Raw genomic sequence first — 49,309 nt, forward strand, 5'->3', positions numbered from 1 at the left:
GTTCTTCTACATGGGCGAGCTGGTCGAGGTGGACAGTGCCGACCGCATGTTCACCGCCCCGCGCGAGCGGCGCACCCAGGATTACATCACCGGCCGGTTCGGCTGAGTTCGGCGGGCAGGGGGAGAGGCAGCGTGGTCAAGGAACAGGCGCACACCGTCAGCAGCTACGAGCAGCAGCTCTCGCAGTTGCGCGGAATGATGGTCGCCATGGGGCGGCTGGTCACACAGCAGACCGAACAGGCGGTTGCCGCCGTGGTGGAGGGCGATACCGAGGCCGGCCGGACGGCGCAGGCGCTCGACCCGCAGGTGGACCAGCTGGAGCGCGATATCGAGACGCTGGCGATCCGCCTGCTGGCGCTGCGGGCGCCGATGGCGGGCGATTTGCGCGAGATCGTGGCGGCGATGAAGATTTCGGGCGACCTGGAGCGGATCGGCGATTGCGCCGCCAGCGTGGCCAAGCGCGCGCTGAAGGTCGATACCGTGCCGACCGATGTCCCGGCCGGGGCCCTGCGCAGCATGGGCCGGCTGGTGCAGGAGAATCTGCGCCGGGCGGTCGACGCCATGAGCCAGCAGGACAGTGCGCGCGCGGTCGAGGTCTGGCAGTCGGACGCGGCGGTGGACGAGCTGTATACCGCCATGTTCCGCGAGCTGGTGACCTACATGATGGAGGACCCGCGTACCATCCGCTCCTGCACCCATCTGCTGTTCATCGCCAAGAACATGGAGCGGATCGGCGACCACGCCACCAATATCGCCGAGCGCGTCTATTACGCCGCCACGGGTGAGATGCTGCCGCCGGAGAGGCCGCGCGGGGGGGCCTCCGTCCGCTAGCGGACGACCCGCAGGCATGTCGGATGGTGGTGGCCGCCATGCCGTAGAGGCTGTTTCAAAAGCCCCGCTGGCGGCGGCCTGACGGCGGTTTCCTGCGCTTCGGTGCTCACGGCCCACAAGGCCGCTCCGCTCCGATGCTCAAAAACCACCGCCAGACGCGCGGCTGACGCCGCGCTTCCACTCACCATCAGGGCTTTTGAAATAGCCTCTTACATTTCGTAGCACAAAGGCCTGATTTCGAACCGGCTTTGCATGGTTAGATTTCATGGTTGGGCCGGGGGCGACCCCGGGCCGGTTACGGAAATAGAGGCTCACACATGTTCAAGAAGACGATCCTGGCAGTGACGGTCCTGGCCGGCCTGTCGGCAACGGTGGCCCAGGCCCGTGATATGCCGCCGCCGCCTCCCGGCCCGGGTTTCCATGGCGGCTGGGGCACGCGTCATGGCCTGGAGGTTCTGGCCGGGCTGCAGCTGACTCCGGCGCAGCACAAGCAGATCCATGCAATCCTGGCCGCCGCGCGCAAGGACAAGCGTGGGGACTGGAAGCAGGAAGGCGCGCTGCATGAGCAGATCCGCGACCTGCTGCTGGCGCCCGGCCCGGTCGACCGGGCGAAGCTGACGTCGCTGACCCAGCAGATCGAAGCCCTGCATCAGGCCGCCATCGACAGCCGGCTGGACGTGGCGGTGAAGATCCATGACATCCTGACGCCCGCGCAGTTGGCCGATGCCAAGGCGCGCGAGGACAAGATCCGTTCGCTGCACGAGCAGCTGGACGAGCTGACGGCGCCGCCCCCGCCGCCCGCCAAGGGCGCGCCCAAGGAAGACGGCGCGGAATAAGGCGCCCGGAATAAGGCGTACAGGCAGTCGCGACTCCACCGGGGCGGCCATTCCGAGGCCGCCCCGGACCGGAATCGTTGACAGCGGGAGGGGAGGGGCGTAAAGCCTCCCCCGAAATCAGGACCGCCGCCTCGCGAGTGTTCGCGCAGTGGCGCGATATCTTTTGGGGTGAACGTCCTTTGTTCGAGGCGCTGTCAGGTAAGCTTTCCGGTGTGTTCGACGGCCTCGCCAAGCGCGGCGCGCTGTCCGAGGCCGATGTGGCCGAGGCGATGCGCGAGGTGCGTCTGGCGATGCTGGACGCCGACGTGGCCCTGCCGGTCGTCAAGGACTTCGTCACCAAGGTGCGCGAGCGCGCCGTGGGGCATGAGGTGCTGGACAGCATCTCGCCCGGCCAGGCCGTGGCCAAGATCGTCAATGACGCGCTGATCGACGCGCTGGGCGGCGCGGGCGCGGTGCCGCTGAACCTGAATGCGGTTCCGCCGGTGCCGATCCTGATGGTCGGCCTGCAGGGCTCGGGCAAGACCACGACCTCGGGCAAGATCGCCCTGCGGCTGGCGACCCGCGAGCGCAAGAAGGTGCTGCTGGCCAGCCTGGATACCCAGCGCCCGGCCGCGCAGTTGCAGTTGCAGCAGCTTGCCGAGCGCGCGGGCGTGCCCTCGCTGCCGATCGTGCCCGGCCAGACGCCGGTCGAGATCGCGCGGCGGGCCATGGATACCGGGCGGCGCGAGGGTTTCGACGTCGTCATCCTCGACACCGCCGGCCGCCTGTCGATCGACGAGGCGCTGATGAACGAGGTGCGGGAGATCCGCGCCGAGACGTCGCCGACCGAAACCCTGCTGGTCGTCGATGCGATGACCGGCCAGGATGCCGTCAACACCGCCCGCGCGTTCAACGAGGCCGTGGGCGTGACCGGCGTGGTCATGACCCGGATGGACGGCGATGCCCGTGGCGGCGCCGCGCTGTCGATGCGGGCCGTGACCGGCGCGCCGATCAAGCTGACCGGCTCGGGCGAGAAGCTGGACGCGCTGGAGGAGTTCCATCCCGAGCGCGTGGCCGGCCGTATCCTGGGCCTGGGCGATATCGCCGGTCTGGTGGAGAAGGCCGCCGATACCCTGGATCATGAAGAGAGCGAGAAGATCGCCCTCAAGATGATGCAGGGCAAGTTCGACCTGGACGACTATGCCGCGCAGATCCGCCAGATCGCGAAGATGGGTTCGCTGTCGGGGATTCTCGACATGCTGCCCGGCATGGGCAAGGTCAAGCAGGCGCTGGGCGACAAGGACCTGGATACCTCGGTCCTGAAGCGCCACCAGGCCATCATTTCGTCCATGACCCGGGCGGAGCGCAAGACGCCCGCCATCATCAAGGCGTCGCGCAAGAAGCGTATCGCCGCCGGGTCGGGCAGCACTGTTCAGGACGTCAACCGGCTGCTGAAGCAGTTCGATGACATGTCCACGATGATGAAGCGGATCAACAAGCTGGGCATGAAAGGTCTCATGCGCCAGGGGATGTCCGCTCTCATGCCCAAGGGGCCGAAACCGCCCGGCGGCCGTCCGTTCGGCTGACGCGATCGACCAGATCGTTTCGTCCCTGTCCGCATTCCGCACGTTTTCATTTCGGAGAATTGCCTCAATGAGCCTGAAGATCCGCCTCGCCCGCGCCGGCGCGAAGAAGCGCCCCTACTACCACATCGTGGTGGCCGACAGCCGTTCGCCCCGCGACGGCCGTTTCGTCGAGAAGGTTGGCGCCTACAACCCGATGCTGCCCTCCGATCATGCCGACCGCATCCGTCTGACGAGCGAGCGCATCACGTACTGGCTGTCGCAGGGCGCCCTGCCGACCGACCGCGTTGCCCGCTTCCTGGGCAATGCCGGCCTGATCGCGAAGCCGGTCTATACCGAGCAGCCGAAGCAGTCCGCGCCGAAGAAGCGTGCGCAGGAGCGTGCCGCCGCTGCCGCCGCCGCTGCTGCCGCCACGGCCTGAGCCAACGGGCGGATAGGAACACGGACGGGCTGAACCGGTGGATCGCGATCGTATCCTGATGGGTGTGGTGGGGCGGCCGCATGGCGTGCGGGGGCTGGTGCGCGTGCACAGCTACGCCACCGTGCCGGAAGACCTGACTTCCTATGGAACGCTGACCGACGACCGGGGACAGGTCTGGACCCTGCGCTGGCGCGGTGACGGCATTGCCGAACTGCGCGACGCGGCGGGTCAGCCTGTGGCAGGGCGGGAAGCCGCCCAGGCCCTGGTCAACCGCCGCCTGTACATCGCGCGGGCCAGCCTGCCGGAGCCCGATCAGGACGAATTCTATTTTGCCGACCTGATCGGCCTGCCGGTTCACGAGCAGGGTGGCAGGTCGCTGGGGCGCGTCCTGGTCGTCCATGATTACGGCGCCGGGGTCAGCCTGGAGATCGGCGGGGAGGGGCATGCGCCCCTGATCCTGCCCTTTACCCAGGCCTGTTTCCCGGTGATCGACATCGCTGCCGGCCGGATCGAAGCGGTCCTGCCGGACGAGGTCGAGGTGCAGGGCGACCTGTCGTCGGAGGGGGGCGATGTCTCCCCTGCCGTCGGGGGGGCGTCATGACCTGGCAGGCCACGATCCTGACCCTCTTCCCCGGCATGTTTCCCGGTCCGCTCGGCCAGTCGCTGGCCGGACGGGCGCTGGAGGACGGGCTGTGGTCGCTCGACCTGCGCGACCTGCGGGAATACGGCCTTGGGCGGCATCGGACGGTGGACGATACGCCCTTCGGCGGCGGGGCCGGCATGGTCATGCGTCCGGATGTGGTGGCCACCGCGATCCGCGACGTGGCGGCCGCCGGGCGCCCGGTGATCTATCCCACTCCGCGCGGGCGGTTGCTGCGCCAGGATGACGTCCGTCGCCTGACCAGTGGCCCCGGAATCGTGGTGCTGTGCGGGCGCTACGAGGGGGTGGATGAGCGGGTGCTGGAGGAATGCGCCGTCGAGCAGGTCTCGATCGGCGATTATGTCCTCTCCGGCGGGGAGATGGCGGCCCTGGTGCTGCTGGATTCCTGCGTTCGGCTGATCCCCGGCGTCATGGGCTCGGACGCCAGCGGCACGGAGGAAAGCTTCTCCGACGGGCTGCTGGAATATCCGCATTACACCAAGCCGGCGAGCTGGGAGGGGCGCGATGTCCCCGACATCCTGCTGTCCGGTCATCACGCCGCCATCGCAAGCTGGCGGCAGACTGAATCCGAGACGGCGACCCGCGTCCGCCGGCCCGACCTCTGGGCCGCGTATCGGCGCCGCACCGGCCAAGACACGTCCGATCCGGTCAGCCATGCGGCTGATCCCGACCGGCTGCACTGATTAGACTGTTTTGAAACGAGGAACCCGATCATGAACATTATCCAGCAGTACGAGGCCGGTGAGATCGCCCGCCTCTCCACCGAGCGTGCGGTCCCCGAATTCGGCCCCGGCGACACGGTCCGCGTGTCGGTCCGCGTTGTCGAAGGCGAGCGCAAGCGCGTCCAGGCCTATGAAGGCGTGGTGATCGCCCGTTCGAACAAGGGGCTGAACAGCAACTTCACCGTTCGCAAGATCTCGAACGGCGAGGGCGTCGAGCGCGTGTTCCCGCTCTATTCCCCCACGATCGCCGAGATCAAGGTCGTGCGCCGTGGTGCCGTGCGTCGTGCGAAGCTGTATTATCTGCGTGGCCGTCGCGGCAAGTCGGCGCGTATCGCCGAGCGCGCCCGCGAGACGGTGACGGCCCAGGCTTGATCATCGCCTGATCACCATCTGATACGCGATGCGTCGCGCCGCCCACCGCCCTGGCCGGGCGGGCGGCGCATCGCCCTGATTTTACGGGTTCGTTCCTTCGCCGCCTGTGTGTTCGCGGGCGGCGGGGCCGTGCCCCGCCATGCCGTTCCGAAGGGGAAAGACCGATGGCCGCACGCACGCTGTTCGACAAGATCTGGGACAGTCATGTCGTGGAACGGCTTGAGGACGGCACGGCCATTCTCTATATCGACCGGCACCTCGTGCATGAGGTGACGAGCCCGCAGGCGTTCGAGGGGCTGCGTGTCAGCGGCCGCCGCCTGCGCCGGCCCGACGCCACCATCGCGGTGGTCGACCATAACGTGCCGACCTCGGACCGCACCCTGCCGATCGAGGAGCCGGAAAGCCGCAACCAGATCGAGACGCTGGAGCGCAATGTCCGCGAATTCGGCGTGCCGTATTTCCCGCTTCTGTCGGAACGGCAGGGCATCGTGCATGTGGTGGGGCCGGAGCAGGGGATTTCGCTGCCCGGCATGACCATCGTCTGCGGTGACAGCCATACCTCGACCCATGGCGCGATGGGCGCACTGGCGTTCGGCATCGGCACGTCCGAGGTCGAGCATGTGATGGCGACCCAGACCCTGCTGCAGAAGCCCGCCCGCAACATGAAGGTGGTGGTCGAGGGCACGCTGGGCGCGGGCGTGACCGCCAAGGACGTGATGCTGGCCATTATCGGCACCATCGGCACCGCCGGCGGCACCGGCTATGTGATCGAATTCGCGGGTTCGACCATTCGCGGGCTGGACATGGCCGGGCGGATGACGATCTGCAACATGTCGATCGAGGCGGGTGCCCGTGCCGGGCTGGTGGCGCCGGATGAGACGACCTTTGAGTATGTGCGCGGCCGGCCTTTCGCCCCGCAGGGCGAGGCGTTCGAGCAGGCGGTGGCCTACTGGAAGACGCTGGCGGCCGACGAGGGTGCGCAATACGACAAAATCGTGGAATTGCGGGCCGAGGATATTCCGCCGGTCCTGACCTGGGGCACCAGCCCCGAGACGGTGATCCCGGTTTCCGGCACCGTTCCCGATCCGGCGGCGGAAAGCGACGAGGCGAAGCGCGCGCAGTTGCAGCGCATGCTCGACTATATGGGGCTGGAGGCTGGGCAGAAGATCGCCGGCGTGCCGGTCGATGTCGTCTTTATCGGCTCCTGCACCAACAGCCGGATCGAGGATCTGCGTTCGGCGGCGTCGATCGTGGCGGGGCGGCATGTGGCGCCGGGCGTGCGCGCCATGGTGGTGCCGGGTTCTGGCATCGTGAAGGCGCAGGCCGAGCGTGAGGGGCTGGATCGGGTCTTTCTCGATGCCGGTTTCGAATGGCGCGAGGCGGGGTGTTCGATGTGCCTGGGCATGAACCCCGACCGGCTGACGCCGGGGCAGCGCTGCGCCTCGACCTCCAACCGCAATTTCGAGGGGCGCCAGGGACCGGGTGGGCGCACCCATCTGCTCTCGCCCGCGATGGCGGCGGCGGCGGCGGTGACGGGACATCTGACGGACGTGCGGGAGCTGATCTGAACCATGGATAAATTCACCGTCCTGACCGCGATCGCGGCGCCTCTGCCGGAAGCGAACATCGACACGGACAAGATCATTCCGGCGCGGTTCCTCAAGACCACCAAGCGTTCCGGCCTGGGCGTGCATGCCTTCGACGGCATGCGCTACAATCAAGACGGGTCGGAGAAGCCGGATTTCGTGCTGAACCGGGAGCCTTATCGCAAGGCCGGCATCCTGATCACCCATGACAATCTGGGGTGCGGTTCGTCGCGGGAGCACGCGCCCTGGGCGCTGCTGGATTTCGGCATCCGTTGCGTGATCGCGCCGTCCTTCGCCGATATCTTCTTCAATAACTGCTTCAAGAACGGAATCCTGCCGATCCGCCTGCCGCGCGAGATCTGCGATGCGCTGATGGACGATGCGCGGCTGGGCGCCAATGGCCGGCTGACGGTCGATCTGGAGCGCCAGGTGGTCGTGCGGCCCGATGGCGAAGAGATCGGGTTCGAGATCGACCCGCTGCGCAAGCATCTGCTGCTGGAAGGGCTGGACGATATCGGCCAGACCCTGCAGCACGAAGGCGCGATCAGCACGTTCGAGGCCACGCGCGGTCAGGCCCAGCCCTGGCAGACGCAAATCGTCATCGACTGACCATCGCGCCCTGCGCCGTCTATTTGTCACGACAGGAAACGAGAAATGACCGTTACCAAGAAGCTCCTTGTCCTGCCCGGCGACGGGATCGGCCCCGAGGTGATGAACGAGGTCGCGCGTGTCGTGGCGTGGATGGGCCGCAAGCGCGGTATTGCCTTCGATATCTCCGAGGATCTGGTGGGCGGTGCGTCGCTGGCGGTCCATGGCGTGCCGATTCGTGACGAGGTGATCGTGGCGGCCCGCGCGGCGGATGCGGTGCTGTTCGGCTCGGTCGGCGATCCGAAATGGGCGTCGGTCGGCTTCGATCTGCGGCCGGAGGTCGCGATCCTGAAGCTGCGGCAGGAGCTGGGGCTGTTTGCCAACCTGCGCCCCGCGAAGGTGTTCGACGCGCTGGCCGAGGCCAGCACGCTGAAGCCCGAAGTGGTGGCCGGGCTGGATATCATGATCGTACGTGAATCCGTGGGCGGCATCTATTTCGGCACCCCGCGCGGAATCGAGACGCTGCCCGACGGCACGAAGCGCGGCATCAACACCGAAATCTACACCACGTCCGAGATCGAGCGCGTGGCGCGGGTTGCCTTCGACCTGGCGCGGCAGCGCGGCAACCGCGTCTGTTCGGTCGAGAAATGCAACGTGATGGAAAGCGGCCTGCTGTGGAAGGAGGTCGTGACCGCGCTGCATGCACGCGAATATGCGGATGTGGAACTGACCCACATGCTGGCCGACAATTGCGCCATGCAGCTTGTGCGCAATCCGCGCCAGTTTGACGTCATTGTGACCGGCAATCTGTTCGGCGACCTGCTGTCGGATCTGGCGTCGATGTTGACCGGCAGCCTGGGCATGCTGCCTTCGGCCACGCTGGGTGCGGTGGATGAGGACGGGGGGCGTCCGGCGCTGTATGAGCCGATCCATGGCAGCGCGCCCGACATCGCCGGCAAGGGAATCGCCAATCCGCTGGCGCAGATCCTCTCGTTTGCGATGCTGCTGCGCTATTCCTTCGCGATGGAAGCGGAGGCCGCGCTGATCGAGCAGGCGGTGGCCAATGTGCTGGCCAGCGGTCTGCGCACCGCCGATATCATGAGCCCCGGCATGGCCCAGGTCGGTACCACCGTGATGGGTGAGGCCGTGGTGCGCGAACTGGACAAGCTGAACGGCTGATCCGATCCGGCATTCGTCCCCCGGGCCGCGGGGGACGGTATCGGGCTTCCCACGGGCCGGAACATCTGGAATGCTTCCGGTCATGCGCTCGTTTCGAATCGTCATCGCTGGATTTGCGATGCTGGCTGCCATGCCGGCCGTCGCCTCTTCTTCTTCCGCGCCGCCCCCCGATGCCTTGTCCGAGGTGCGCGGCAAGGCCGCCTTGTCGTGGGTGGATGAGCAGAACCGGCGGACCTTCGCGGGGTTGGAGGCCGATCCACGCTATCGTGCCTTTCATGATTCCGTGCTGCGGATTCGGCAGGATGCGCACCGCATACCGGTGCCGACCTTCCTGGGCGGGGCAATCTTCAATTTCTGGCAGGACGCGGCCCATCCGCGCGGGATCTGGCGCGAAGCCGCGCCGGAGCGCTTTCTGGACGGGCATCCGGCGTGGACCACCCGGCTGGATGTCGACGAGCTGGCCCGGCGCGAGCATCGCAACTGGGTGTTTCAGGGCGCGGACTGTCTGGCACCCGACGATTCGCCCTGTCTGATCCAGCTTTCGGAAGGGGGCGAGGACGCGACGACCCTGCGTGAATTCGCCCCCCTGTCTGGTGGGTTCACGCCCGATGGTTTCCTGTTGCCCCATTCCAAGCAAACCGTGGCGTGGGAGGATCGGGACACGCTGCTGGTGGCGCGCGACTGGGGTGACGGCCCGAGTGGCGTTTCTGGCGGGGCCATGACCCGTTCGGGTTATCCGTTCGTGGTACGCCGCCTGCGCCGGGGGCAGGCGCTGGACCAGGCCGTGGAAGTCATGCGCGGCCAGCGTGATGACGTGTTGGTGGCGCCCGTCGCGCTGGCCGATGGGCAGGGGCACCGGATGGTGCTGATCCGTCGGGCCGTAACCTTCTTCGAGGACCGCTACAGCCTGGTCACCGACGGGGGCACGCGGGCGCTCGACCTGCCCGCGCGGATGGACCTGCATGGCCTGCTGGCCGGGCAACTGATCCTGTCGGCCAACCAGGACTGGTCCTCGGGCAATGTGCGGGTTCCGGCCGGCAGTGTCATTGCCGTCGATCCGGAAGGGCGGCAGCCGGTTCGGGTCCTGTTCAGTCCCGGTGCGCGCCAGGCGGTCGATGAGGTCGCGGTGACGGGGACGGGCGTGGTGATGACGATCCTCGACTCGGTGCGTGGCCAGGGCTGGGTCTTCCGGCCCGATGCGGCGGGGGGCTGGCAGGGCGTGCGGCTGAAGCTGCCGGACATGATGTCGGTCCATATCCTGGATACCGACCGCCGTTCGGGGCGGGCCTTCCTGTCGGTTTCGGGCTTCCTGACGCCGCAGCAACTGTGGCTGGCCGACAGCACCGACGGCAGCGCGCGGAAGATCATGGAACTGCCGCCCCAGTTCGCCTCGGCCGGGCTGGTGGTCGGGCAGGAATGGGCGACCTCGAGCGACGGGACGCGGATTCCCTATTTCATCGTGCATCGGGCGGATATGCGCCTTGATGGCACCAACCCGACGCTGCTGACGGCCTATGGCGGATTCCAGCTCTCGTCACTGCCCGATTATGACCCGGTGGCAGGCCGGCTGTGGCTGGATCGGGGTGGTGTCTATGTCGTGGCCAATATCCGGGGCGGCGGAGAGTTCGGGCCGGCCTGGCACGAGGCGGGACGGATGGCCGGCCGCCAGCATGTCTTCGACGATTTCGCCGCCGTGGCGCGGGACCTGATCGCGCGCAAGATTACCGTGCCCGCCCATCTGGGGATTCGCGGGCGCTCGAATGGCGGGCTGCTGATGGGGGTGGAATTTACCCAGCATCCCGATCTGTGGGGGGCGGTAATCGTGGGCGTGCCGCTGCTGGACATGGAGCATTTCGAATCCATGGCCGCGGGAGCCTCGTGGGCCGGAGAGTATGGCAGCATGACGGTGCCGGAGCAGCGGGCGTTCCTGGAACGGATTTCGCCCCTGCGGGCGTTGCGCCCCGGTGTGCGGTATCCCGAGCCGTTCATCTTTACCTCGACGCTCGATGACCGGGTGGGGCCGGTCCATGCCCGGCTGTTCGCGGCGCGGCTGCAGGCGCTTGGGGTGCCCTTCCTGTATTACGAGGATACCGAGGGCGGCCATTCGGGGACGGTGAATGCCAACGAGGTGGCGCGCGAGCGCGCGCTGGAGGCCGTTTATCTGAGCCGCCTGATAGACCCGGCCCATTGAGGGCGTGACCGGAACACGGGGCGGGCGCGGCCCTTCGGGCCGCTCTCGTTTCCCCCGCCCCTGTGTCCAGTCATGCTCCGGGCATGAAAAAAGCCGGCCTCCCGAAGGAGGCCGGCTTTTTTGCGGGGATCGACGCCTGGCGGCGGATCAGAACCCTTCGCGCTCCAGACGCTTGCGCTCCATCTTGCGGGCGCGGCGCACGGCCTCGGCAGCCTCGCGCGCCTTGCGCTCGGAGGGCTTTTCGTAGTGGCGACGCAGCTTCATCTCGCGGAAGATGCCTTCACGCTGCATCTTCTTCTTGAGTGCCTTGAGAGCCTGGTCGACATTATTGTCGCGAACGAGAACCTGCACTTGGTCGCTAACTCCTGTTTGTGGCTGCCTTGGGGTTAACCACGAAAACCATGGATGGGATAACCGCCCAAGGCCCGGCCCTGCACGCGATTCCCGAATGGCGCGGAGCTATAACATGGGCTTTGCGCGAAATACAAATCATTCCGCCCGTTTCCTGCGGGGCGGGGGCGGACTATTTTACAGATCCGCCTCGCGCCAGACGCGGGGGTGGATGATTCCGTGAGGATTCCGGGCCGCGATACGGCTGGACGGAGGATAGGCAGAGACCGTGACCTTGCTCAAGATCGCCCGGATGGGCCATCCCGTCCTGCTGCGTCGCGCGGACGACGTGCCGGACCCCACCGCGCCGGAGATCGGCCGACTGATCGACGACATGATCGAGACGATGGAAGATGCGCGCGGCGCCGGCCTGGCGGCGCCGCAGGTCCATGTCTCGCAGCGGCTGTTCGTCTATCGCGTGCCGGCCGAGCGCAGTGCGGGGGAGGACGACCCGCCGCGCGAGGCCAGTGTGCTGATCAACCCGGTGCTGCGGCCGGTCGGTGACGAGATGGTGTTGCGGCCCGAGGGCTGCCTGTCGATTCCCGGCCTGCGGGGCGTGGTGCCGCGCCATGTGCGTGTCGCCTATTCGGGCGTGGACCGGGCCGGTCAGCCGGTGCAGGGCGTGGCGACGGGTTTTCTGGCCAACGTGTTACAACATGAATACGATCATCTGGACGGCATTCTGTACCCGATGCGGATGAGGGATCTGGGCCAGATGGGATTCGACGAGGAAATCGGGCGCTACGGGGTGCGGGGATGAACGGGATAGGCGTTGTCGCGGCGCTGGCGGGCCGGTTGGCCGGATGCGCTGTCGCCTGCGGGCGGCCGGGACGGCCGGAACGCAGCCTGGCGCGGGATGAGGCGGTGAGCCGCCTGGGCGCGGTGGCGGGCGCGCGCGGATGGGGGCTGGATGTTCTGCGGGATGTCGCCGGTCCGGATGCCGACCTGCTGTTCCCCGGCGGGTCGGCCGAACTGGTTGAAGCCTGGTTCGATCTTGGCGACCGGATCATGATCGATGCCGCGCGGGGGCTGGACGAGCCGCGCCTGGGGCGGCGGGTGCGCGCGGTCATCCTGTTGCGGCTGGGGGTGATCGCGCCGGATCGCGATGCGGTGCGCCGGGCGCTTGGCGTCCTGCTGGCTCCGGGCCATGCGGGCCTGCTGGCGCGTGTCATGGGCCGGACGGTGGACGCGATCTGGGAAGCCGCGGGAGACCATGCGACCGGCGTGACCCGGCAGACCAAGCGGATGAGCCTGGGCACGATCTACGGCCAGGTGCTGCTGTTCTGGCTGGCGCGGGGGGATGACAGCGAGGCGGTGGCGGATTTCCTGGACCGGCGGCTGGCCGGGGTCGTGCGCCTGGGCCGGGCGAAGCAGGCCCTGCTGGCGCGGCTGCGGCCCGGACGGGCCCAGGCCGCGTGAGCGAACAGAAGGCGCCGGGCCGGCGCCATGCCGCGGGTGCTGGCCTGCTGTTCCTGCGCGAGGAGGAAATGCGGCAGGCGCAGGAGCTGATGATGCTGGCGTGGCGGGATTTCGGCGGGGTGGTCGATCCGGTGCTGGAAGCGCTGGGCCTGGGCCGGGCCCATCATCGGATCCTGCAGCTTGTCGGCCATCACCCCGGCATCGCCGTCGGCGCGCTGATCGACCTGCTGGGCATTACCAAGCAGAGCCTTGGGCGTGCGCTGACCGACCTGCAATCGCGTGGCTACGTGGTGCAGGAAGTGGGGCGGCGCGACCGAAGGCTGCGCCTGCTGTCGCTGACCGAGAGCGGGGCGGCGGTGGAGCGGCAGCTCTTCGACCTGCAGCGGGAGAAACTGATGGGTGTGTATCGCGACGTGGGAGCTGCGGCGATCGATGGGTTTCGCCGGGTCGTGCAGGGACTTATGGACGATCGGACGCGCCTGGTACTCGAGGACGTGGCTGCGGCGGCGGAACGGGCGCATCGTGGCGGAGCATGAGCCGGGACGGATAATGATGGGACTGGACGGGCGGGACGGATCGGTGGTGGGGGCGCATATTCTGGTGGTGGATGACGATCCGCGCCTGCGGCGCCTGCTGCAACGCTACCTGACCGAGCATGGATTTCGGATCAGTGCGGCCGCGTCGGCCGCCGAGGCGCGACAGGTGCTGGGCTTCATGCAGCCCGACGCGATGGTGCTGGACGTGACGATGCCCGGCGAGAACGGGTTGGCGCTGACCCGAGCCCTGCGGCAGGAGGGGCAGGACCTGCCGATTCTGCTGCTGACCGCGCGCGGCGAGCCGGAGGACCGGATCACGGGGCTGGAAGCGGGGGCCGACGATTATCTGGGCAAGCCGTTCGAGCCGCGCGAATTGCTGCTGCGGCTGAAGGCGCATCTGCGGCGTTTCGCGCCGCCCGCGCCGTCGGACAATCTGCGGGTGGTGCGGCTGGGCGGGCTGGAATTCGACCCGGCGCGCGGCCTGCTGTCCGGCCCAGAAGGCAGCGTGCACCTGACGGGTGGAGAGGTCGCGCTGCTGAGCGCGCTGGCGCGCCGCCCCAATGAAGTGCTGGGCCGGGACGAAATTGCCCGCCTGCTGGACATGGAGGAAATCGGCGAACGCGCGGTGGACGTGCAGGTGACGCGCCTGCGCCGCCGGATCGAGCCCGACCCGCGCGAGCCGCGTTTTCTCCAGACCGTCCGCGGCAAGGGATATGTGCTGAAGCCGGGCATGTGAGGGCAGGCGGGAAGGAGGCCATCCATGGCGGTGGATGACAGGCCGCGGCGGGCGGGACGGTCCCGCTCCATGGCGGGGCTGTATCGCCGGATGGATCGGCCGGTGCGCCGGGTCCTGCCGCGTTCGCTGCTCGGGCGGATGCTGCTGATCGTGCTGATCCCGCTCCTGGTCACGCAGGGGATTTCGCTGGAGCTGTTCTACGGCAATTACCTCAAGGTCGTGTCGCGCCGCATGTCGGGCAGTGTCGCGGCGGATATCGTCCTGACCCTGGACCTGCTGAAACGGTATCAGGCGCCGGGGGACAGGGCCTGGATCATGAACCAGGCCCGGGTGCGCACCCAGCTGGACATGGATTGGGGCCCGGGACAGCGCCTGGCGCGCACCGGGTCGACCCATGTGCTGGGCCCCATGGATGACGACCTGGCCTATGCGCTGGACAATTCGATCGGCCGGCCGTTCCATGTCGACTGGATCGGCGATCCGCAGACCGTGCACATTCGTATCCAGATGCCCGACGGCGTGCTGGATGTCGGCGCGCCGCGCAAGCGGCTGGCCGTGGCGCCCATCTGGCTGTTCGTGGCCTGGGCGGTGGGGAGCACGTTCCTGCTGTTCACGATCGCCAGCCTGTTCATGCGCAACCAGATCCGTGCGATTCGCCGCCTGGCCCGGGCGGCCGAGCTGTTCGGCCTGGGGCGTGATATCGGGCCCATCCGGCCCGAGGGCGCGCAGGAGGTGCGCAAGGCGGCGGTCGCGTTCAACCGCATGCAGGAGCGTATCTTCCGTTTCGTGGCGCAGCGCACGGCGGTGCTGGCCGGCGTGTCGCACGACCTGCGGACGCCGCTGACCCGCCTGCGCCTGTCACTGGCGATGATCCCGCCGCAGGGCTCCATAGATGCCGCGCAGTTCCAGGCCGAGGTGACCGACATGGTCGGTGACGTGGCGGAAATGGAAGGCATGATCGAAAGCTATCTGTCCTTCGCCCGGGGTGAGGGGGCGGAGACGCCGGTCGGGGTCGATGTCGGCCAGATGCTGGACGAGGTGGCATCCGCCTTTCGCCGGGCGGGCGGGACGATCCTCTCCGTTTCGGTGCCTGGGGCGATCGAGGCTGTCCTGCGGCCGGGCGCGATCCGCCGCGTGCTGGACAATCTGCTGCAGAATGCGCGGCGGCATGGGGCGTGCGTGGCCCTGAGTGCCAGCCAGGACGGACGTGGTGTGGTGATCTGCGTCGATGATGACGGGCCGGGCATCCCGCGCGACCGGATGGAGGCGGTCTTCCGCCCGTTCGAGAGCGGACAGGATGGCGGGACGGGGCTGGGCCTGACCATCGCGCGCGATATCGTGCGCGCCCATGGCGGCGACATCGCCCTGCGGCAGAGCCGCCTCGGCGGCCTGCAGGTCCGGATCGTGCTGCCGGCGTAAGGTCGGTCAGACGTTGATCGAGCGGAGCGGCCATGACGGCCGTGAGCGCCGACGCACAGGAAATGCGTGTCGGATCGCCGGCAGGACGGCTTTGCAGGCAGGCTTTTAGGGGAGGCTGTTGCCCGAGCCGGCGTGACCCGGACCGCTGTTGGAGCCCATCGGCCCGGTGCTGCCGCCGAACGTGCTGTTCATGTTGCTCAGCGGGTTGTAGCGGCCGACATTGCCCAGGATCTGCTGCAGGACATTGATCTTGGTGCCCGGAGTCGGGGTCGCGCCCGGCGCCATGTTGGTGACGCGCGCGTTGCTCTTGTCCAGGGTCTGCAGCGTGCGCAGCACGCCCTTGTCATCGAAGCTCAGCACCACGACGTTCTGCGAGCGGACGGACGGGAAATCCAGCGGCGCCGGCACCGTTCGCATGGAGATGTAGATCCATGTGTTGTCGTCGAACGTCGCATGGGTGGTGGGCGAGCCCAGCAGGTCCATCGCCTCGGCGCGGGTGCTGACGCCGGGCTTGAGCTGCTTGTAATCGTCGGGCTCGATCAGCGAGCCGCGCTGGCCCGGCCGGGGCGAGAAGATCGAGCAGCCGGACAGCAGCAGGCCCAGTCCCACGATCGCGCAAGGAAGAAGACGCCCGATCGGGCGGATGGTCGTGTCCGAAGATGACCGCATGGCCTGTGGGGCGTCCTGATCCGGGGAAAACTCTTCCGTCCGGTGCCCGATTGGGGTGGCTAAGTCAATTCTTCATCGCCATACAGGGAGCATTATCAGCATCGGGCGCGCGGATTACCGGGCCGCCCCCGGGGCGGCAGCAGGACAGGATGCGGGAGCAGGACAGGATGAAGACGGAATTTTCCCGCAAGCTCGCGGTTGGGCGAATCGGCGCGGCGGGTCGCGAGATGGATATCGAGGCCGATGCGGCGGAGCGCGCCGCCCTGGCCCGCCGTTTCGGGCTGCCGGCCATCCATGCGCTGTCCTGCCGCTATCGCCTGACGGTGGGCCGGCGGGAGGAGGTGCTGGCCGAAGGCTGGCTGGCGGCCGAGGTGGAGCAGGTGTGCGTGCTGACGGCCGAGCCGTTCGTGACCGTGCTGACCACGGAGGTGATCGCCCGCCTGGTGCCCGCCGAGCGGTTTCGCGAGGATGAGGAGCTGGACCCCGAGGCGGTGGATGAGATCCCATATGAGAACGATACGATCGACCTGGGGGAACTGACGGCGGAGGAGCTGTCGCTGGCGCTCGATCCCTATCCACGCAGCCCGGGGGCCATGCTGCCCGACGAGGTGGGGTATGTGGACGTGCCGCCCACGAGTCCCGAGGCGGCGGAAGAGGCGGAAGAGGGGCGTCCGTCCCCGTTCGCCGGGCTGGCCGCGCTGCGCAAGGGTAATGCATAACGGAGGCACTAGGTGTGTGCCGGGGGTGCCGTAGTGAGAAGATATCTTGCGAGTTCGCTTTCTTCCTGCTAGAGGCGCCCCCTCATTATCGATAACTGATCGGGTTCCAGCCGGGCCCGGTTAAGATCCCAGATCGGAGGGGCCCGGGCCCATGGCTGTACCCAAAAGAAAAACCTCGCCGTCCCGTCGCGGCATGCGCCGCAGCCACGAGGCGCTGAGCGTGCAGGCACATGCCGAATGCGCGAATTGCGGCGAACTGAAGCGCCCGCATCATGTCTGCAGCCATTGCGGCCATTATGACGGCCGTGAGGTCGTTGCGGCTGGCAAGACGCTGAAGACCGCCGTCCGGGCCTGACCCGCGGCGCATGGCCGTGCGGATGCGATAAGCGTGACCCGTCAGATGGCGGGCCACGCTTCCTGCGACACGATTCCGTGACGGCCTTGCGAATTTGGTGTTCACCCGGCAGAAGGCAGGCATGAGCGAGACAGGTTCCTCTTTTTCCGGGGCAGAGCCCTTCACGCTGGCGGTTGACGGCATGGGGGGGGACGGCGGTCCGGAAGTTGTGGTGGCCGGCTTGGCGATTGCTGCCGACAGGCACCCCGGCACACGGGTTCTGCTGATCGGGGATGAGCACCGTCTGACCGAGACACTGGCCCGCCACCCCAAGGCCGCCGCGATCTGCACGGTGCGCCCCGCTGGCAGTGCCATCCCCATGGACATGAAGCCGACGGCCGCGCTGCGCGTGCGGGATTCGTCGATGCGGCTGGCAATGGATGCCGTGGCGCAGGGCGAGGCCCTGGGCGTGGTATCGGCCGGCAACAGCGGCGCGATGCTGGCGCTGGCCAAGATTGTCATCAAGACCCTTCCCGGTGTCTCCCGTCCCGCCATGGCGGCCATCAGCCCGACGCTGAAGGGCGATGTCGTGATGCTGGACCTGGGCGCCAATGTCGCCTGTGACGCGCGCAACCTCGTCGAATTCGCGGTGATGGGCGAGGCCTTCGCCAAGGCGGTGCTGGGCCTGCCCGCGCCGACCATCGGCCTGCTGAATGTCGGGTCCGAAGAGGTGAAGGGCGACGAGAAGCTGCGCCAGGCGGCCGAGATCCTGCGCAACAGCCCCCTGGCAGCGCAGTTCCATGGCTTCGTCGAAGGACATGACATCACCGCCGGCACCACCGACGTGGTGGTGACCGACGGCTTTACCGGCAATGTCGCGCTGAAGACCGGCGAGGGCGCGCTGAAGATGGCGTTCGTCCTGCTGCGCCAGGTCTTCCGCTCGGGCCTGCTGGCCAAGCTGGGCTACCTGCTGGTGCGTCCGGGACTGGAGCGCATGCGCGAATGGCTGGACCCGCGCCGGTATAATGGCGCGGTATTCGTCGGCCTCAATGGTGTCGTGGTCAAATCGCATGGCGGGACCGACGCCGAAGGCTTTGCATCGGCGGTGGATGTTGCCATGGATATGGTATCGCACCGGTTCAACGAGAGCATAAGGGACCAGATCTCCCGACTGGAGACGCTGTCCGTCATGCGGCCGGGCGTGGAAAAGGAACAGCCGGCGGTCGCAGCCGTAAGCTGACCCGCCCCGCCGGGGCGGTGCGTCTCCATCGCGGGGGCGAGGGCCGGGCTTGGAATGATGGGAATGATGGCGAGACGTTCGCTTATGGTCGGGTTTGGCGGGTATCTGCCGGACCGGATCGTGACCAATGACGAGCTGGCGGCTCGCCTCGAGACTTCGGACGAATGGATACGGGCCCGTACCGGGATCGGCCAGCGTCATATTGCCGGGCCGCAGGATACTGCCGTCAGCATGGCGGCGGCCGCGGCGACGCGGGCGCTGGAGTATGCCGGTATGGCGGCGGCGGATGTCGGCGCCGTCATCGTTGCGACCAGCACGCCGGACCAGGCTTTTCCCGCCACCGCTGTCCGGGTGCAGGCCGAGCTGGGAATGCGCGGCGGCTTCGGCTTCGATATCGCGGCGGCGTGCTCGGGCTTCATCTATGCGCTGACCGTGGCCGACTCGCTGATCCGGAGCGGCCAGACGGATTCGGCCCTGGTGATCGGCAGCGAAGTCTATTCGCGCATTCTCGACTGGTCGGATCGCGGCACTTGCGTGCTGTTCGGCGACGGCGCGGGCGCCGTGCTGCTGAAGGCCGGGGATGCCGCGCAGCCGGCCGGCATTCTGTCCACGCATCTGCATTCGGACGGCACGACGGGCGACCTGCTCTATGTCGATGGCGCGGTGGGGTTGCGGGAGCAGTCCGGTTTCCTGCGCATGCAGGGGCGCGACGTGTTCCGCCACGCGGTGGCCAAGCTGTCATCCTCGGTGGACGAGGTGCTGCAGGCCAATGGCCTGGCCTATGCCGACGTGTCGTGGCTGGTGCCGCACCAGGCCAATCTGCGGATTATCGAGGCTGTTGCCCGCAAGCTGGAACTGCCGCCCGAGCGCGTGGTGGTGACGGTCGACAAACATGCCAATACCTCGGCGGCGTCGATCCCGCTGGCGATGAACGAGGCCGTGCGCGACGGGCGCATCCGCAAGGGCGACCTGGTGCTGATGGAAGCGCTGGGCGGTGGTCTGACCTGGGGATCGGCCCTGGCACGGATCTAGGGGCTGGCCGGGAATGCGCGCTGGTGGCGATCCGGCGCGCGTTTCCTGTGTTTTGTGGCACTCTCGCTCACCAGCCCGCATTTCCGGTCAGCTTCCACGCCCCTACGCCGTCAGGGAGGGGGCTTTCGGGGCCTCTAAGGTGGCTTGCCGGGCACCGAACGTGAAAAAATAGTGCGGCTTAACGCATTGAATTGACGCGTCCTCGTCGCATGCCATAGTTTTGCGGCATGAGCACCGTGACCCGCGCCAGTCTGGCAGAGCATATTTATAGTCAGGTCGGACTCTCCCGTAATGAGTCGGCCGACCTTCTCGAACATGTGCTCGAGCGCGTCGCGAAGGAGCTCGAGGGCGGGAATACCGTCAAAATCAGCGGATTCGGGACGTTCTCCGTCCGTCAGAAGGGGCGCCGGACCGGCCGCAATCCGAAGACGGGCGTGGAAGTGCCGATCCTGCCGCGATCGGTCCTGGTCTTCCGCCCCAGCCAGCTTCTGCGGGCGCGCGTCAATGGCCGGCAGGTCGACGGCATCGAGGATGACGGTGAATGAGCATTCTCAGCACCGGGCAGGAGGACTGGCCGGATTCCGGCATGCCGGAGCCCGGCGAGGGTGCCGACCCCCACGTGCTCGATGACGCAGCCGGCGCCGGCCGCCTGAAGAAGGCGCCCCATGCGTTCCGCACCATCAGCGAAGTGGCGGACGAGCTGCATGTGCCGCAGCATGTGCTGCGTTTCTGGGAGACGCGGTTCAGCCAGGTCCGCCCGCTGAAGCGGGGCGGTGGCCGGCGCTATTATCGTCCCGACGATATCGAATTGCTGCGCCGGATCTCGGACCTGCTCTATGTGCAGGGTTATACGATCAAGGGGGTGCAGCGCATGCTGCGCGAGGGTGGAGACGCCGGCGCACCCTATGCCGCGACGCCCGCCGAGGCGGCGGAAGAGCTTGATCTGGCGCCTCACGCTTCGCCGGCAGCTGACGCCGCGCCTGTGGCGGTGGAGCCGGTGGATAGCGGCATTGTGGTGGAAAGCGTGGTCGAATCGGTCGTGGTCGTGACGGCGGAGGCCGAATCGGCTGAGCCGGCTCCTGCGATTCCGGTTGAGGAAACGGCTGCAGACTCCTCGGAGATCGAGCGAATCCATCGCGAGAACCTGATCCTGAAGGACAGTCTGCGCGGGATTCTGGTGGAATTGCAGGCCCTGAGGCGGTTGATTCCGGTCTGAACCGGATTTGGTGCCAGATTGGTGGCACTCATGGGTTGCGGAGTATGGCGCACGCTGCTACACGGCGTGTCGTCGCAGACGGACGGGCAGTAGCGCAGCCTGGTAGCGCATCAGTCTGGGGGACTGGGGGTCGTGGGTTCGAATCCCGCCTGCCCGATATTCCCGTCTGCGACCATTTCCCTTGGTAAAATCGACGGATAGATGACTTGGGGCGCGGTTCGCGCCGGCTTGACGCCGGCCGGTTCAGCCCAGGCTTGGGTCCGGCAGGTCGTCGATCTCCTCGCGCTCGGCGCGCGTGGGGTCCTGGATGCGGTCGCGCGTCCAGTTGCGCCAGATCAGGTGCAGGACCGACATGATGGCGGGCCCGATGAACAGGCCCAGCAGGCTCCAGCTTTCCACCCCGCCCAGAATGCTGACCAGGACCCACAGGAAGGGCATCTGGGTCGATCCGCCGATCAGCGCGGGCCGGACGAAATGGTCGGCGAAGAAGATGACGGCCATGCCCAGGCAGAAGATGACGAGGGCGGCGATGACCGTCCCTTTGACCAGCAGGGCTAGTGCGACCAGCGTGACGGCGATGACGGCGCAGAACGGGATCATGGCCGCCACGGCGGTGAAGACGCCGAACAGGAACGGGTGCTGGGCGCCCGCGATCAGGTAGGCGACGCCCATCAGCGCGCCTTCGCCCAGACCCACCAGCACCAGCCCGGCGACCGTGCCGTGGATCGAGGCCACGATCTGCTCGGCGATGGTCTCGCCCCGCTTGCCGAAGGCCCGGCGCGAGACCACCAGGCATTGGCGGGTTACCACGTCGCCATCCTTCAGCAGGAAGAACAGGGTGAGGATGGTGAAGATGAACAGCAGGCCGCGATGGAAGACCTGCGTCCCCACCTGCTGCGTCATGCGCATGCTGCGTCCGATATTGAACGAATGCAGCAGTTCCGAGACATCCTCCGGGTCCTGCAGATGCTGCTGCCACCAGTTGGTGATGGCCGAGGCGCCGGCGGGCAGGCGGCGGAGCCAGCCCGGCACCGGCACGCCCGAATGGCGCGCGATGTCGGCCCAGTTCAGGACGCCCTGGGCCTCGCGCCCGGCCTCCAGTGCGAACAGGCCCATCGGAATCAGGAAGATGAGGGCGATTGCCGTGGTGAACAGCAGCGGCAGGGTGATGCCGTCGGGCCGGAACTTCCAGCGATCGCGGATGGTGACATAGGGCGGCCATGCCGCGATGGCGAAGATGACGCCCCAGATCAGCGACGGCAGGAACCCCCGGACCGTATAGAGCCCCAGGGCAACGAAGGATGTGGCCAGCAGCCCGCGGGCGATGCGCTGCACCTTGTGGCGTTCGCGCATCTGGCGGAACGGCGACCGGTCCATGGGGGGGACGATCGCGGGGCTGGCGTGGTCCGTCATCATGATCCTTTGCTCGGGCGTCACGGCAGCTTCGTGCCATCCGCCGCCCAGATGGCGAAGGCCTGAATCAGGGCGGCCTCCTTCAGCGCGTCGAAACGGCCCGACGCGCCGCCATGGCCGGCTTCCATATTGATGCGCAGCATGATCGGGCGCGGCGAAATGGTATGTTCCCGCAGGCGGGCCACCCATTTGGCTGGCTCCCAATAGGTCACGCGCGGGTCCGACAGGCCGCCGATGGCCAGGATGGCGGGGTAGGGGCGCGGGCCCACCTGTTCGTAGGCGGCGTAGCCGGCGATCAGGTCATAGGCGTCCGGGTCCTCCAGCGGATTGCCCCATTCCGGCCATTCCGGCGGTGTCAGGGGTAGGCTGGTGTCCGACATGGTGTTCAGCTCGTCCACGAAGGGTACCACCGCCACGATGCCTCCGAACAGGTCGGGGCGCATGTTGGCGATCGCCCCCATCACCATGCCGCCGGCCGAACGGCCATCGCTGACGATCCGTCCGGCGCGGGTGAAGCCAGTGGCGACCAGATGTTCGGCGCAGGCGATGAAATCGGTGAAGCTGTTGGGCTTGTTGCGCCCGCGTCCGCCGAGGAACCAGTTCCAGCCTTTCTCCGACCCGCCCCGCACGTGGGCGATGGCGTAGAACCAGCCCCGGTCCACCAGGCTGAAGACACCGGTGGAGAAGGTGGGCTCGATCGCATGGCCATAGGAGCCATAGCCGTAGAGCAGCAGCGGGGCGGAGCCGTCCAGTGGAGTGTCGTGCCGCCCCAGGACGGTGATGGGGACTTCGGTGCCGTCGGGGGCGGTGGCGGTCAGACGCCAGCTTCGATACTGCGCGGGATCATGGCCCGACGGGACCTCCTGGCTTTTCAGCAGGTGGCGGCTCCGGCTGTGCATGTCGTAGGCGTACCACTGCCGTGGCGTGGTCGGCGACTGGTAGACGTAGCGCAGTTCGGTCGTGTCGTATTCGTAGGAGCCCGAGAAGGACAGCACGTAGGCGTCCTCGTCGGAGGACAGCACATGGTCCACGCCGTCCGTGGGGCGGATCACCAGCGCCGTGTTGGCATCGCGGCGCTCGCGCCAGACCAGGTGGCCGGCGAAGGCGACGCAGTCGGTGATGTAGCGGCCGGGCTCGTGGGGTACCAGGTCGCGCCAGTTTTCCCGTGACAGGGCGGTGTCGGGCGTTTCCATCAGTTTGAAATCGACCGCGCCGTCGGCGTTGGTCAGGATCGCGAACCGATCGCCCCAGTGGCTGAGTGTGTAGAGCACGCCGCTGCGGCGGGGCTCGACGCAGACGGGTTCGGCCTCGGGGCGTGTGCCGGGGATCAGCCAGGATTCGGACGTGTCCTGGTTGCTGGCGGAGATGACGATCCACCGTCCAGAACGGCTGGCCTCGACCCCGATGAAGAAGCCCGGATCGGATTCCTGATAGACCAGCACGTCCTCGTCGGAGCCGATGCGGCGGCGATAGATCTGCGTCGGGCGGCCGTGCGCGTCGCGCCAGGTCCAGAACAGGTATTGCGCGTCGGGCGAGAAGGCGAAATTGCCGCTGCAGCTTTCGATGGCCGGCCCGACCGGCGCGCCGCTGGCGATGTCGCGGATGATGACGCGATAGACTTCGGAGCCCTGATTGTCTTCGGCATGGGCGAACAGGCGGTGATCGGGGCTGTGCGTCGCGGTGGCGACGGCGAAATAGTCGTGGCCCTGCGCTGCGCGCTCGACATCCAGCAGGATGGTTTCCTCATCCGGCCGGCCGGCCGGATGGCGGGCATGGACGGGGTGCTGCGCCCCGGTGTTGTAGCGCATGTAATAGCGCCAGGGGCCGTGCGGCAGGGCGGGATAGGTTTCGTCCTCGCGGATGCGGCCGCGCATCTCGGCGACGATGGTGGCCTGCAGGGCCTCGGTCGGCGCCAGGATGGCGGCGGTATAGGCGTTTTCGGCCCGCAGGTGGGCTGCGATGTCCGCGCGCAGCAGGGATGGGTCGCGCAGGACGGCCTGCCAGTTCTCGTCCTTCATCCAGCCATATTCGTCCACGCGCACGCGGCCGAGCTGGGTGATCGTCTGAGGCTCCTTGCGGGCGACCGGGGCGGTGGTCATCGTCTCTCTCCATCGCTGTCCGACCGGAAGCCGGGACCAGCCGCGAGCATACAAGACCGCCTGTGGAAGGGACAGAGGGGGACGTGACAGAGAGAGTGGGCGCCCGTCGGCGACGGCAAGAGCACGGTAGAACCTGCCTGGAAATGTGGGCTGGTGAGCGAGAGTGCCGCGAAGCGGCACGGCCGTCGTGTGTTTCCGAGCACCGAAGCGGAGCGACCTTCAGGTCGTGAGCACCGAAGCGCAGAAAATGCCCGTCGGATCGCCACCAGCGCGCATTTACAGGCAGGTTCTCAGAAGGTTTGGCAGTTGGGGCGGATGATTAGTCCGACGGATTGCTGCTGGAAGTCGCGGCGATACTCCGCGCGGATGGCGTCCAGTCTGGCAGCGAGGCCGGGAGTGTCGGCTTCGGCGGCGATCCAGACGATGCGCGATGGTTCGGAGGTGATCTGCTGGCTGGTCCGGTCCCGCCACTGGCCGCTGGCCTGGAACACGCTCAGCCCGTCGGGAAAGCGCGGCGTCACCGACCGGGCCAGGAAATCGTGCCATTGCGCGTCGGTGACCGGGCTTCCGTCAGGGCGGGTCAGGCCGAACAGTAGCGAGATTTCGATACCCGGCCGGGCGCCGAATCGCGCGCAGGCCAGGGCGCCGATCGCCGGCCTGTCAGGGGTTGCCGGCGCGCAGGCGGCCAGCGTGAGCGATGCCGCCAGAAGGCTTGGCGCTACCCGCATCAGGCGAAGGCCGGATTGTCCAGCCCGGACAGTCCCGCGCGCAGGCGGTGCCCGTCCGGACTGTCGGGATCGATCAGCCCGTGGCGGAGGAACAGGTCGATCAGTACCAGATTGACGTTGAACTTGAACGCGTCGCCCTCCCGCACGATCCGCCAGGCCTCGTGCAGGGGCATCAGCGTGAAGAATTCGACCTCGCCATCGGTGGGGACGGGCACGAAATCGGGCGGCAGGTCCAGCTCGTAGCAATGCAGCACGTCGCGGCGTAGCCCTTCGGGCCGTTCCATGGCGTAGCGGATGGTGGCCGTCGGCGTGGCGCGGGCGATGAGGGCGGGAGCGATGCCGGCTTCCTCGGCTGCCTCCTTTTCCAAGGCCTGGCGGGGCGAGTGGCCGGCGGGGATGCCGCCGGCGACCAGATGGTCCAGCTTGCCGGGGTCCAGGCGCTTGTTCATGGCGCGGCGGCCGACCCACAGATGCAGCCCGTCGGGGCGCCGGACCAGCCCGTTCATGTGCACGCCATGGGCGATCAGCCCGAACAGGGGCAGGGCGCCCCGGTCGATGCGTGCGATGGGCGGTGCCTCCGCCGTCGGGGCGACGTCGAACAGTTCGTGGTGGGAGCGGTAGATGCCGTCGGCGGCCAGCGCCTCGCCCAGTCCTTCCAGCCGGGTGGGGTCGTCCAGCACCAGCGCGCCGTCCTGCCGGTGCAGGCCGCGCCGTTCCAATTCGGGCACCAGGGCGGGCGCGATCCAGCCGGCCGGGGCATTCCCAAGGCGGAAGGGTGTGCGGTCGCCGGGCAGACGTGCGGTGTTGCAGGAATCGAGATGCCGGATGAAGGGGGCGGCGTCCGATGTCATGCCGGTCTGCTCCTTGTGCGTGGGGATGGCATACCGGGTGGGAAAGGGTGTGACAATCCTGCCGCGCCAGCGGTCCGAGCGGGGCTGGCGGTTTGCAAATTCGCCCTCGCATGCCACATCCAGTGGCATGACACCGCCCTCATCCTCCGCCCGGGCCGCGCTGGAGCGCCCCGTGCATGCGACCCTGCGCGCCCTGCTGCCTTATCTCTGGCCTCGTCACGATCTCGGCACCCGTGCGCGGGTGGTGGGCGCCTGCCTGCTGCTGGTCGCCGCCAAGATCGCGACGATCGCCGTGCCTTATGTCTACAGCCTGGTGGTCGATGCGTTGCATCGTGGCCCCGGCGGCACGGGTGCCTCCGGTACCATGAATGAAATGACGGTGCCGATGGCGCTGATCGTGGGATACGGGACGCTGCGCCTGATGTCGGCGGGCATGGGGGAGTGGCGCGATGCGCTGTTCGCCCCGGTGCGCTTTCATATCAGCAGCGTGGCGGCGGTGCGCAGTTTCCGCCACATGCATGCGCTGTCGCTGCGCTTTCACCTCGATCGCCAGTCGGGCGGCGTGACGCGGGCGATCGCGCGGGGGACCGAGGCGATCGAGACCATCCTGCGGGTGGGCGTGTTCAACATCGTGCCGACGCTGATCGAGGCATTGCTGGTGATTGTCGTGATCTGGCGCCTGTTCGACTGGCGCTATGCCGCGATCATGCTGCTGGCTGTCGTCGCCTATGTCGCTTTCACGATCAGCTTCACCTCCTGGCGGATCGGCATTCGCCGCGAGATGAACGAGATCAACAGCGAGGCGAGCTGGAAGGCGCTGGACAGTCTGCTGAACTACGAGACGGTCAAGTATTTCGGCAATGAGGAGCATGAGAGCCGCCGGTATGAGGAGACCCAGCGCCGCTATGAGCGCGCGGCGGTCAAGACCCAGCTTTCGCTCAACGGGCTGAATTTCGGTCAGGCAGCGATCATCGCCGTGACGCTGACGGTGGTGATGCTGCTGGCGGCGCATGATGTGGGGCAGGGGCGCCTGACGGTGGGGCGGTTCGTGCTGGTCAACACCTATCTGATGCAGCTCTATCTGCCGCTCAATTTCCTGGGCAGCATCTATTCGTCGCTGCGTACCTCGCTGGTGGATCTGGAGCAGATGTTCCGGCTGATGGAGGAAGCGCCCGACGTGAAGGACCGGCCGGATGCCATCGACCTGCCGGCGCGGCTGGACGAGGCGCCGGCGGCGGCGATCCGCTTCGAGCATGTGCGGTTCGGCTATCGGGCCGACCGCGAGATCCTGCACGATGTCAGCTTCAGCGTGCCGGCCGGCGGGCGGGTGGCCATTGTCGGCCCGACCGGGGCGGGCAAATCGACCATCAGCCGGCTGCTGTTCCGTTTCTATGACGTGACCTCGGGCCGGGTCGTGATCGATGGGCATGATGTGCGCGACTATCACCAGGCCGCGCTGCGGGCGGCGATCGGCGTGGTGCCGCAGGATACGGTGCTGTTCAACGACACGATCGGCTACAATATCGCCTATGGCCGGCGCGGGGCGTCGCAGGACGAGATCGAGCATGCGGCGCGGCTGGCGCAGATCCATGATTTCATCGTCAGCCTGCCGGACGGCTATGCGACCCGGGTGGGCGAGCGGGGGCTGAAACTGTCGGGCGGCGAGAAGCAGCGCGTGGCCATTGCCCGGACCATCCTGAAGAATCCGCGCATCTTGATCCTGGATGAGGCCACCAGCGCGTTGGACACCCATACCGAGCAGGAGATCCAGGTGGCGCTGCGCACGGTCTCGGCGGAGCGGACGACCGTGATCATCGCCCATCGGCTGTCCACCGTGATCGACGCGGATGAAATCCTTGTGATGGGGGATGGCGTGATCAAGGAGCGCGGCACCCATCGCAGCCTGCTGGCCCGCGACGGACTCTATGCCGGCATGTGGGCCGCCCAGGCCGAGGAGCGTGGCGAGGATGCCGGCCAGGCGGCGGTGGGGGCTGGTCTTTCGGCCTGAACGGGGGCACCTTGCGCCCGCCGCGTCCCCCGGGACGCAGGGACGAGACGCAGTTTTGAGACGCGCATTGACGTTAGGGAGAGGATGACATGGCGGAGACGGAAGGCGAAGGACCCGCGCTGGGCCAGGACGGATCGGTGCCCGAGGAACTGAGCCATTGCGGGGCGGTGGTCGACAAGGCCATCGAATACATGCTGGGCGAGAACCTGCCGCCGATCGCCATCGCGTCGGCCCTGCTGGGCGGCTCGCTGGGCCTGCTGTCGCGCACCATGGACCAGGGGACGATGCTGGCGATGCTGGAAAACGCCATCCACAGCGTGCGTTCCGGCGACCTGCACCCCGACCGTGACAAGGTCACGCGCTCCGAGTAAGGGGATGGGCCGGGAGGAGATTCGGGCGAAAACGCCTCGAATCGTGCCTTTCGGCTTGACTGGGCGCGGTACCTTGGCCATAAGCCGCGCCTAATCTTGACGATCGTTGCCGGGCATTATGCCTCGGCCCCAGTTATCCGAGGATGATACCATGTCTCGCCGTTGCCAGATCACGGGCAAGGGCGTGCTGACGGGAAATAACGTCAGCCACGCCAACAACAAGAGCCGCCGCCGCTACCTGCCGAACCTGCAGGAGACGTCCCTGCTGTCCGATATCCTGGGCAGCGCGGTGCGCCTGCGCCTGAGCACCAACGGCATTCGCACGGTCGAGCATAACGGTGGCCTGGACGCGTTCCTGCTGTCGACGCCGAACCGCAAGCTGCCGCTTGAGGCGCAGGCGCTGAAGCGCCGCATCCTGCGCGCCCAGGAAAAGAAGGCCGTAGCGGCCGCCTGAAGACACTGTGCTGGTCCGGCCGGGTTTTCGCCCGGCCGGGCTTGCATGTCTCAGGTGCCTGACGCATGTCAGGGCCATCTGTCTATTCAGCCGGTCCGCATCTTCCTCGACCCCGGTGATGGGGTGGGGGGCTTCCGGCTCCGACAGGCGCGAGGGGAAAGGTTCCGTTCGCGCCTGAATTGTTTTGTGGAGGTTCCCCCGTGTCTGAAAAGTCCGATCTTTCACTGATCCGTAATATCGGCATCACCGCGCATATCGATGCCGGCAAGACCACGACCACCGAGCGGATCCTGTATTACACCGGCGTGTCGCACAAGATCGGTGAGGTCCACGAGGGCAACACCACGACCGACTATATGGACCAGGAGCGTGAGCGCGGCATCACGATCACCTCGGCCGCCGTGACCTGCGAATGGGACGGGCGTCGGATCAACATCATCGACACCCCGGGCCACATCGACTTCAACATCGAAGTGAACCGCTCGCTGCGCGTGCTCGACGGTGCGGTGTTCATCATCGAGGGCGTGGCCGGCGTGCAGCCGCAGTCCGAGACGAACTGGCGCCTGGCCGACCGCTACAACGTGCCGCGCATCATCTTCATCAACAAGCTGGACCGCACCGGCGCCGACTTCTACCGCGCGTTCGACACGCTGAAGGAGAAGCTGGACATCGTCGCGATCCCGCTGCAGCTGCCGATCGGCGCCGAGGAAAACTTCATCGGCGTCGTCGACCTGGTCGAGATGCGTGCGATCATCTGGGAAGGCGGCGAGCTGGGCGCGAAGTTCCATTATGCCGAGATCCCGGACGACCTGAAGGAAAAGGCCGCCGAGGCCCGCCAGGAACTGCTGGACACGGCGCTGGCCGTCGACAACGCGGCGATGGAAGAATATTTCGAGAAGGGTGACGTCGACGTCGCCACCCTGAAGCGCTGCATCAAGAAGGGCACGATCTCGGGCGAGTTCCGTCCGGTCCTGTGCGGCACGGCCTTCAAGAACAAGGGCGTGCAGCCGCTGCTGGACGGCGTGATCGACTACCTGCCGGCGCCGGACGACGTGGCGGGCATCCGCATCGCGCCGCCCGAGGGCGAGGAAGTCGACGAGAACGCGCTGCCGATCATCCCGGTCGATCCGGACGGCAAGTTCGCCGGCCTGGCGTTCAAGATCATCAACGACAAGTATGGCACCCTGACCTTCGTGCGCGTCTATCGTGGCGTGCTGCGTTCGGGCGACAGCGTCCTGAACACCACGAAGGACCACAAGGAGCGTATCGGCCGTATCTTCCAGATGCATGCCGACAAGCGCCAGGAAGTGAAGGAAGTTCACGCTGGCGACATCGCTGCCTTCGTGGGCCTGAAGGACACGCAGACCGGTGATACGCTGGCCGACCCGGCCGATCCGGTGGTGCTGGAGCGCATGAGCTTCCCGGTGCCGGTGATCGACATCTCGGTCGAGCCGAAGACGAAGGACGGGGTCGAGAAGATGACCCTGGCGCTGCAGAAGCTGGCGGGCGAAGACCCCTCGCTGCGTCTGAAGACCGACCAGGAAACCGGCCAGACCATCCTGTCGGGCATGGGCGAGCTGCATCTGGACATCATCATCGACCGTCTGCGCCGCGAATATGGCGTGGATGCGAATATCGGTGCGCCGCAGGTGGCCTATCGCGAGACGATCACCCAGCCGCATGTCGAGATCTACACCCACAAGAAGCAGTCGGGTGGTTCGGGCCAGTTCGCCGAAGTGAAGATCGAGTTCGCGCCGCTGGAGCGGAACCAGGAGATCCAGTTCGAGAACAAGGTCGTCGGCGGCACCGTGCCGAAGGAATATATTCCGGCGGTCGAAAAGGGCATCCGGATGCAATCCTCGACGGGCGTGCTGGCGGGCTTCCCGACCGTGGACTTCAAGTTCACGCTGCTGGACGGCAAGTACCACGACGTCGACTCCTCGGCGCTGGCGTTCGAAATCGCCGCCAAGGCCTGCTTCCGCGAAGGCATGAAGAAGGCCGGCCCGGTGATCCTGGAGCCGATCATGGACGTCGAAGTCACGACGCCGAACGACCATGTCGGCGACGTGGTGGGCGACCTCAACCGTCGTCGCGGCATGATCCAGAACCAGGAAAGCTCGGGCTCGACCGTCATGGTCCGCGCGCTGGTGCCGCTGAAGGAAATGTTCGGCTACATCTCGCACCTGCGTTCGATCACGAAGGGCCGTGCGTCCTTCACGATGCAGTTCCACCACTACGACCCGGTGCCGCGCAACGTGGCCGAAGAGATCGTGGCCAAGTCGGCCTGATTTCGACCGGATTGAACGGACGGCCGCCCCGGGAGGGGCGGCCGGGATTGCCGGCAAACCCCGCCCCTGTGGCGGGGTTTGTTGTTTTGGGGCGTTGGTTGCTGGACGAACGGGCCGGAGGCAGGAGTCCGACGATGAATCCGGTCGGGTCATGTTCCCCGACGATATAAAAACAAATCAGACAATATATTCGATGTGATCTTTCAGGGCGCTGTCCGGCGTTTTTGTGAGATCTTTCCTGATGATGCCGATGATCTTTGCCTTGGCCTCGGCCTTGAGATGATTGGTGATGCTGGAATTGCTGTGCGATGGGGCGATGACCAGAAGCTTTTCATAAGCCTGATCCCATTCGTTGATCTGTCTGGCGACAAATTTCCCGAAGGATTCCATTTCCAGCCTGTGGCGGTCATGATGCGGATTGAGGGCATGATGGGCGGTCGAACCGGTGTGGTACGTGGCGCCCGGTGCGTCATCGCCCAGGTCGGATGTTCGCTGATGAGCGGTGAGCGCATCGAAGGATGCGACGGTATGCAGAGCATGATTTTCGGCCGGTTGCACGAAACGGGCATGCTCGCCATCCGCGATAACGATAAGAGTACCATGCCTGGCGGTCATTTTCTTCGATCCTCATGCCAAACGGGCTCATGTCCTCCGAGACATGCGGACAGGTGGGTGGGGGAACAATAGGCCTCCGGACTCTGTGATGGCGGGTAGCGGGGATGCGTCGCGCGCTGCCTGAGCGAACTTATGCCGCGCGGCTGTGTTAACCGTGCTCGTGCGGCAAGTGTCGCGCATTGAGGGCATGGTATGACCTGGTCCATTCCGATCGGCAGGTTCTACGGTACGACCGTTCGCCTTCACGTCACCTTCCTGCTCTTTCTGATCTGGATTGGCGCGGCCTATGGCATGCGATCTGGGGTGCAGGCGGCGATTGACGGCGTTCTGCTCATTCTTGCCGTGTTCGCCTGCGTCGTTCTGCATGAATTCGGCCATGTGCTCGTCGCGCGCCGGTATGGCGTGCGCACGCCGGACATAACGCTCCTGCCCATCGGCGGGGTCGCCCGGATGACGCACATTCCCGAACAGCCGACGCAGGAACTGCTCATCGCGTTGGCGGGCCCGGCGGTGAATCTCGTGATCGCCGCGATCCTGTATGGGGTCACGGATACCGTGCCCCATCTGTCCGGTGTCGATTTCCAGGACCCGGGCGTCGGGCTGATACCCCGATTGTCGAGCATCAACCTGTTTCTGGCCGTCTTCAACCTGATCCCGGCCTTTCCCATGGATGGCGGGCGGGTTCTGCGGGCCTTGCTGACCTATCGGATGGACTATGCGCGGGCGACCCAGCTTGCAGCTTCGGTCGGGCAGGGGATTGCCTTTCTCTTTGGATTTCTGGGGCTGATGGGCAATCCGCTGCTGCTGTTCATCGCCCTTTTCGTCTATCTGGGCGCCGCCGGCGAAGCGCAGGGTGCGCTGTTCCGGCAATTGGCGCATGGCATGATCGTGGCCGATGTCATGACCACGCGTCTGGAGACGCTGTCACCCGACAGCCGGATGGATGAGGCGGCGCTGAGGATGATCCATACGTCACAGCAGGAATTCCCGGTCGTGGATGGGCAGGGCAAGCTCTGTGGCCTGCTGACGCACGCGACCATCCTGCAGGCCATGCATGCCGGCAAGGCGGATGCGATGGCCGCGGATGTCATGGTGCCAGATATTGCCTGCCTGCACCCCTACCAGACGGTGGATGAGGCGCTGCGTCTGCTGGAGGAAAATCAGGTGCCGGCGATCGGCGTGAATGATGCGCAGGGACGTTTCATCGGCCTGATTTCCCGGGCGAATATAGGTGAGATCATGACGATCCATATTCTGCGGGACAAGAGCCGTCCGGCATCGGCTCTTCCGCTGTCCAGATAGTGCCGCGGCCCGGCCGTCCCGCGATGGGGGCCGGGTCGCGCATCGTGGCTTGCCCTGTCAGGCATGTTTGACGGGGATGATCTTCTCGTTCTTCTGGGCCTCCGGCGTTTTGGGCATGGTGATCGTCAGGAGCCCATTATCGAACGTGGCGTCGATCTTCGTCGTATCGACGCCCTCGGGGACCGGCAACGACCTCATGAATGAGCCGAAGCGGCGTTCCGAGTAATGATAGTTCTTTTGCTCGTCCTCGCGTTGTTCGCATTTTTCGCCGCAAATGCTCAGGACCCCTCCGGAAAGCTTAATTTCCAGATTCTTCTCGTCTATGCCGGGCAATTCCGCAACGACGTCATAGGCATTGTCCTTTTCCACCACGGAGATCGCCGGAACGACATTGAATGTGTCCTCGCGCGGCCAAAGACGGTCGAGACCGGGGATGCGGCTTGCCGGACGCCGCCATACGGATGAGCGGAAATCATCGAAGAGACGATCGAATTCCCATCGCAGCGTATCCAGTGCTGAGCCTGAAGGTGAGCGGGCTACGGGCGTACTCGTCGTCGTTTCCGTTTTTTCCTGGGTTTTTTCGAGGGTTGCCATGGTCATTCTCCTGTTCGCTACTTTTTCCCGTCTTGAGGAATTGCGCCCGGACCGCCTGGGGCGTCGGGCTCATGACTGAGCTGGTTCCGAAAGCGGTGGGCTCAAGGGTGAATTCGAAAAATTCATGATGTCGGTTAACAGAAAATCAGATGGCATCGAAATGCCGGCTAGCTTCTCTTGTCGGGCGGTTCCGGTGTGGGCCGTGGGCCTGGGCGAGCAGCCGGATGATTTCGGCATCCTCGACTTGCGGGAAGTCCTGATAATGGGCCCCCACGGCAAAGAACGATTGTGGTTGCAACAGGCAGACGATCTGATCGCATTCGGGGCGGAGTGTCGCGACACTGTCGGAAGGCGCTACGGGTACGGCCAGCACCAGGCGGGCCGGGTGATTTTTCCGCAATGCGCGAAGGGCGGCCCGCATCGTGCCGCCGGTCGCGATCCCGTCATCGACCACGATCACGACGCGGCCAGGGACCGGCACCGGCTGCCGGTCCGGTGTATACAGGCGACGTTGCCGGTCGATTTCGGCACATTGCCGGTTCACGATATCCTGGATCGTTTCCGCACTGATGCCTGAAACCCGCACATAGGCGTCATCCAGCACGATTTGCGGGTCGGCGCCGTCCACGACCGCGCCGAAACCATATTCCTCCTGACCCGGACTGCCGATCTTGCGCACGAACAGCAGGTCCATGTCTGCATCCAGCGCCCTTGCGACCTCGAACGCGACCGGCACGCCGCCGCGCGGGAGCGCCAGAACCAGCGGATGGGTGGAGGCCAGCGGCAGAAGGGCCGCGCCCAGCGCCCGACCGGCCTCCTGCCTGTTTCTGAAGACTATGGAGCGATCTGACGGCATGTTGCCCTCCCGCTCGCGGGTTCATGTCTCTAGAGGCCGAATGGCCATGTTTCGGGGACGCCCTGCGGGTGTGCGTGGCCCAGAGGCGTGACGGCCCTTGTCTGTTCGAACCAGACCCAGGCGTCGAACTGTTCGGCGAGGGAGGCTTCGAAATAATGGCTGGAGAGTTCGCTTTCCGGACGATAGATCACCCCGATCGCCCGTTCACGCAGAGGCGCGCGCAGATGTCCGCGCAATGTCGAATGCCCGTGTCGCCAATCCGTCAGCGTCCGGGGCAATCCGGCGCGCACGAACGCATGTTCGTAACTATCCGGCCGGGCCGGGCGTACGGTCTTGATTTCCAGGTCGCCGTCCCAGTCGCTGGCAGCCGCTACGGTGCCGCGATCGGTGCTGAAGCCGACCAGAATGGCTTCGTCACCATGCGCCATGCGGCAGAGCTCGCCGATATTGAATTGCCCTTCCCATCCCATCGTGGTCGCGGCGGCGTTGCCCACATGCGAATTATGGGCCCATACCACCGCCTTGGCCGCATCGCCCCGATGGGCGAGCAGGGCCTGAAGCGTTCCGAACATATGCCGGTCGCGCAGGTTCCAGCTTTCGTTCGCGCCTCGGTACATGATCCGGTAATATTGCTCCGCCGCCCGCACGATCCGGGCGTTCTGCGCCGCATCGAACCAGGCTTCTCCATCATGCTGAAGGTAGCGGAGGCGGTTGCGCAGCAGATCGCGCAACTGCGCGACCACGGCGTCTTCGGAGGCGCTGTGCGTCTGTCGGCCGGCCGCCCTGCCGTAAAGGGCCGGATTATGCTGCCATTGCACGAGACGGGCATAGCGCTGCCGCGCCGACGCGGCCGCCTCGGGGTCGACCTTGTCGAGATAGGCCAGGACGGCATGAATGGATTCATCCAGGCTGTAGATATCGAGGCCATGGAACGAGACCCGTCTTTCGCCAGGCAGATGCTCGTTATGATGATGAAGCCAGCGGACGAAGGTTGCGACCTCCTCGTTGCGCCACATCCATGTTGGAAAGCGTGTAAAGGACGGGTTTCGCCAGGGCCGGGGCGCCTGATGGCGCACATAATCGTCGATCCGGCTGCCGTCCGGCCAGTCGGCCTCGACCGCGACGATGGTAAAGCCGTGATGTTCGATCAGCCTGCGGGTGATGGCGGCTCGCGCGCGATAGAATTCCGACGTGCCATGGGTGGCTTCGCCCAGCAACACGACCCGGGCATCGGCGAAGCGATCGAAAAACGCGCCGAATGGTTCAGGCTCCTCCAGCGAGGGCAGGGGTTCCGATTGCTCACGCAGGGCCGTGACGAGCGCGTCGGGGATCTTGTGACTGCCCGTGGCATGAAAGGGCGGTTCGACGATCATGGATGTCGTCCCCATTGAGGTCCGCGCGCCCGGCATGTGCCAAATCGCGCGACGCAATTGGAAATGGGACGCGCCGCGTCATCCTGCAGGAGGGACGTTTTTCACGAAATGGGGAGGTTGGCCGTCGGGCATGATCATCTGTCCCGCAATGCCCGGGCTGGAGGCTGGCGGGCCACTTGGAGGGTCTGGGCAATGACTGTCGCATATCCGATCAGGATCGCGCTCAATGTCGCCTCGATGAATGGCCAGGGAGTCAGGGCGATGCGCTGGTCGAAGCCGTTCAGCCACGTTCGCATCAATGCCCAGGCGACCGGCCAGGCGATCAGGTTCGCCAGCAGCACCGGGCGAAGGAAATGTTCGACCAGCAAGGCCAGCACATTCCCAGTGCGCGCGCCGAGCACCTTGCGGATTCCGATCTCGTGCCGCCGGCGCGAGACCGTGAAGAGCGAAAGTCCATAGAGGCCGAGGGCGGCGATGCCGACCGAGATGCCGGCGCCCATACCGAAGAGGAGTCCATGCTCCCGGTCGCTCCGGCTGTCCTGCGCCAGGATGTCCGAGACCGTCTCGGCCGCGAATGGTACGTCGGGCGCGGTTGCGATCCATGCGGCCTGGAGACGCGCGATCATGTCCGGGCTGGAGACGCCGGAGAAGCGCACATGCATGGCGACCGCCGTTCTGGCCTGATCGTCGGGGCGCAGCCCATAGAACAGAAGGGGACGGATACGTTCATGCGGGCCGTTGAGCCGCAGATCGTCGACCACGCCGATCACGCGTAAAGTCGGTGCCGCATCTTCTTCGCGTACCAGACGGCCGATTGCCGCCTGTGGGCTCCCGATCCCCAGCCGATCTACCGCCGCACGGCTGAGCACGACGCTGCGGATGGACGGCAAGAGGCGATGCGTCCCGCGAAGATCTTCTCCCCGTTGCGGATCGAACCATCGTCCGGCCAGCAATTTCAGCCCGTAGAGATCGGCGTAGCCGGGTGTCGCGAAGCCCCAATTGAGCGATGCGTGGTTCTGCGGTGTTGTGTCGAGGCTGAACGCATCGCCGTCGGTCACGAAATGCGGGTAGATGTCGGAACGCTCCACGCCCGTGACACCGGGGACTGTGCCGAGGGCGTGACGCAAGGCGCCCTGACGATCGACCAGGCTGTCATCGGCGGCCGACGTGACGACGATCAGGCCGCTGGTCGTGATGCCACGCGCCATCATACGCACGAAATACGCCTGGTCGGTCATGACAAGCGTGCAGATGGCGAGCCCGATCGCGAAACCGAATTGCAGGGTTACGAGGAGTGCGCGCAGTCTGGCACCTATGCGTCCCCCGGCGGGCATGTGGCTCGCCGCGAGGACGGGGGCCGGTGCATAGGCGGAGAGGACCATGGCCGGGTAGAATCCGGCCCCAATGCCGACCACCAGCACGATGGCACCCAGCATGATCCCGCAGAAGACGGGATCGAGCGTGAGCTGCCAGCCGCCAAGTGTCCCGATCAGGTGGATCGCCATCTCGCACAGGGCCAGCCCGCAGAAGGCGGCGACCGCCGTCAGGACCATCGCCTCCGCCATGAAGCGCCAGACCAGCGAGGCTCGGGTCGCCCCCAGGACCTTGCGGACCGCCACTTCGCGTGCCCGCAGGGACGCGCAGGCGGTCGCGAGGTTGATATGGTTGATGCCGGCCGTGAACAGGGCGGCGAGACCGACGAGGCCGAGGATCGTGATCAGGGTGCGGCTGATCGTACCCGCGCCGATCTCGGCATTGCGGAAATGCATCTCGCGGAAGGGGACCGGTGTCAGCCCGCCATCGCCCATATCGTCGCGAATGGTCTGAGGCGTGTTCGCGCCCGGATGGCGCGCCATATAATGGCGCAGGCCCGCGCGGATCGACGGCAGGGCCCGCGCGTCCGGTATCCGGACAAAGAGCGGCCCCCAGGTCGAGCCCCAATGGGTGACGGCTTCCCAGCCCGCGGCCTCGGACGGAATCCGCGCGACAATTCCGAAATGATACGTCGCGTTCGGGGGCGGATCGGCATAGACGAGCGCGACGACAAGGGGCCTGGCATCCTGGGCGATGCGCATCGTGCGGCCGACCGCATGGATGGTTCCGAAATATTTGAGGGCGATACTGGCGGGAATGGCAATGTCGGCGGGTTCGGCCAATGCCGAACGCGGATCACCGTCGAGTGCGCGCAGCCTGAAGAAGGAAAAGAAGGCGGGATCGGCGAAACTTGTATCCTCCTGTTCGACACGCGCGCCGACATGCACCGGTTGCGACTGGGTCACCAGTCTCAGGACATCGGCGATGGCCGGAAAATCCTGATGCAGGAAGGGGGCTGCGACAAAGCTGGCACCGGGGATTTCGTCGGGCGCGCGACCGGGCAGCGTCCAGATCTGGTCGAGGCGATAGAGGCTACCGGTCTCGGGCAGGTCGGCATCATATCCCGTCTCGTAGCGCACGATCAGCGCCATCGTCAGGAAGACCGCGATGCCGAGCGAGAGGCCGACAAGATTGATCGCCGTATAGAGTGGATGCCGAGTCAGGCCGCGCAGGAGAGAATGGATCATGCCGTCTCTTCATTGTCAGATCGTCCGGAATGACAGTCTGACATGAAACGGAACATCGTGCATTTATTTGAAATGAAAAGGGTTTTCAGGAAGGCTCAGTGTGGGGTGTCCGTATCCGGACAGTGGCGAGCCCCGATACGTTCCTGTCCCGTTGCCTGTCCGGATGGGACAGGGGCTTCAGGCGGTCGTTCGTTCCAGCACGGGTGTGCCCCTGATCCTGTGCCGCCTGCGTCCTGACCCATCCACGCAGTCTCCATCGGCTGGCTGACCGAATGTTCCTACGGATTTGTTTCTGCGTTGGAATGCCCGATGGGGTGGTTGCATATTGCGGCTTGCCAATGGCAACCCCAAGCTTCCGCCTCTCCGTGGAGAGGCGGAAGCCCAGACAAGCCAGATCGTTGAAAATGACAGCCTTAGCCGCGTGCTGGCGGAACGGGCGGCGGCGGCGGGGGAGGTGGCGGCGGCGGCGGAGGAGCTTCGACCGGCGCGGGCGGCGGCGGGGGCTTGTCTTCAGCACACGCCGCCAGAAGCACCACAGGCAGCGCTGCGGCAACCATAGCGACCGCACGCAGACGCTTATGACGGGACAATGTTTCGGAAACCGCGAACATCAGGCACCCTCCAATTGGAATTTCAGAAGATAACGGGTAATTAGCAACACCTCTTGACAAAAAGTCAAACTACTATTTGCGTGATCCGCGACGATCTTGGAGTCATGTTTCGTGCGGGTACCATGGTGTACGGTCAGGTCAGGTCGGCAGAAGTCAATGACCGTCGTTCGGTCGCAGATCTCCACCCGCGGCACGGTCGCGCGCAGCCTGCTCGGCCTCGCCGTGACATGCGTGCTTGCGGCGTGTGGCACGAATCCGGAACATGCCAATACCGAACTCGGCAATCTGATCGATGGCGCGCCGCAACTGACTGTCGCCGGAGAACCGGTGAATGTCGTGTTGCTGCGGCGTTTCTACGCGCGCCATGATTTCGAGCCCGTATGGACAGCTCGGCAGGCAGAGGCAAATTCACTCCTGAAGGCCGTGTTGCGTGCCGGAGAGAACGGTCTCGACCCTGAATTGTTCCATGCCGTTCTGCTGCGGCAGGGCACAAATTTATCGCCGCTTGATCGCGAATTGTTACTGTCCGATGCTTTTCTGTCATATGGCGACGCCCTGGCCCGAGGGGCCGTGCCCGTAGAACGCCGGAAAGATGATGAGGCGCTGACGCCCGAACCGGTTGACGTGGCCGCCAAGCTGGATGCCGCGATCGACAGCCCCGATCCGGCGGCGGTCATTGATGCGCTGGCGCCATCGACACCGGCCTATCGGGCGTTGCGTCAGGCATTGCGCACATGCCGCCGATCCCCCGCGGGCAGCGACAGCGGTGAGGCGGGGTGTTTGCGCAAGATCGCGGTGAATCTCGAACGTCAACGCTGGCTGCCGCGATCACTGCCGCCAGATCGTGTGCTGGTCAATGTGGCCGAGGAAAGACTGGTCCTTTATCGGGCCGATCGGCCGGTGTTTTCCACGCGGGTCATTGTCGGCCAGGATGTGGAGCGTAACCAGAGTCCTGAATTTCATGCCCTGATCGACGCAAGCCTGTATAATCCGCCATGGGTTGTTCCGAGCGATATCGTGGAGCGGGAGATTCTGCCGAAGATCCGCCGCGACCCTGATTATCTGGCGCGGAACAAGATGGTCATGCTTGCCAATGGCGAAATAGAGCAGCGACCGGGACCCGATGCGGGGCTCGGACTGATCATGTTCGACATGCCAAATCGGTTCGATGTCTATCTGCACGATACGCCGGATCAAGATCTCTTCAAGCGCGATAACCGTCGCATCAGCCATGGATGCATCCGGGTACAGAACCCCCGCGACTTCGCCGCTCTGCTGATGCGGCAGCCGCTCGACGTGATCAATCAGGGGATCGCGAAGGGCACGACCACGCGCAATACGCTACCCGTGCCCGTGCCCGTATTCGTGGTCTATCTGACCGCGCTTCCGGATGCTGACGGGGTCTTGCAATTCCATCCGGATTTCTACAATCGCGATGCTGAAATCTGGCAACAGCTGAAGAGACTGCCAGACAGGCAACATCCTGAGGCACAGGCGGATAATCGCCAGGCGTCTTCAGCGGGGCTTCTGGCGGCCCTGGAGGGGCCGGGATCGCAGGGAGGTAGGTCTTTTTGAAAAAAAAAGACCGGATATTCAGGGGCTTCGAGGTCCGTGAGCGGGCTTGCCTGTCATGCCGGATGGCCTGAGATCGACGGCTAACCATCGCGCGGCCCTGATCCCCGATCGTGTGACAACATTTGGCATTCCATCGGCCGGAACGGCCGATGGAATGCCAACGGAGGGGTAATCCACGCCTCGGTCTTTCGGTGCGTCGGTGTGGATAGCCATGGTTTGCGCGGCCCAATCCAATGGCCTGCCCCGTCCCGATGAGAGATCCGGACGGGGCAGAGGTAAGGATTGTTCAGGCGCCCGTCTGTTCCAGCGCGGGTGCGCCCTGGCTTTCCGCCGCCTGCGCCTTGGCGACGCGGCGCCAGCGGTGCAGGGTCGGCTCGGTGTAGCCGTTGGGCTGGGTGGCGCCGGTGAAGACCAGTTCGGCCGCCGCGCGGAAGGCCGGACCGTCGGGATTGTGGGCCATCGGGCGGTAGCCTTCCTCGCCCAGGTTCTGCGCGTCGACGATGGCGGCCATGCGCGTCATCGACGTGCGGACGTCCTCTTCCGAGATCACGCCGTGGCGCAGCCAGTTGGCGACATGCTGCGAGGAGATGCGCAGCGTCGCGCGGTCTTCCATCAGGCCGACATCGTTGATGTCCGGCACCTTGGAGCAGCCGATCCCCATATCCACCCACCGCACCACATAGCCCAGGATGCCTTGCAGGTTATTGTCCAGTTCCGCCCGACGTTCGGCCGCCGACCAGGTGATCTGGCGGGCCAGCGGCAGCGTCAGCAGCGACTGCAATGAAGCCGGCGCCGTGCTCTCCAGCCGGGTCTGCACCGCGCGGACATCGACAAAATGATAGTGCAGGGCATGCAATGTCGCCGCCGTGGGCGAGGGCACCCACGCCGTATTCGCGCCCGCGCGGGGGTGGGCGATCTTCTGATCCATCATGTCGGCCATGCGGTCCGGCATCGCCCACATGCCCTTGCCGATCTGCGCGCGGTCCTTCAGGCCGCAGGCCAGGCCGATGGCGACGTTGCGCTGCTCGTAGGCGGTCATCCACGGTTCGGCGCGCATTTCGCCCTTACGCACCACCGGGCCGGCCTGCATGCTGTAATGGATCTCGTCGCCCGTACGGTCGAGGAAGCCGGTATTGATGAACACCACGCGGTTGCGCGCGGCATGGATGCAGGAGGCCAGGTTGGCGCTGGTGCGCCGTTCCTCGTCCATGATGCCCATCTTGATCGTGTTGGGCGGCAGGTCCAGCAATTGCTCGACGCGATCGAACAGGGCGTTGGACAGCGCGACTTCTTCCCCGCCATGCATCTTCGGCTTGACGATATAGATCGACCCGGTGCGGCTGTTGATGGTCGGCGAGTTGCCGCGCAGATCGTGCAGCGCGATGGCGGCGGTGATCGCGGCGTCCAGCACGCCTTCGGGGATGGCGTGGCCGGTGCTGTCCACCACCGCATCGGTGAACATGTGGTGCCCGACATTGCGCACCAGCATCAGGCTGCGCCCCGACAGCACCAGCGACGTGCCGTCGGGCGCGGTGTAGCGGCGGTCGGGCGCCAGTTGCCGCTCCACCATCCGTCCGCCCTTGGGGAAGGAGGCGGTGAGCGTGCCCTTCATCAGGCCCAGCCAGTTGCGATAGACCAGGATCTTGTCCGCGACATCGACGGCCGAGACGCTGTCCTCGCAATCCATGATGGTGGTCAGGGCGGATTCCGCGATCACATCCGCAATGCCGGCGCGATCGCGGCTGCCGATGGGCGATGCGGGATCGAAGCGCAATTCGATATGCAGCCCGTGATTGCGCAGCACGATCGTATCCGGCGCCTCGGCCGCGCCCTGGAAGCCCGCGAACTGGGCGGGGCGGCGCAGTTCGACCGGCTGGGCAATGCCGTCGAGGGTCGCGAACAGGCGCCCGTCGGCGATGTGATAGCGGGTGGCATCGGCGTGGCTGCCCTGGGACAGGGGCGTGATTTCATCCAGAATCAGCCGCACGCGCCGGATCACCTGCGCGCCGCGCTGTTCGTCATAGCCGCGCGCCGGTATGCCGGACGGGCCGAACGGCTCGGCATCCGTGCCGTAGAACGCATCGTACAGGCTGCCCCAGCGTGCGTTGGCGGCATTGAGCGCGTAGCGGGCATTGGTGACGGGAACCACCAGCTGCGGGCCCGCGACATGCGCGATTTCGGCATCGACGTCGCGGGTCGTGATCTCGAAATGGGACGGCTGGGGCTCCAGATAACCGGTTGTCCGCAGCACGCGGATCTGGCCCTCGATATCCGCCGGATCGAAACCCGGGGCGGTCAGCAACTGGTCGACGGCCTGTTGAAGCAGCCGGCGCCGCGCCAGTGCGTTCAGCACCTTGGGCGTGAACTGCGCGACGATGTCGGACAGGCCGGCCCAGAACCGGTCAGGGGCGATGCCGGTCCCGGGCAGGACCTCGTTCGTGACGAATTCATCGAGGGCGTGATCGACTTGAATCTGACCAATCGTGCGGCGGGACATGGCGGTTCCCCTTGATAGGATGGTTCGGACCGGGTCGGGCCCGGCTTGTTCTCTGTTCAGAATGCGGTCATGCCGATTGGGGGGCGGGCATGGAGCGGGCCGCGGGACCGAAGGGGCGCCCGGGCATCATGCAGCGGCCTCAGGCCCGTGGCCTGGTTCCGATCGGCCTTGGCAATGGCGATGGATTCGACGTGCATTGACGAATCTTCCTCTTCGATCATCCTGTGCCGTCAGTTAAGGAGACCCGGGAAGTCGACGCCAGACAAAAGAAGACGCCAAGACATGAATGGTGTAAAACCATTTACATACTGATCTGTGTATTTGTAAAAACGGGTAAATAAGCATGTCCCCGACCCGCATCGGTCGTATCATCCGCAGGCTTCGGACCGAACGGTCCCTGTCGCAGCAGGCGCTGGCGGTACGGCTGGGCATTTCGCCCAGCTATCTCAACCTGATCGAGCACGATCAGCGCAGCGTGACGGCGTCGCTGCTGATCAAGCTGACGCGGGCGCTGGATGTCTCGATCGAGGCGCTGTCGGGCGTGGACGAGCAGCGGATGGAGGGGCTGCTGCACCAGGCGCTGTCCGATCCGCTGCTGGGGGCGCATGGCGTGCCGGCGCAGGAAATCGCGGCGCTGGCGGCGCAGCCCGAGGCCGCGCGCGCGGTGCTGACGCTGCACCAGGCGTTCCGGGCCGCGCATCACGACGCAACACGGCTGATGCTGCCGACGGGCACGCGCGTCATCCTGCCGCAGGACGAGGCGCGGCTGGTCTATGACGAGCGGCTGAACCATTTTCCCCAACTGGAAGAGCTGGCGGAGCAGGTGCGCGCGGAGATGGCGCGGACGGCCCGCCTGCCGGATGGCGAGGGCGTGGCGCCATCGGAAAGCAACCACATGATCGCGACCCGGTTGCGCCAGCATCACGGCATCGTGGTGCGCATCACGGCGCTGGACGGGACATTCCGCCGCTATGACCCGGACAGCCGGCTGCTGCTGCTGTCCGACCTGCTGCCCCGGGAAAGCCGGGGATTCCAGCTGGCTTTTCAACTGATGCTGCTGGAAGGGCGGGAGGTGATCGAGGCGCTGCTGCACGAGATCGCGCCCAGCACCGAGGATGCGCGCATCGTGATCCAGATCGGGCTGGTGAACTATGCCGCCGCCGCTTTGTTGATGCCCTATTCGCCCTTCCTGGCGGCGGCGGGGGGGCTGCGCTACGATCTGGACCTGCTTTCGGCGCGGTTCGGCGTGTCCTACCAGCAGGCGGCGCAGCGCCTGTCGACATTGCAGAAGCCGGGCGAGCGGGGGGTGCCGTTCTTCTTCGTGCGCACCGATCCGGCCGGCAATATCACCAAGAGCTTTTCCGCCTGTGGTTTTCCGGTGGCCCGGCAGGGACATTCCTGCCCGCAATGGAATGCCAATACCTGTTTTGCCACGCCCGGCGTGACGCAGGCGCAGGTGGCCCAGTTTACCGACGGGCGGACGTTCCTGTGCTTCGCGCGGACCGTGTCGGGCATTTCGACCGGCTGGAACGATGTGCAGCCGGTCCATGCCATCGCCATGGGGTGCGATATTACCCGCGCGTCGGAAATCGTGTATTCCGACCGGCTGAATCTGCAGGCGCCGGCCATTCCCGTCGGCATTTCCTGTCATCTGTGCGACTGGACCGAATGCCGGTCGCGCGCGCATCCGCCGCTGCATCATCGCCTGGCGCTGGACATCAACCGGCGGGATGCGCTGCCGTTTACGCTTGATACCGGGCCGGAACGCCCGAACGGAGGGGGGTGATCCGACAGAACGGACGTGCTCACGGCGATAGGGGCTGCGCCGGCTCCTCAGACAACATTTCCCGGCGGGCTCTGAAATGGGGCTCGTGCAGCGGGGATGAATTCTCTATATTGAGAAATGTACATCCCCCCAACCAAGAAATCGGCATTCGAACCGATCAGACAGGCGGATTGAAAATACAGTGTCAGACAAAGAAATTTTCCAGATTCCACCGTCTTTCGCCGCGCAGGCCGGCGTCGATGGTGCCCGCCTGCGTCAGATGACCGACGCCGCCGCGCGCGATCCGGAACAATTCTGGCTCGGCGAGGCGGGGCGTCTGGACTGGACGCAGCGCCCGACGGTCGCGTCCGGCTCCTCCTTCGCGGACGATGTGTCGATCCGCTGGTTCGCGGACGGCCGGCTGAATGCCAGCGTCAATTGCCTGGACCGCCATCTGGCCGAGCGGGGCGAGCAGATCGCCCTGATCTGGCAGGGGCAGGAGGCGGCGCAGGTCGAGCGTCTGACCTATCGCGCGCTGCACGAGCGCGTCTGCCGGATGGCCAATGTGCTGCGCGGGCTGGGGGTCGGCAAGGGCGACCGGGTCGCGATCCATCTGCCCATGGTGGTCGAGGGCGTGGTGGCGATGCTGGCCTGCGCGCGGATCGGCGCCCTGCATGTGGTGCTGTTCGGCGGGTTTTCGGCCGAGGGGCTGGCCGACCGGCTGAACGATAGCGGGGCGGTGGCGGTGATCACCGCCGACGAGGCGCGGCGCGGGCCCAAGCGGATCGCGCTGAAGACGGTGATGGACGAGGCCCTGGCGCGGGGCGTGCCCAGCGTGCGCCATATGCTGGTGCTGGCCGTGACCGGCCTGGACGTGCCGATGCAGGAGGGGCGCGACCTGGCGCTGACCCCGCTGCTGGCGCAGGCGGCGCCCGATTGCGCGGCGGCCGAGATGGAGGCCGAGGACCCGCTGTTCCTGCTCTATACCTCCGGCAGCACCGGCAAGCCCAAGGGCATGGTCCACTCCACCGGTGGTTACATGGTCTGGGCTTCGTTCACCCACGAGCTGGTCTTCGACCATCGGGCGGGGGATGTGTTCTGGTGCACGGCCGATATCAGCTGGATCACCGGGCACACTTATGTGGTCTATGGGCCGCTGGCCAATGGCGGCACGATCCTGCTGTTCGAGGGCCTGCCGTCCTATCCCGCGCCGGGGCGGTGGTGGGAGGTGATCGATACCCACAAGGTCACGACCTTCTATACCGCGCCCACGGCGATCCGCTCGCTGATGCGCGACGACGATGCGGTGGTGAAGCGCCATGCGCTGGACAGCCTGCGCCTGCTGGGCAGTGTGGGCGAGCCGATCAGCCCCGATGCCTGGGTGTGGTTTCACGAGGCTGTCGGACGGGGGCGCTGCCCGGTCGTCGATACCTGGTGGCAGACCGAGACGGGCGGCATCCTGATCGCCCCGGTGCCCGGCGCGGTGCCGCAGAAGCCCGGTTCCGCCACCCTGCCGCTGCCCGGTGTGGAGGCCGTGCTGCTGACGGACAAGGGCGAGCTGATCGAAGGCGAAGGGGAGGGCTGCCTGTGCATCGCCCGCTCCTGGCCTGGTCAGGCGCGCACCATCTGGGGTGGTCACGAACGGTTCCGCCACACCTATTTCAGCTTCAGCCCCGGCTATTATTTCTCGGGCGACGGGGCGCGGCGGGATGCCGATGGCTATTACTGGATCACCGGGCGCATCGATGACGTGATCAACGTCTCCGGCCATCGGATCGGCACCGCCGAGGTCGAGGATGTGGTGGCGACCGACCATCGCTTCGTCGAATGCGCGGCGGTCGGCGTGCCGCACGATATCAAGGGGCAGGGGCTGGTCGTGTTCGCGGTGGCGCGCGATGCGTCCGTGCCGGATCTGGCCGAGGCCGCTTCGCTGGCCGTGACCAAGGGCATCGGGCGCTATGCGGTGCCCGAACGGGTCTATCTGGTGCCCGACCTGCCGAAGACCCGGTCGGGCAAGATCGTGCGGCGGCTGCTGCGCAAGATCGCCTGCCATGAACTGGACGGGCTGGGCGACCTGTCGACGCTGGCGGACGCGACGATCGTGGACCGGCTGATCGCGGTGGTCGGGCCGGCGAAATGAATGGCGGCGGGCGGGGTTATCCCGCCCGTTGCCCGGCGAGGATCGGCGGAGAGGTTACGGATCACGTACGGCTTTGGTGCGTGCGTTCGTAGGTTCCCCATTCGGCGACGGGCAGAAGGATGTCGACCAGCGTGCGTCCTTTGGCGGTGGCGGTGTAGCAGGCGGCCCCGTTGTCGCCAGGGCCGGGGTCCTGTCGTGCGATCAGGCCGTCCGCTTCCATGGCGCGCAACTGGGTGGAGAGGACCTGCTGGCTGACGCCGCCGAGTGCGCGGCGCAGCTGGGCGAAACCGAACGCGTCCTGTGTCAGGAGGTGGAGCGCCCGGGCTTTCCACTTGCCGCCGATCATGGCGATGACGGTCTCGATCGGGCAGGGATCGAGAGGCGTTCGTTTCGGAATATACTCTTTGGGCATGATGGTCAGAACATTCTGTGTCTTGCCGGGACCGGCCTGGGCGCGCTCTGTCGCCGACGGTTCCGAAGGGCAGAAGGATGGAGAGCGTGCGCGAAGAGATCAAGATCGTCCGGCATGACGAAACAGTCGAGCGCGAACTGGCGACCCTTGCCGGCGTGATCGGTGCGGACCTTCCGGCCTATCGCAACCATATCTATCGCGTGCTGACCTATGCGCTGGATGTCCTGGGCGAGGACCGGACATGGCGGGAAACGATTGCCTTCGCGCTGGTGTATCACGATGCCGGTTTGTGGACGGCGCGCGACCTTGCCTATCTGGAACCTTCGGAGGCGGCAGCGGAGCGGGCCCGTCTGGTCAGGGCGCCCCATCTGGATGGCCGGCTTGTCCGCGCGATCATCCATTGGCATCACAAGATAACGCCGTATCGCGGCGCGCATGCCGATGTGGTCAACGCGGTGCGCAGGGCAGACTGGATCGATGCCAGTGGCGGGCTGATCCGCAAGGGCCTCGCCCGACAGCGGATCAGGGCCGTCATGCGCGCCATTCCGGTCGCCGGATTTCCCGCTATCCTGATGCGGCTGGCGGCGGATCTCAATCATGGGCGCCAAGCGGCCGGCCTGCGGCGCGTGCTGAGATACGTCTACAAGATATGAAGCGCGGGGCCCTTGGCAGGTTCGTGCCGGCGCCCTTCATGCTGGTAGGGAGAAAAACGATGCGATCCTGGTGGGGACTTGTTGCGCTGGCCTGTCTGGCCCTGGCTGGTTCCTGCGGACGGCCGAGCGAGGCCGTGGCGCGGATGGTGACGCGGCCCGTTACCTGGACACAGGACGGTGTGCGGTTCGATAGTGTGCTGGTCTATGACGATGTGGTTTCGGGCCACCGGCCGGGGCTGGTCATGGTGCCCAACTGGCATGGGGTGAATGCGATCGCCATCGACAAGGCGCGGATGATCGCGGGGCATGATTACGTCATCCTGCTGACCGACCTGTATGGCGCTGCCATTCGCCCCACCGACGATGCGCAGGCCAAGGCGGCGGTGAAGCCGCTGATGGCCGACCGGGCGTTGCTGCGGCGACGGATGGCGCGGGCGCTGGCGGAATTGCGGGCCCAGGCTGCATCGGCGCCGATCGATCTCTCGCGTCTGGCGGCCATCGGCTTCTGTTTCGGCGGCACGGCGGTGCTGGACCTGGCGCGCAGCGGGGCGGATGTGCGGGCGGTGATCTCGTTCCATGGGGATCTGGCGACCGACGCCCCGTCTCTGGCGCGGGGTATCCGGGCGTCGGTGCTGGCCATGAACGGGGCGGACGATCAGTGGACGATGCCCGATCTGCCGGCTTTTCTGCAGGAAATGAGCCAGACGCCCACCGCGTGGCAGTTCGTGGTGATCGGGCATGCGGTGCATTGCTTCACCGAGACCGAGGCGACAGGCTCCAGTGGCATGTGCCGGTATAATGAAGATGCTGCCCGGCGATCCTATGAGCTGATGCGCGGCTGGCTGGCGGCGCATTTCACGGCGGCGCGGCCGTGAGGGCGAAGCTGTCGCGGCGGTATGGGCTGGCCCTGATGGTGGGGCTGGCGCTGCTGCCATGGCGGCCGGCTGCGTGGTCGCAGGGATATCGTCCCGGTATTCCGCCCGGGGGACTCATACCGGGCGGGATCGTGCCGGGGGACAGCGTGGCGTCGGCGGCCGATCGGGCGCGGCGGCGGATGGAGGCGGAGACGGCGATCCGTCAGCAGGACCTTGCCGCCCGGACGCGTCAGCAGCAGGCGATCGCGCGCGATCGTGCGGCGCTGGATGCGTCTCGGGGCCAGCGCGGTGCGTCGTCCCCCGCGACGCCGGAACAATGGCAACGCGAGCAGGCGCTGCAGAACGACATCGACCGGCGGATCGCGGTGCAGCGCCGGGGTGTGACCGTCACGCCGACCGGGCCGGGGGCATGGATCGTGCGTGACGGGGAAGGCGCGACCCAGGGCGTGTGCCGCGAGATCGGCGGTGTTCTGACCTGTTGAGGGTTGGCGGGTGCCTTAGGCGCTGTCTGCATTCATGGATTCCCTTTGATTTGAAGTTCTGATTCAAGGCTGTCGATGGAGGGCAAGCCTTGAGCAGACGGACACTGACAGACGAGCAATGGAGCCG

46 protein-coding genes, 1 tRNA gene and 1 pseudogene are annotated in these 49,309 nt (G+C 66.2%); 35 read left to right on the top strand and 13 right to left on the bottom strand.

The features are described 5' to 3' along the window. The 12 genes and pseudogenes from HLH35_RS20035 to HLH35_RS17740 form a co-directional block, all read left to right on the top strand. Positions 1 to 106, top strand: a pseudogene (locus tag HLH35_RS20035) (phosphate ABC transporter ATP-binding protein); the annotation flags it as partial. Between the two features lie 26 nt (positions 107 to 132). Further along, positions 133 to 831 (top strand): phosphate signaling complex protein PhoU, encoded by a 699-nt coding sequence (gene phoU / locus HLH35_RS17690; RefSeq protein ID WP_182980409.1) that lies wholly within the window; start codon positions 133 to 135, stop codon positions 829 to 831. A gap of 317 nt (positions 832 to 1,148) precedes the next feature. Further along, a complete protein-coding gene (locus HLH35_RS17695; RefSeq protein ID WP_182980410.1) occupies positions 1,149 to 1,667 on the top strand; it encodes a Spy/CpxP family protein refolding chaperone in 519 nt (172 codons plus the stop codon). Positions 1,668 to 1,846: 179 nt separating this feature from the next. Beyond that, entirely contained in the window at positions 1,847 to 3,232 is a 1,386-nt protein-coding gene (gene ffh / locus HLH35_RS17700) for a signal recognition particle protein (RefSeq protein WP_182966455.1), read from the top strand. A 67-nt stretch (positions 3,233 to 3,299) separates the two neighbouring features. Next, positions 3,300 to 3,650 (top strand): 30S ribosomal protein S16, encoded by a 351-nt coding sequence (gene rpsP, locus HLH35_RS17705; RefSeq protein ID WP_114729421.1) that lies wholly within the window; start codon positions 3,300 to 3,302, stop codon positions 3,648 to 3,650. A gap of 37 nt (positions 3,651 to 3,687) precedes the next feature. After that, positions 3,688 to 4,251 carry a ribosome maturation factor RimM gene (rimM, locus tag HLH35_RS17710; protein ID WP_182980411.1) on the top strand — a complete coding sequence of 188 codons (564 nt, stop codon included), beginning with the start codon at positions 3,688 to 3,690 and terminating at the stop codon, positions 4,249 to 4,251. Beyond that, positions 4,248 to 4,994, top strand: a complete 747-nt coding sequence (trmD, locus tag HLH35_RS17715) for a tRNA (guanosine(37)-N1)-methyltransferase TrmD (RefSeq protein WP_182980412.1) — start codon at positions 4,248 to 4,250, stop codon at positions 4,992 to 4,994. Before rimM ends, trmD begins: the two co-directional genes overlap by 4 nt. A 30-nt stretch (positions 4,995 to 5,024) precedes the next feature. Next, the gene (rplS, locus tag HLH35_RS17720) at positions 5,025 to 5,405 is read left to right on the top strand and encodes a 50S ribosomal protein L19 (protein ID WP_182980413.1); all 381 of its coding nucleotides are present in this window, start codon (positions 5,025 to 5,027) and stop codon (positions 5,403 to 5,405) included. A gap of 164 nt (positions 5,406 to 5,569) precedes the next feature. Continuing rightward, the gene (leuC, locus tag HLH35_RS17725; protein ID WP_182980414.1) at positions 5,570 to 6,973 is read left to right on the top strand and encodes a 3-isopropylmalate dehydratase large subunit; all 1,404 of its coding nucleotides are present in this window, start codon (positions 5,570 to 5,572) and stop codon (positions 6,971 to 6,973) included. Between the two features lie 3 nt (positions 6,974 to 6,976). Further along, on the top strand, positions 6,977 to 7,600 hold the full coding sequence (gene leuD / locus HLH35_RS17730) for a 3-isopropylmalate dehydratase small subunit (protein WP_182980415.1): 624 nt from the start codon (positions 6,977 to 6,979) through the stop codon (positions 7,598 to 7,600). Between the two features lie 45 nt (positions 7,601 to 7,645). Further along, entirely contained in the window at positions 7,646 to 8,758 is a 1,113-nt protein-coding gene (gene leuB, locus HLH35_RS17735; protein WP_182980416.1) for a 3-isopropylmalate dehydrogenase, read from the top strand. Between the two features lie 70 nt (positions 8,759 to 8,828). Continuing rightward, positions 8,829 to 10,949, top strand: coding sequence for a prolyl oligopeptidase family serine peptidase (locus tag HLH35_RS17740; protein WP_182980417.1), 2,121 nt, complete (start codon positions 8,829 to 8,831; stop codon positions 10,947 to 10,949). A 147-nt stretch (positions 10,950 to 11,096) separates the two neighbouring features. Here the strand turns inward: HLH35_RS17740 and rpsU are convergent, their stop codons facing one another. Beyond that, on the bottom strand, positions 11,097 to 11,300 hold the full coding sequence (rpsU, locus tag HLH35_RS17745; protein WP_010506446.1) for a 30S ribosomal protein S21: 204 nt from the start codon (positions 11,298 to 11,300) through the stop codon (positions 11,097 to 11,099). A 268-nt stretch (positions 11,301 to 11,568) separates the two neighbouring features. On the opposite strand from rpsU, the gene def reads away from it, so the two are divergent. From def to HLH35_RS17770, 5 genes are read left to right on the top strand one after another with little or no spacing between them, the layout of a single operon-like run. Beyond that, on the top strand, positions 11,569 to 12,099 hold the full coding sequence (gene def, locus HLH35_RS17750) for a peptide deformylase (protein ID WP_182980418.1): 531 nt from the start codon (positions 11,569 to 11,571) through the stop codon (positions 12,097 to 12,099). After that, positions 12,096 to 12,758 (top strand): ubiquinone biosynthesis protein COQ9, encoded by a 663-nt coding sequence (locus tag HLH35_RS17755; RefSeq protein ID WP_182980419.1) that lies wholly within the window; start codon positions 12,096 to 12,098, stop codon positions 12,756 to 12,758. The genes def and HLH35_RS17755 overlap by 4 nt, the downstream gene beginning before the upstream one ends. Next, positions 12,755 to 13,294 (top strand): MarR family winged helix-turn-helix transcriptional regulator, encoded by a 540-nt coding sequence (locus HLH35_RS17760; protein WP_338029389.1) that lies wholly within the window; start codon positions 12,755 to 12,757, stop codon positions 13,292 to 13,294. The genes HLH35_RS17755 and HLH35_RS17760 overlap by 4 nt, the downstream gene beginning before the upstream one ends. Before the next feature lie 13 nt (positions 13,295 to 13,307). Next, the gene (locus HLH35_RS17765) at positions 13,308 to 14,030 is read left to right on the top strand and encodes a response regulator (protein WP_408870139.1); all 723 of its coding nucleotides are present in this window, start codon (positions 13,308 to 13,310) and stop codon (positions 14,028 to 14,030) included. Between the two features lie 24 nt (positions 14,031 to 14,054). Next, positions 14,055 to 15,449 carry an ATP-binding protein gene (locus HLH35_RS17770; RefSeq protein WP_408870140.1) on the top strand — a complete coding sequence of 465 codons (1,395 nt, stop codon included), beginning with the start codon at positions 14,055 to 14,057 and terminating at the stop codon, positions 15,447 to 15,449. 105 nt (positions 15,450 to 15,554) lie between these two features. Here HLH35_RS17770 and HLH35_RS17775 read toward each other — a convergent pair whose 3' ends face one another. Continuing rightward, positions 15,555 to 16,118 carry an outer membrane protein assembly factor BamE gene (locus HLH35_RS17775; RefSeq protein WP_182980420.1) on the bottom strand — a complete coding sequence of 188 codons (564 nt, stop codon included), beginning with the start codon at positions 16,116 to 16,118 and terminating at the stop codon, positions 15,555 to 15,557. 167 nt (positions 16,119 to 16,285) lie between these two features. On the opposite strand from HLH35_RS17775, the gene HLH35_RS17780 reads away from it, so the two are divergent. The 7 genes from HLH35_RS17780 (at position 16,286) to HLH35_RS17810 (ending at position 20,816) form a co-directional block, all read left to right on the top strand. Further along, positions 16,286 to 16,837: a YceD family protein gene (locus HLH35_RS17780; protein ID WP_182980421.1), complete on the top strand. Its 552-nt coding sequence runs from the start codon at positions 16,286 to 16,288 to the stop codon at positions 16,835 to 16,837. Positions 16,838 to 16,988: 151 nt separating this feature from the next. Beyond that, entirely contained in the window at positions 16,989 to 17,192 is a 204-nt protein-coding gene (gene rpmF / locus HLH35_RS17785; RefSeq protein WP_012554867.1) for a 50S ribosomal protein L32, read from the top strand. A gap of 121 nt (positions 17,193 to 17,313) precedes the next feature. Next, positions 17,314 to 18,411 (top strand): phosphate acyltransferase PlsX, encoded by a 1,098-nt coding sequence (plsX, locus tag HLH35_RS17790; RefSeq protein WP_182980422.1) that lies wholly within the window; start codon positions 17,314 to 17,316, stop codon positions 18,409 to 18,411. A gap of 63 nt (positions 18,412 to 18,474) precedes the next feature. Next, positions 18,475 to 19,443, top strand: a complete 969-nt coding sequence (locus tag HLH35_RS17795) for a beta-ketoacyl-ACP synthase III (RefSeq protein ID WP_182980423.1) — start codon at positions 18,475 to 18,477, stop codon at positions 19,441 to 19,443. Positions 19,444 to 19,670: 227 nt separating this feature from the next. Next, the gene (locus tag HLH35_RS17800; RefSeq protein ID WP_182966490.1) at positions 19,671 to 19,988 is read left to right on the top strand and encodes an integration host factor subunit alpha; all 318 of its coding nucleotides are present in this window, start codon (positions 19,671 to 19,673) and stop codon (positions 19,986 to 19,988) included. Next, on the top strand, positions 19,985 to 20,659 hold the full coding sequence (locus HLH35_RS17805) for a MerR family transcriptional regulator (RefSeq protein ID WP_338029390.1): 675 nt from the start codon (positions 19,985 to 19,987) through the stop codon (positions 20,657 to 20,659). Before HLH35_RS17800 ends, HLH35_RS17805 begins: the two co-directional genes overlap by 4 nt. 83 nt (positions 20,660 to 20,742) lie before the next feature. Further along, a tRNA-Pro gene (locus tag HLH35_RS17810) sits at positions 20,743 to 20,816 on the top strand. An 86-nt stretch (positions 20,817 to 20,902) separates the two neighbouring features. On the opposite strand, the gene HLH35_RS17815 is transcribed toward HLH35_RS17810, so the two are convergent. The 4 genes from HLH35_RS17815 to HLH35_RS17830 form a co-directional block, all read right to left on the bottom strand. Continuing rightward, positions 20,903 to 22,072 carry an AI-2E family transporter gene (locus HLH35_RS17815; RefSeq protein ID WP_182980446.1) on the bottom strand — a complete coding sequence of 390 codons (1,170 nt, stop codon included), beginning with the start codon at positions 22,070 to 22,072 and terminating at the stop codon, positions 20,903 to 20,905. A 20-nt stretch (positions 22,073 to 22,092) separates the two neighbouring features. Then, entirely contained in the window at positions 22,093 to 24,171 is a 2,079-nt protein-coding gene (locus HLH35_RS17820) for a S9 family peptidase (protein WP_182980424.1), read from the bottom strand. A gap of 290 nt (positions 24,172 to 24,461) precedes the next feature. Beyond that, complete coding sequence (locus HLH35_RS17825; protein ID WP_182980425.1) at positions 24,462 to 24,899, bottom strand: DUF3574 domain-containing protein; 438 nt, start codon at positions 24,897 to 24,899, stop codon at positions 24,462 to 24,464. Continuing rightward, positions 24,899 to 25,750 (bottom strand): NUDIX hydrolase, encoded by an 852-nt coding sequence (locus tag HLH35_RS17830; protein ID WP_182980447.1) that lies wholly within the window; start codon positions 25,748 to 25,750, stop codon positions 24,899 to 24,901. The genes HLH35_RS17825 and HLH35_RS17830 overlap by 1 nt, the downstream gene beginning before the upstream one ends. A 127-nt stretch (positions 25,751 to 25,877) precedes the next feature. Here HLH35_RS17830 and HLH35_RS17835 point away from each other — a divergent pair, with 127 nt between their 5' ends. From HLH35_RS17835 to fusA, 4 genes are all read left to right on the top strand, one after another. Continuing rightward, positions 25,878 to 27,758 carry an ABCB family ABC transporter ATP-binding protein/permease gene (locus HLH35_RS17835; RefSeq protein ID WP_182980426.1) on the top strand — a complete coding sequence of 627 codons (1,881 nt, stop codon included), beginning with the start codon at positions 25,878 to 25,880 and terminating at the stop codon, positions 27,756 to 27,758. A gap of 89 nt (positions 27,759 to 27,847) precedes the next feature. After that, the gene (locus HLH35_RS17840) at positions 27,848 to 28,129 is read left to right on the top strand and encodes a hypothetical protein (protein WP_182966498.1); all 282 of its coding nucleotides are present in this window, start codon (positions 27,848 to 27,850) and stop codon (positions 28,127 to 28,129) included. 151 nt (positions 28,130 to 28,280) lie between these two features. Beyond that, a complete protein-coding gene (rpmB, locus tag HLH35_RS17845; RefSeq protein WP_182980427.1) occupies positions 28,281 to 28,583 on the top strand; it encodes a 50S ribosomal protein L28 in 303 nt (100 codons plus the stop codon). Positions 28,584 to 28,783: 200 nt separating this feature from the next. Further along, positions 28,784 to 30,871, top strand: coding sequence for an elongation factor G (gene fusA / locus HLH35_RS17850; RefSeq protein ID WP_182980428.1), 2,088 nt, complete (start codon positions 28,784 to 28,786; stop codon positions 30,869 to 30,871). Between the two features lie 177 nt (positions 30,872 to 31,048). Here fusA and HLH35_RS17855 read toward each other — a convergent pair whose 3' ends face one another. Next, complete coding sequence (locus tag HLH35_RS17855; protein WP_182966502.1) at positions 31,049 to 31,486, bottom strand: host attachment protein; 438 nt, start codon at positions 31,484 to 31,486, stop codon at positions 31,049 to 31,051. Between the two features lie 192 nt (positions 31,487 to 31,678). Here HLH35_RS17855 and HLH35_RS17860 point away from each other — a divergent pair, with 192 nt between their 5' ends. Continuing rightward, positions 31,679 to 32,788, top strand: coding sequence for a site-2 protease family protein (locus HLH35_RS17860; RefSeq protein ID WP_182980429.1), 1,110 nt, complete (start codon positions 31,679 to 31,681; stop codon positions 32,786 to 32,788). Between the two features lie 57 nt (positions 32,789 to 32,845). Here the strand turns inward: HLH35_RS17860 and HLH35_RS17865 are convergent, their stop codons facing one another. From HLH35_RS17865 to HLH35_RS17880, 4 genes are all read right to left on the bottom strand, one after another. After that, entirely contained in the window at positions 32,846 to 33,382 is a 537-nt protein-coding gene (locus tag HLH35_RS17865) for an Hsp20/alpha crystallin family protein (protein WP_182980430.1), read from the bottom strand. A gap of 145 nt (positions 33,383 to 33,527) precedes the next feature. After that, on the bottom strand, positions 33,528 to 34,238 hold the full coding sequence (locus HLH35_RS17870; RefSeq protein WP_182980431.1) for a phosphoribosyltransferase: 711 nt from the start codon (positions 34,236 to 34,238) through the stop codon (positions 33,528 to 33,530). A gap of 29 nt (positions 34,239 to 34,267) precedes the next feature. After that, a complete protein-coding gene (locus HLH35_RS17875; RefSeq protein ID WP_182980432.1) occupies positions 34,268 to 35,611 on the bottom strand; it encodes an erythromycin esterase family protein in 1,344 nt (447 codons plus the stop codon). Between the two features lie 134 nt (positions 35,612 to 35,745). Next, positions 35,746 to 38,172: an ABC transporter permease gene (locus HLH35_RS17880; RefSeq protein ID WP_182980433.1), complete on the bottom strand. Its 2,427-nt coding sequence runs from the start codon at positions 38,170 to 38,172 to the stop codon at positions 35,746 to 35,748. Positions 38,173 to 38,939: 767 nt separating this feature from the next. Between HLH35_RS17880 and HLH35_RS17885 the strand changes: the two genes are divergently transcribed. Further along, entirely contained in the window at positions 38,940 to 40,358 is a 1,419-nt protein-coding gene (locus tag HLH35_RS17885; protein ID WP_182980434.1) for a L,D-transpeptidase scaffold domain-containing protein, read from the top strand. A 286-nt stretch (positions 40,359 to 40,644) separates the two neighbouring features. Here HLH35_RS17885 and HLH35_RS17890 read toward each other — a convergent pair whose 3' ends face one another. Next, a complete protein-coding gene (locus HLH35_RS17890; protein ID WP_182980435.1) occupies positions 40,645 to 42,855 on the bottom strand; it encodes a malate synthase G in 2,211 nt (736 codons plus the stop codon). 343 nt (positions 42,856 to 43,198) lie between these two features. Between HLH35_RS17890 and HLH35_RS17895 the strand changes: the two genes are divergently transcribed. Together HLH35_RS17895 and acs are read left to right on the top strand one after the other, a co-directional pair. After that, entirely contained in the window at positions 43,199 to 44,641 is a 1,443-nt protein-coding gene (locus tag HLH35_RS17895) for a helix-turn-helix domain-containing protein (RefSeq protein ID WP_182980436.1), read from the top strand. A gap of 181 nt (positions 44,642 to 44,822) precedes the next feature. Continuing rightward, a complete protein-coding gene (gene acs, locus HLH35_RS17900; RefSeq protein WP_182980437.1) occupies positions 44,823 to 46,760 on the top strand; it encodes an acetate--CoA ligase in 1,938 nt (645 codons plus the stop codon). A gap of 61 nt (positions 46,761 to 46,821) precedes the next feature. Here the strand turns inward: acs and HLH35_RS17905 are convergent, their stop codons facing one another. Further along, complete coding sequence (locus tag HLH35_RS17905) at positions 46,822 to 47,172, bottom strand: winged helix-turn-helix transcriptional regulator (protein ID WP_182980438.1); 351 nt, start codon at positions 47,170 to 47,172, stop codon at positions 46,822 to 46,824. Between the two features lie 86 nt (positions 47,173 to 47,258). Here HLH35_RS17905 and HLH35_RS17910 point away from each other — a divergent pair, with 86 nt between their 5' ends. From HLH35_RS17910 to HLH35_RS17920, 3 genes are read left to right on the top strand one after another with little or no spacing between them, the layout of a single operon-like run. Beyond that, entirely contained in the window at positions 47,259 to 47,825 is a 567-nt protein-coding gene (locus tag HLH35_RS17910; RefSeq protein WP_182980439.1) for a phosphohydrolase, read from the top strand. A 59-nt stretch (positions 47,826 to 47,884) separates the two neighbouring features. After that, a complete protein-coding gene (locus HLH35_RS17915; protein ID WP_182980440.1) occupies positions 47,885 to 48,700 on the top strand; it encodes a dienelactone hydrolase family protein in 816 nt (271 codons plus the stop codon). Further along, a complete protein-coding gene (locus HLH35_RS17920; RefSeq protein ID WP_182980441.1) occupies positions 48,697 to 49,182 on the top strand; it encodes a hypothetical protein in 486 nt (161 codons plus the stop codon). The genes HLH35_RS17915 and HLH35_RS17920 overlap by 4 nt, the downstream gene beginning before the upstream one ends. Positions 49,183 to 49,309 lie beyond the last annotated feature (127 nt).

Origin of the sequence: Gluconacetobacter asukensis, assembly GCF_014174375.1 — a bacterium.
GTDB classification, from domain to species: domain Bacteria; phylum Pseudomonadota; class Alphaproteobacteria; order Acetobacterales; family Acetobacteraceae; genus Gluconacetobacter; species Gluconacetobacter asukensis.

Excerpts from the sequence above, each read along its gene's own strand:
- HLH35_RS17695 (WP_182980410.1), top strand. The coding sequence starts at position 1,149 with ATGTTCAAGAAGACGATCCTGGCAGTGACGGTCCTGGCCGGCCTGTCG.
- rpsP (WP_114729421.1), top strand. The coding sequence starts at position 3,300 with ATGAGCCTGAAGATCCGCCTCGCCCGCGCCGGCGCGAAGAAGCGCCCC.
- trmD (WP_182980412.1), top strand. The coding sequence starts at position 4,248 with ATGACCTGGCAGGCCACGATCCTGACCCTCTTCCCCGGCATGTTTCCC.
- rplS (WP_182980413.1), top strand. The coding sequence starts at position 5,025 with ATGAACATTATCCAGCAGTACGAGGCCGGTGAGATCGCCCGCCTCTCC.
- leuC (WP_182980414.1), top strand. The coding sequence starts at position 5,570 with ATGGCCGCACGCACGCTGTTCGACAAGATCTGGGACAGTCATGTCGTG.
- leuD (WP_182980415.1), top strand. The coding sequence starts at position 6,977 with ATGGATAAATTCACCGTCCTGACCGCGATCGCGGCGCCTCTGCCGGAA.
- leuB (WP_182980416.1), top strand. The coding sequence starts at position 7,646 with ATGACCGTTACCAAGAAGCTCCTTGTCCTGCCCGGCGACGGGATCGGC.
- HLH35_RS17740 (WP_182980417.1), top strand. The coding sequence starts at position 8,829 with ATGCTTCCGGTCATGCGCTCGTTTCGAATCGTCATCGCTGGATTTGCG.
- HLH35_RS17755 (WP_182980419.1), top strand. The coding sequence starts at position 12,096 with ATGAACGGGATAGGCGTTGTCGCGGCGCTGGCGGGCCGGTTGGCCGGA.
- HLH35_RS17765 (WP_408870139.1), top strand. The coding sequence starts at position 13,308 with ATGATGGGACTGGACGGGCGGGACGGATCGGTGGTGGGGGCGCATATT.
- HLH35_RS17770 (WP_408870140.1), top strand. The coding sequence starts at position 14,055 with ATGGCGGTGGATGACAGGCCGCGGCGGGCGGGACGGTCCCGCTCCATG.
- HLH35_RS17775 (WP_182980420.1), bottom strand. The coding sequence starts at position 16,118 with ATGCGGTCATCTTCGGACACGACCATCCGCCCGATCGGGCGTCTTCTT.
- HLH35_RS17780 (WP_182980421.1), top strand. The coding sequence starts at position 16,286 with ATGAAGACGGAATTTTCCCGCAAGCTCGCGGTTGGGCGAATCGGCGCG.
- rpmF (WP_012554867.1), top strand. The coding sequence starts at position 16,989 with ATGGCTGTACCCAAAAGAAAAACCTCGCCGTCCCGTCGCGGCATGCGC.
- plsX (WP_182980422.1), top strand. The coding sequence starts at position 17,314 with ATGAGCGAGACAGGTTCCTCTTTTTCCGGGGCAGAGCCCTTCACGCTG.
- HLH35_RS17795 (WP_182980423.1), top strand. The coding sequence starts at position 18,475 with ATGATGGCGAGACGTTCGCTTATGGTCGGGTTTGGCGGGTATCTGCCG.
- HLH35_RS17800 (WP_182966490.1), top strand. The coding sequence starts at position 19,671 with ATGAGCACCGTGACCCGCGCCAGTCTGGCAGAGCATATTTATAGTCAG.
- HLH35_RS17805 (WP_338029390.1), top strand. The coding sequence starts at position 19,985 with ATGAGCATTCTCAGCACCGGGCAGGAGGACTGGCCGGATTCCGGCATG.
- HLH35_RS17815 (WP_182980446.1), bottom strand. The coding sequence starts at position 22,072 with ATGACGGACCACGCCAGCCCCGCGATCGTCCCCCCCATGGACCGGTCG.
- HLH35_RS17820 (WP_182980424.1), bottom strand. The coding sequence starts at position 24,171 with ATGACCACCGCCCCGGTCGCCCGCAAGGAGCCTCAGACGATCACCCAG.
- HLH35_RS17825 (WP_182980425.1), bottom strand. The coding sequence starts at position 24,899 with ATGCGGGTAGCGCCAAGCCTTCTGGCGGCATCGCTCACGCTGGCCGCC.
- HLH35_RS17830 (WP_182980447.1), bottom strand. The coding sequence starts at position 25,750 with ATGACATCGGACGCCGCCCCCTTCATCCGGCATCTCGATTCCTGCAAC.
- HLH35_RS17835 (WP_182980426.1), top strand. The coding sequence starts at position 25,878 with ATGACACCGCCCTCATCCTCCGCCCGGGCCGCGCTGGAGCGCCCCGTG.
- HLH35_RS17840 (WP_182966498.1), top strand. The coding sequence starts at position 27,848 with ATGGCGGAGACGGAAGGCGAAGGACCCGCGCTGGGCCAGGACGGATCG.
- rpmB (WP_182980427.1), top strand. The coding sequence starts at position 28,281 with ATGTCTCGCCGTTGCCAGATCACGGGCAAGGGCGTGCTGACGGGAAAT.
- HLH35_RS17855 (WP_182966502.1), bottom strand. The coding sequence starts at position 31,486 with ATGACCGCCAGGCATGGTACTCTTATCGTTATCGCGGATGGCGAGCAT.
- HLH35_RS17860 (WP_182980429.1), top strand. The coding sequence starts at position 31,679 with ATGACCTGGTCCATTCCGATCGGCAGGTTCTACGGTACGACCGTTCGC.
- HLH35_RS17865 (WP_182980430.1), bottom strand. The coding sequence starts at position 33,382 with ATGGCAACCCTCGAAAAAACCCAGGAAAAAACGGAAACGACGACGAGT.
- HLH35_RS17870 (WP_182980431.1), bottom strand. The coding sequence starts at position 34,238 with ATGCCGTCAGATCGCTCCATAGTCTTCAGAAACAGGCAGGAGGCCGGT.
- HLH35_RS17875 (WP_182980432.1), bottom strand. The coding sequence starts at position 35,611 with ATGATCGTCGAACCGCCCTTTCATGCCACGGGCAGTCACAAGATCCCC.
- HLH35_RS17880 (WP_182980433.1), bottom strand. The coding sequence starts at position 38,172 with ATGATCCATTCTCTCCTGCGCGGCCTGACTCGGCATCCACTCTATACG.
- HLH35_RS17885 (WP_182980434.1), top strand. The coding sequence starts at position 38,940 with ATGACCGTCGTTCGGTCGCAGATCTCCACCCGCGGCACGGTCGCGCGC.
- HLH35_RS17890 (WP_182980435.1), bottom strand. The coding sequence starts at position 42,855 with ATGTCCCGCCGCACGATTGGTCAGATTCAAGTCGATCACGCCCTCGAT.
- HLH35_RS17895 (WP_182980436.1), top strand. The coding sequence starts at position 43,199 with ATGTCCCCGACCCGCATCGGTCGTATCATCCGCAGGCTTCGGACCGAA.
- HLH35_RS17905 (WP_182980438.1), bottom strand. The coding sequence starts at position 47,172 with ATGCCCAAAGAGTATATTCCGAAACGAACGCCTCTCGATCCCTGCCCG.
- HLH35_RS17915 (WP_182980440.1), top strand. The coding sequence starts at position 47,885 with ATGCGATCCTGGTGGGGACTTGTTGCGCTGGCCTGTCTGGCCCTGGCT.